The sequence below is a fragment of the Lentzea cavernae genome (assembly GCF_014653695.1).
Lineage (GTDB): Bacteria > Actinomycetota > Actinomycetes > Mycobacteriales > Pseudonocardiaceae > Lentzea > Lentzea cavernae.
On the sequence record NZ_BNAR01000003.1, the window covers coordinates 435307 to 491087 of the forward strand.

Annotated in this window: 57 protein-coding genes (1 of these 57 running past the window's edge); 38 read left to right on the plus strand and 19 right to left on the minus strand. The window is 70.6% G+C overall.

The window, feature by feature from the left end:
* Positions 1-135 precede the first annotated feature (135 nt).
* The 4 genes from IE307_RS12225 to IE307_RS12240 form a co-directional block, all read right to left on the minus strand.
* The gene (locus IE307_RS12225) at positions 136-2385 is read right to left on the minus strand and encodes a CHAT domain-containing protein (RefSeq protein ID WP_191298017.1); all 2250 of its coding nucleotides are present in this window, start codon (positions 2383-2385) and stop codon (positions 136-138) included.
* Entirely contained in the window at positions 2382-2741 is a 360-nt protein-coding gene (locus tag IE307_RS12230; protein ID WP_191298018.1) for a hypothetical protein, read from the minus strand. Before IE307_RS12230 ends, IE307_RS12225 begins: the two co-directional genes overlap by 4 nt.
* Positions 2738-3268 carry an RNA polymerase sigma factor gene (locus IE307_RS12235; RefSeq protein ID WP_191298019.1) on the minus strand — a complete coding sequence of 177 codons (531 nt, stop codon included), beginning with the start codon at positions 3266-3268 and terminating at the stop codon, positions 2738-2740. Before IE307_RS12235 ends, IE307_RS12230 begins: the two co-directional genes overlap by 4 nt.
* Before the next feature lie 97 nt (positions 3269-3365).
* Positions 3366-4529 carry a pyridoxal phosphate-dependent aminotransferase gene (locus IE307_RS12240; RefSeq protein ID WP_191298020.1) on the minus strand — a complete coding sequence of 388 codons (1164 nt, stop codon included), beginning with the start codon at positions 4527-4529 and terminating at the stop codon, positions 3366-3368.
* Positions 4530-4687: 158 nt separating this feature from the next.
* On the opposite strand from IE307_RS12240, the gene IE307_RS12245 reads away from it, so the two are divergent.
* Entirely contained in the window at positions 4688-5935 is a 1248-nt protein-coding gene (locus IE307_RS12245; RefSeq protein WP_373305991.1) for a DUF445 domain-containing protein, read from the plus strand.
* Here the strand turns inward: IE307_RS12245 and IE307_RS12250 are convergent.
* Positions 5908-6393 carry a CGNR zinc finger domain-containing protein gene (locus IE307_RS12250; RefSeq protein WP_229904641.1) on the minus strand — a complete coding sequence of 162 codons (486 nt, stop codon included), beginning with the start codon at positions 6391-6393 and terminating at the stop codon, positions 5908-5910. The two genes, IE307_RS12245 and IE307_RS12250, sit on opposite strands and share 28 nt — an antisense overlap.
* 86 nt (positions 6394-6479) lie before the next feature.
* On the opposite strand from IE307_RS12250, the gene IE307_RS12255 reads away from it, so the two are divergent.
* The 3 genes from IE307_RS12255 to IE307_RS12265 are packed head-to-tail and all read left to right on the plus strand — an operon-like array spanning position 6480 to position 9906.
* Complete coding sequence (locus tag IE307_RS12255; RefSeq protein WP_191298021.1) at positions 6480-7004, plus strand: PadR family transcriptional regulator; 525 nt, start codon at positions 6480-6482, stop codon at positions 7002-7004.
* A complete protein-coding gene (locus tag IE307_RS12260) occupies positions 7001-7675 on the plus strand; it encodes an ABC transporter ATP-binding protein (protein WP_191298022.1) in 675 nt (224 codons plus the stop codon). Before IE307_RS12255 ends, IE307_RS12260 begins: the two co-directional genes overlap by 4 nt.
* Positions 7672-9906, plus strand: a complete 2235-nt coding sequence (locus IE307_RS12265) for an FtsX-like permease family protein (RefSeq protein WP_191298023.1) — start codon at positions 7672-7674, stop codon at positions 9904-9906. The genes IE307_RS12260 and IE307_RS12265 overlap by 4 nt, the downstream gene beginning before the upstream one ends.
* Here IE307_RS12265 and IE307_RS12270 read toward each other — a convergent pair.
* Together IE307_RS12270 and IE307_RS12275 are read right to left on the minus strand one after the other, a co-directional pair.
* Entirely contained in the window at positions 9842-11857 is a 2016-nt protein-coding gene (locus IE307_RS12270) for an NACHT domain-containing protein (protein WP_191298024.1), read from the minus strand. The genes IE307_RS12265 and IE307_RS12270 overlap by 65 nt on opposite strands.
* A gap of 72 nt (positions 11858-11929) precedes the next feature.
* Entirely contained in the window at positions 11930-12997 is a 1068-nt protein-coding gene (locus IE307_RS12275) for a methyltransferase domain-containing protein (RefSeq protein WP_191298025.1), read from the minus strand.
* Positions 12998-13110: 113 nt separating this feature from the next.
* On the opposite strand from IE307_RS12275, the gene IE307_RS12280 reads away from it, so the two are divergent.
* The 5 genes from IE307_RS12280 (at position 13111) to IE307_RS12300 (ending at position 15773) form a co-directional block, all read left to right on the plus strand.
* On the plus strand, positions 13111-13488 hold the full coding sequence (locus IE307_RS12280; RefSeq protein WP_189159062.1) for a helix-turn-helix domain-containing protein: 378 nt from the start codon (positions 13111-13113) through the stop codon (positions 13486-13488).
* Positions 13489-13493: 5 nt separating this feature from the next.
* Positions 13494-14162 (plus strand): RelA/SpoT AH/RIS domain-containing protein, encoded by a 669-nt coding sequence (locus tag IE307_RS12285; RefSeq protein ID WP_229904642.1) that lies wholly within the window; start codon positions 13494-13496, stop codon positions 14160-14162.
* A gap of 103 nt (positions 14163-14265) precedes the next feature.
* Positions 14266-14559: a DUF2516 family protein gene (locus IE307_RS12290; RefSeq protein WP_268250369.1), complete on the plus strand. Its 294-nt coding sequence runs from the start codon at positions 14266-14268 to the stop codon at positions 14557-14559.
* A gap of 29 nt (positions 14560-14588) precedes the next feature.
* Positions 14589-15212 (plus strand): alpha/beta fold hydrolase, encoded by a 624-nt coding sequence (locus tag IE307_RS12295; protein ID WP_229904643.1) that lies wholly within the window; start codon positions 14589-14591, stop codon positions 15210-15212.
* A 9-nt stretch (positions 15213-15221) separates the two neighbouring features.
* Positions 15222-15773, plus strand: a complete 552-nt coding sequence (locus IE307_RS12300; protein WP_191298027.1) for a type 1 glutamine amidotransferase domain-containing protein — start codon at positions 15222-15224, stop codon at positions 15771-15773.
* A gap of 27 nt (positions 15774-15800) precedes the next feature.
* On the opposite strand, the gene IE307_RS12305 is transcribed toward IE307_RS12300, so the two are convergent.
* Positions 15801-16556 carry a MerR family transcriptional regulator gene (locus tag IE307_RS12305; RefSeq protein ID WP_191298028.1) on the minus strand — a complete coding sequence of 252 codons (756 nt, stop codon included), beginning with the start codon at positions 16554-16556 and terminating at the stop codon, positions 15801-15803.
* Between the two features lie 75 nt (positions 16557-16631).
* On the opposite strand from IE307_RS12305, the gene IE307_RS12310 reads away from it, so the two are divergent.
* On the plus strand, positions 16632-17180 hold the full coding sequence (locus IE307_RS12310) for a YbaK/EbsC family protein (RefSeq protein WP_191298029.1): 549 nt from the start codon (positions 16632-16634) through the stop codon (positions 17178-17180).
* On the opposite strand, the gene IE307_RS47270 is transcribed toward IE307_RS12310, so the two are convergent.
* Positions 17169-20570, minus strand: a complete 3402-nt coding sequence (locus tag IE307_RS47270) for a WD40 repeat domain-containing protein (protein WP_191298030.1) — start codon at positions 20568-20570, stop codon at positions 17169-17171. The two genes, IE307_RS12310 and IE307_RS47270, sit on opposite strands and share 12 nt — an antisense overlap.
* Before the next feature lie 237 nt (positions 20571-20807).
* Here IE307_RS47270 and IE307_RS12320 point away from each other — a divergent pair, with 237 nt between their 5' ends.
* Both IE307_RS12320 and IE307_RS12325 read left to right on the plus strand, forming a co-directional pair.
* Entirely contained in the window at positions 20808-21956 is a 1149-nt protein-coding gene (locus IE307_RS12320) for a hypothetical protein (protein WP_191298031.1), read from the plus strand.
* A 58-nt stretch (positions 21957-22014) separates the two neighbouring features.
* A complete protein-coding gene (locus IE307_RS12325) occupies positions 22015-22473 on the plus strand; it encodes a hypothetical protein (RefSeq protein WP_191298032.1) in 459 nt (152 codons plus the stop codon).
* A 49-nt stretch (positions 22474-22522) separates the two neighbouring features.
* Here the strand turns inward: IE307_RS12325 and IE307_RS12330 are convergent, their stop codons facing one another.
* Positions 22523-23590, minus strand: a complete 1068-nt coding sequence (locus tag IE307_RS12330; protein ID WP_191298033.1) for an LOG family protein — start codon at positions 23588-23590, stop codon at positions 22523-22525.
* Positions 23591-23719: 129 nt separating this feature from the next.
* On the opposite strand from IE307_RS12330, the gene IE307_RS12335 reads away from it, so the two are divergent.
* Entirely contained in the window at positions 23720-24694 is a 975-nt protein-coding gene (locus tag IE307_RS12335) for an aminotransferase class III-fold pyridoxal phosphate-dependent enzyme (RefSeq protein ID WP_191298034.1), read from the plus strand.
* An 18-nt stretch (positions 24695-24712) separates the two neighbouring features.
* On the opposite strand, the gene IE307_RS12340 is transcribed toward IE307_RS12335, so the two are convergent.
* The 5 genes from IE307_RS12340 to IE307_RS12360 all read right to left on the minus strand — a co-directional run bounded on the left by IE307_RS12340 (position 24713) and on the right by IE307_RS12360 (position 28417).
* Entirely contained in the window at positions 24713-25501 is a 789-nt protein-coding gene (locus tag IE307_RS12340; protein WP_191298035.1) for a hypothetical protein, read from the minus strand.
* Positions 25447-26298: a formyltetrahydrofolate deformylase gene (gene purU / locus IE307_RS12345; RefSeq protein WP_308436355.1), complete on the minus strand. Its 852-nt coding sequence runs from the start codon at positions 26296-26298 to the stop codon at positions 25447-25449. The genes IE307_RS12340 and purU overlap by 55 nt, the downstream gene beginning before the upstream one ends.
* Positions 26299-26335: 37 nt before the next feature.
* Positions 26336-27061: a maleylpyruvate isomerase family mycothiol-dependent enzyme gene (locus tag IE307_RS12350; protein ID WP_229904644.1), complete on the minus strand. Its 726-nt coding sequence runs from the start codon at positions 27059-27061 to the stop codon at positions 26336-26338.
* Between the two features lie 82 nt (positions 27062-27143).
* Positions 27144-27950 (minus strand): class I SAM-dependent methyltransferase, encoded by an 807-nt coding sequence (locus IE307_RS12355; RefSeq protein WP_191298037.1) that lies wholly within the window; start codon positions 27948-27950, stop codon positions 27144-27146.
* A complete protein-coding gene (locus tag IE307_RS12360; RefSeq protein WP_191298038.1) occupies positions 27929-28417 on the minus strand; it encodes a DUF2505 domain-containing protein in 489 nt (162 codons plus the stop codon). Before IE307_RS12360 ends, IE307_RS12355 begins: the two co-directional genes overlap by 22 nt.
* Here IE307_RS12360 and IE307_RS12365 point away from each other — a divergent pair.
* Both IE307_RS12365 and IE307_RS12370 read left to right on the plus strand, forming a co-directional pair.
* Positions 28416-29516 (plus strand): UDP-N-acetylmuramate dehydrogenase, encoded by a 1101-nt coding sequence (locus IE307_RS12365; protein ID WP_229904645.1) that lies wholly within the window; start codon positions 28416-28418, stop codon positions 29514-29516. The two genes, IE307_RS12360 and IE307_RS12365, sit on opposite strands and share 2 nt — an antisense overlap.
* 76 nt (positions 29517-29592) lie before the next feature.
* A complete protein-coding gene (locus IE307_RS12370) occupies positions 29593-30606 on the plus strand; it encodes a chymotrypsin family serine protease (RefSeq protein ID WP_191298040.1) in 1014 nt (337 codons plus the stop codon).
* On the opposite strand, the gene IE307_RS12375 is transcribed toward IE307_RS12370, so the two are convergent.
* Positions 30560-31291, minus strand: a complete 732-nt coding sequence (locus tag IE307_RS12375) for an SDR family NAD(P)-dependent oxidoreductase (RefSeq protein WP_191298041.1) — start codon at positions 31289-31291, stop codon at positions 30560-30562. The genes IE307_RS12370 and IE307_RS12375 overlap by 47 nt on opposite strands.
* Before the next feature lie 93 nt (positions 31292-31384).
* On the opposite strand from IE307_RS12375, the gene IE307_RS12380 reads away from it, so the two are divergent.
* From IE307_RS12380 to IE307_RS12405, 6 genes are all read left to right on the plus strand, one after another.
* The gene (locus tag IE307_RS12380; RefSeq protein ID WP_191298042.1) at positions 31385-32524 is read left to right on the plus strand and encodes a L,D-transpeptidase; all 1140 of its coding nucleotides are present in this window, start codon (positions 31385-31387) and stop codon (positions 32522-32524) included.
* Positions 32525-32567: 43 nt separating this feature from the next.
* Complete coding sequence (locus IE307_RS12385; RefSeq protein WP_191298043.1) at positions 32568-33332, plus strand: alpha/beta fold hydrolase; 765 nt, start codon at positions 32568-32570, stop codon at positions 33330-33332.
* Positions 33329-34576 (plus strand): D-inositol-3-phosphate glycosyltransferase, encoded by a 1248-nt coding sequence (gene mshA / locus IE307_RS12390; protein WP_191298044.1) that lies wholly within the window; start codon positions 33329-33331, stop codon positions 34574-34576. The genes IE307_RS12385 and mshA overlap by 4 nt, the downstream gene beginning before the upstream one ends.
* A complete protein-coding gene (locus tag IE307_RS12395) occupies positions 34573-35052 on the plus strand; it encodes a type III secretion system chaperone family protein (RefSeq protein WP_191298045.1) in 480 nt (159 codons plus the stop codon). The genes mshA and IE307_RS12395 overlap by 4 nt, the downstream gene beginning before the upstream one ends.
* Before the next feature lie 129 nt (positions 35053-35181).
* Entirely contained in the window at positions 35182-35967 is a 786-nt protein-coding gene (locus IE307_RS12400) for a DUF4349 domain-containing protein (RefSeq protein WP_191298046.1), read from the plus strand.
* Between the two features lie 398 nt (positions 35968-36365).
* The gene (locus tag IE307_RS12405; RefSeq protein ID WP_191298047.1) at positions 36366-37931 is read left to right on the plus strand and encodes an AMP-binding protein; all 1566 of its coding nucleotides are present in this window, start codon (positions 36366-36368) and stop codon (positions 37929-37931) included.
* Between the two features lie 51 nt (positions 37932-37982).
* On the opposite strand, the gene IE307_RS12410 is transcribed toward IE307_RS12405, so the two are convergent.
* On the minus strand, positions 37983-38615 hold the full coding sequence (locus IE307_RS12410; RefSeq protein WP_191298048.1) for a TetR/AcrR family transcriptional regulator: 633 nt from the start codon (positions 38613-38615) through the stop codon (positions 37983-37985).
* A gap of 58 nt (positions 38616-38673) precedes the next feature.
* Between IE307_RS12410 and IE307_RS12415 the strand changes: the two genes are divergently transcribed.
* The 14 genes from IE307_RS12415 (at position 38674) to IE307_RS12480 (ending at position 51390) form a co-directional block, all read left to right on the plus strand.
* A complete protein-coding gene (locus tag IE307_RS12415; protein WP_191298049.1) occupies positions 38674-39117 on the plus strand; it encodes a VOC family protein in 444 nt (147 codons plus the stop codon).
* A 5-nt stretch (positions 39118-39122) separates the two neighbouring features.
* Positions 39123-39869, plus strand: a complete 747-nt coding sequence (locus tag IE307_RS12420) for a phosphoglyceromutase (protein ID WP_191298050.1) — start codon at positions 39123-39125, stop codon at positions 39867-39869.
* A 178-nt stretch (positions 39870-40047) separates the two neighbouring features.
* Positions 40048-41217, plus strand: coding sequence for a sensor histidine kinase (locus IE307_RS12425; protein ID WP_191298051.1), 1170 nt, complete (start codon positions 40048-40050; stop codon positions 41215-41217).
* Positions 41214-41894 carry a response regulator gene (locus IE307_RS12430; protein ID WP_109629061.1) on the plus strand — a complete coding sequence of 227 codons (681 nt, stop codon included), beginning with the start codon at positions 41214-41216 and terminating at the stop codon, positions 41892-41894. Before IE307_RS12425 ends, IE307_RS12430 begins: the two co-directional genes overlap by 4 nt.
* Before the next feature lie 27 nt (positions 41895-41921).
* Positions 41922-42902, plus strand: coding sequence for a Ppx/GppA family phosphatase (locus IE307_RS12435; RefSeq protein WP_191298052.1), 981 nt, complete (start codon positions 41922-41924; stop codon positions 42900-42902).
* Entirely contained in the window at positions 42902-44170 is a 1269-nt protein-coding gene (locus IE307_RS12440; protein WP_191298053.1) for an Rv0497 family membrane protein, read from the plus strand. Before IE307_RS12435 ends, IE307_RS12440 begins: the two co-directional genes overlap by 1 nt.
* On the plus strand, positions 44167-45012 hold the full coding sequence (locus tag IE307_RS12445) for a sugar phosphate isomerase/epimerase family protein (RefSeq protein ID WP_229904646.1): 846 nt from the start codon (positions 44167-44169) through the stop codon (positions 45010-45012). Before IE307_RS12440 ends, IE307_RS12445 begins: the two co-directional genes overlap by 4 nt.
* 1023 nt (positions 45013-46035) lie before the next feature.
* Positions 46036-46932, plus strand: a complete 897-nt coding sequence (locus IE307_RS12450; RefSeq protein WP_191298054.1) for a proline dehydrogenase family protein — start codon at positions 46036-46038, stop codon at positions 46930-46932.
* Positions 46929-47711: a thioesterase family protein gene (locus tag IE307_RS12455; RefSeq protein WP_191298055.1), complete on the plus strand. Its 783-nt coding sequence runs from the start codon at positions 46929-46931 to the stop codon at positions 47709-47711. The genes IE307_RS12450 and IE307_RS12455 overlap by 4 nt, the downstream gene beginning before the upstream one ends.
* A 10-nt stretch (positions 47712-47721) precedes the next feature.
* Positions 47722-48531 (plus strand): pyrroline-5-carboxylate reductase, encoded by an 810-nt coding sequence (gene proC / locus IE307_RS12460; protein WP_191298056.1) that lies wholly within the window; start codon positions 47722-47724, stop codon positions 48529-48531.
* A 136-nt stretch (positions 48532-48667) separates the two neighbouring features.
* On the plus strand, positions 48668-48880 hold the full coding sequence (locus tag IE307_RS12465; RefSeq protein WP_030477960.1) for a helix-turn-helix domain-containing protein: 213 nt from the start codon (positions 48668-48670) through the stop codon (positions 48878-48880).
* Between the two features lie 120 nt (positions 48881-49000).
* Positions 49001-49102 (plus strand): 30S ribosomal protein bS22, encoded by a 102-nt coding sequence (locus IE307_RS12470; protein ID WP_015105422.1) that lies wholly within the window; start codon positions 49001-49003, stop codon positions 49100-49102.
* Positions 49103-49376: 274 nt separating this feature from the next.
* Positions 49377-50414, plus strand: coding sequence for an NAD-dependent epimerase/dehydratase family protein (locus IE307_RS12475; RefSeq protein WP_191298057.1), 1038 nt, complete (start codon positions 49377-49379; stop codon positions 50412-50414).
* Positions 50415-50430: 16 nt separating this feature from the next.
* Positions 50431-51390: a lysophospholipid acyltransferase family protein gene (locus IE307_RS12480; protein WP_191298058.1), complete on the plus strand. Its 960-nt coding sequence runs from the start codon at positions 50431-50433 to the stop codon at positions 51388-51390.
* Here the strand turns inward: IE307_RS12480 and IE307_RS12485 are convergent.
* Positions 51359-52630 carry an isocitrate lyase/PEP mutase family protein gene (locus IE307_RS12485; protein ID WP_191298059.1) on the minus strand — a complete coding sequence of 424 codons (1272 nt, stop codon included), beginning with the start codon at positions 52628-52630 and terminating at the stop codon, positions 51359-51361. The two genes, IE307_RS12480 and IE307_RS12485, sit on opposite strands and share 32 nt — an antisense overlap.
* Before the next feature lie 66 nt (positions 52631-52696).
* On the opposite strand from IE307_RS12485, the gene IE307_RS12490 reads away from it, so the two are divergent.
* The gene (locus IE307_RS12490; protein WP_191298060.1) at positions 52697-53401 is read left to right on the plus strand and encodes an ArsR/SmtB family transcription factor; all 705 of its coding nucleotides are present in this window, start codon (positions 52697-52699) and stop codon (positions 53399-53401) included.
* On the opposite strand, the gene IE307_RS12495 is transcribed toward IE307_RS12490, so the two are convergent.
* Positions 53394-54290: an HAD family hydrolase gene (locus tag IE307_RS12495; protein ID WP_191298061.1), complete on the minus strand. Its 897-nt coding sequence runs from the start codon at positions 54288-54290 to the stop codon at positions 53394-53396. The two genes, IE307_RS12490 and IE307_RS12495, sit on opposite strands and share 8 nt — an antisense overlap.
* A 153-nt stretch (positions 54291-54443) precedes the next feature.
* On the opposite strand from IE307_RS12495, the gene IE307_RS12500 reads away from it, so the two are divergent.
* Positions 54444-55535 (plus strand): ThiF family adenylyltransferase, encoded by a 1092-nt coding sequence (locus tag IE307_RS12500; protein WP_191298062.1) that lies wholly within the window; start codon positions 54444-54446, stop codon positions 55533-55535.
* Positions 55532-55781 carry the start of a GNAT family N-acetyltransferase gene (locus tag IE307_RS12505; RefSeq protein WP_191298063.1) on the plus strand. 323 nt of this gene lie beyond the right edge of the window, so only the first 250 of its 573 coding nucleotides appear in the window; the start codon lies at positions 55532-55534; its stop codon lies beyond the right edge, outside the window. Before IE307_RS12500 ends, IE307_RS12505 begins: the two co-directional genes overlap by 4 nt.

Sequence of the window (55781 nt, forward strand, 5' to 3'; positions counted from 1 at the left end):
CGTCCTGCGCCACCACGGCGCCTCGGTCCGCCCGTTCCCCGTCCTGTGCGACTCGGGCTTCGGCGACGACCTGACCCTCGCCGCGGCCCTGCGCGCCACCCGCGACCTGCCGGTGGTCCTGGTCGCCTCCGGCACCTACTCGTTCGACGACCTCTGCCCGCCGGTCCTCGCCTCCTGCGGCGGCAACGTCGTGGCCGCGGCGGGCAACGGCGGTTCGGACCGTCCGTGGTGGCCGGCGGCCCTGCCCGCGGTGACGGCCGTGGGCGCCACGGCCGACTTCTCCGGGCGCGGACCCTGGGTGGACGTGGTCGCGTCCGGCGTCGACGTGCCGGCCGCGGTCGGCTCCTCGCAGTTGCTCTGCACCGGCACCTCCTTCGCCGCGGCCCTGCACGCCGCCACCCTGGTGCCGGTGCCGTAGCAGCTGAAGCCCAGGTGGGCGACGGCCTGCGCGGCCTCGACCGGGTGGCCGATCCTGCGGTGGACCTCGGCCATGGCCTCACCGACCCGCGCGTCCGGCACCGGCAGCACGCTGGCGATCACGGCCCTGGTGCCCGCGTCGAGGAAGGCGCGGGCGAGCCCGGACTCGCAGGCCGACAGGACCACGACCTCGGGCGGGTTCCCGATCCTGGCGATGTCGTAGCCGTAGAGCGGGCCGTCCCGCAGGTCGAGGTGGGAGAACAGCGGGTTGCCGGGGTGGACGTGCCCGTGCGCCGCGATGTGCGCGACCTTCGCGCCTTCCAGGCCTCGCAGCACCGATTCCACAGTGGACGCCGTGATGGTCCCGCCGTGCTCCTGCTGGAGCGCGGGCACCTCGTCGTTCTCCAGGTTCGGGCCGGTGACCCACAACCGATGTCCTTCGCGGCTGTCCGGCCGCCAGTACCGCAGCGACGGTACGACGTGGACTCGCCGGCCGAGCGCCGCCCACGGCATCTCGTGCAGCACGCCGTCCGGGACTACGACGACCTCTTCGGCGTCCGGCAGCAGGTCCGTGGTGACGGTCCGGCCCGCCTGCAGCGCGAGCTTGGCGGTGCGGACGAGCTCGGCCGGTTCGGGAACCACTCGCATCCGGGCGCGGCCATCGATCAGCGTGACCGCCCTCATCTGTCCTTCATGGACGATGAAGCTGACCACGGGCAGGTCCGCCGGAGTCACTGCACCCGGTCTCGCCCGTGACGTGGAGGCCAGGGTCAGCCTCCGCACGTCCCGTTCCAGCGCCTCGACCGGGAGCCCGAACGCTCGCGCGCGGCGCAGGTTCGTGAGCGCTCGCGCGAGTTCGGGATCGTCAGGAGGCAGGGCGACGGAGGCGCGGTGGTGTTCTGACCACCGCAGCACCTCGCGAGCCGTTCGGGCCAGGCCGAGCGCGTGCCCGGTCAGTTCGCGGCGAGGCCAATCGCCGTGGTGCTCGTCGAGCACCTTGAGCCCCGCTCGGCACGCCGCCAGCGCGCCCCGCCGGTCCGACCGGCGCGCCTGGGCGAGCCAGCCGAGCGCCCGCGTCTGGGCGGGCCCGCGAAACCGGTGCGCGGCAACGGCGTCGAGCTTCCCGGCGGCCAGCATGAACTCGACGTCCGTGCCGCCCAGCCGTCGAGCGGGGCCGGGATCGCCGTCGCGCAGGGCACACCGCGCACTCAGCACCGCCAGCTCGGGCACGTGCCGGTTGCAGCGCCGCAGCAACTCCACCGCGGGTGCGAGGACCTGTCTTGCCTCGGTGGTGAGCCCGGCCGCGAGCAGGGCCTCGGCGCGGTCGACGAGCGCCTCCGGCCGGCTCGTGGAGTCGAGACCGGCCTTCGCGGCCTCCTCGTACCTGCGGAGCGCGAGCGGCAGGTCCCCGGCGAGCATCGCCACGAACCCCCTGTTGTGCAGGCACATCGCCGCACGTCCCGGTTCGCCGATGGCGGTGAGCAGGCTGTGCGCGGAAGCGAAGTCGGCGTCGGCGGCGAGGAGTTTGGTGGCGGTGCAGCGGGCGATCCCGCGCCCGATCAGCGCGTTGGCCAGCCAGCGCTGGTCGCCGTACCGGCGCAGTTCCCTGACGACGGCGGTGAGCTCCGCGATGGCCAGCCGCGGCTCGGCCGACTGGCAGAGGTGCAGCCCGCGCAGGCACCGCGCCCTCGCCAGCTCCCGGCCGCGCAGGTGCGGTGTCGCCTCGTCGAGGTGCCGCAGGCTCTGCCGGCGGCGACCCCGGTCCAGGTCGATCCACGCGAGCATGAGGTGGAACCGCGCCTCGCCGGTCAGCCGCAGCCCGCGCCGGGCGAACCGGGCGGCGACGTCGAGGTGACCGAGCTCGACGTGGGCGACGCTGAGGTCGTGCAGTGCGTCGGCGCGCTGGGGTCTCGTGCCGCGGACCTCGGTAGTCGCGATCGTGGTCCGCGGATCGGCGCTGGCGCTCACGCCACGAACCAGCCCGTCGTGAGGCCCAGCTCGGGCACGGTCACGCACACCGGCCCCGGCCGGACGCCCGTGCGGAACCAGCCCTCGGCGTCGGGCCGCAGGACCAGGACGGCCGTCGGCGAGCAGACCTCGACGGAGGCGGCGCTGTCGTCCAGCACGCCGGTCAGGCGGCCGGGATCGAGCTGGAGGTGCAGGCGACCGGCGCCGACGTGGAACGCGAGCTGCCGGGACGGGCCGCGGACCGGTTCGTCCACAGGGGTCATCGGCTCGAGGCCGGTGGGGTTCGGGACGAGGGCGGGCGGTGGGACGTCCGAGCCGAACAGACCGGCGATCTCGTCGAGCAGCGAGTCCCTCATCGCAGGCCCTCCAGCTTCCGCCGCAGGTCGGAGAGGCACCGGGTGCGTGTGGAACCAACGCTCCCCACCTTTATCCCCAGGGCGTCCGCAACCTGTGCATAACTCAGTTCGGGGCTGTGGGCGGCGATCCGCAGCAGGCGCTGGCACCGCTCGTTCAAGGTCATGAGCGCGGACCACAGACGGCGCTGCCGTTCGTTGGTGATCACGACCTCGTCGGGTGCCGGCGAGGCCGACGCGGGCTCCCACAGGTCGTAGGAGACCTCCCGGCCCCTGGTGCGCAGGACCGCGATCGACTGGCGCGTGGCGGTACGGACCAGCCACGCCGCCAGGTGCTCGGGCTCGCGCAGGCGTTTCAAGTGTTCTGCCAGGCAGAGCCACGTGCACTGGTAGACGTCGGCGGAGTCCGCCTGGCTCAGGCGGAACGATCTGGGCACCGACCAGACCAGGCGGGAGTACCGCTCGACCAAGGCGTCCCAGCCGCAGAGGCCGGAACGCCACCCCACGAGAACCTCAGTGTTCGAGTCCATGCCATTTGGAGTCGAACTCCGGACTTGAGGCTCCACCCCTCACCCGAAAGAGGGTTTGTCCACAGTTGTGGAGGAACTCATCCACACCTGTGGACAACTAGAGCTTGTGGAGCCGCTCCACGGCTTCATCGATCACCGAGTCCTGCTTGCAGAACGCGAAGCGGATCAGGTGCTTCCACTGGTCGGGCGTGTCCGTGAACACCTGCACCGGCACGGCCGCGACGCCGATCTTGGCGGGCAGGTCCCGGCACAGCGCCAGACCGTCCGTGTAGCCCAGAGGACGGACATCGGCGCAGATGAAGTACGTGCCCTCCGACGAGCGCACCTCGAAACCGGCCGCACGCAGCCCCTCGGCCAGACGCGCGCGCTTCGACGCGAGGGAGTCGCGCAGTCCCGTGACCCAGTCCAGCTCGGCGGTCAGGGCGTGGGCGACGGCGGGCTGGAACGGCGCACCGCCGACGAAGGTCATGAACTGCTTGGCCGCGCGCACGGCCGAGACCAGCTCGGCGGGGCCGCACACCCAGCCGATCTTCCAGCCGGTGCAGTTGAACGTCTTGCCGGCGCCGGAGATCGACAACGTCCGTGACGCCATCCCCGGCAGCGAGGCCAGCGGGATGTGGACGAGCCCGTCGAACACCAGGTGCTCGTAGACCTCGTCGGTGATCGCGAGCAGGTCGTGCTCGACGCACAGGGAGGCGATCGCTTGGAGTTCCTCCAAGCGGAACACCGTGCCGGTGGGGTTGTGCGGCGAGTTGACCAGGATCGCCCTCGTCCGGGGCGTGACGGCCGCGCGCAGGGTGTCCACGTCCAGCGCCAGCCGCCCGGACGCGTCCTCGCGCAGGCCGACGGTCACCCTGCTCGCCCCGGCCATCGCCACGGAGGCCGCATACGAGTCGTAGTACGGCTCGATGAGGATCACCTCGTCACCGGCCTCGACCAGGGCGAGCAGCGAGGCCGCGATCGCCTCGGTCGCACCGACCGTCACCAGGACCTCGGTGTCGGGGTCGAACGACGTCCCGTACCGCGACCGGTGGGCGGCGACGGCGCGGCGCAGCACCGGCATGCCCGGACCGGGCGGGTACTGGTTCACCCCCGAGCCGATGGCCGACTGGGCCGCCGCGAGCATCGACTCCGGACCGTCGGTGTCGGGGAAGCCCTGACCGAGGTTGACGGCGTCGTGCTGCACGGCCAGCCCTGTCATCTCCGCGAAGATGGTCGAAGTGAACGGCTGCAACCGGGGAACTAGCGCTGGTACCCGCACAACGCAGGATCTTCACCCGGATCGCGTGCCGAGGGAAGTCCGGCTCCCCCGGATGTGAGAAATCGCCGAGACGATTCCGCGGTCCGGGAACGCCTTCCGGTCGGAAGCCGGGGCGACAAGATCGGCGAGCAGTGCGGGAGTTGACGGACAATGGACCCGTGGAGCAACTGACCGCCGCTGACCAGCAGAAGCGCACCGACCTGCGCAAGATGAAGCTCGTCGCGACGAGCTTCCTGATAGGCGCCACGGTCATCTTCTTCGGAACCCACGCCTTCGAGGGCGCCTGGGTCGGCTACGTGCGGGCCGCTGCCGAGGCAGGCATGGTCGGCGCGCTGGCCGACTGGTTCGCCGTCACGGCGCTCTTCCGCAGGCCGCTGGGCCTGCCCATCCCGCACACCGCGATCATCCCCGAGCGCAAGAACATGTTCGGGCAGACGCTCGGCGACTTCGTCGGCGTCAACTTCCTCAGCCCCGAGGTCGTGCAGGACAAGCTGCGCAGGGCGGGCATCGCGGAACGCGCCGGTGCCTGGGTCAAGCAGCCGGAGAACGCCGAGCGGATCACCAACGAGCTCGCGAACGTCCTCAAGGGCGCGATCACGGTCCTCAAGGACGAGGAGGTCCAGGCCGTCGTCGAGCAGGTGATCGTCAAGCGGGTGACGGAGAAGCCCTGGGGGCCGCCGCTGGGCAAGCTGCTCGGCCAGGTGCTGACGGACGGGGCGCACCACAAGCTCGTCGACCTCATGTGCGACCGCGCCTACGAGTGGGTGCGCGACAACTCCGACAAGGTCAGCCTCATCGTGACCGACCGCGCGCCCACGTGGTCGCCCAAGTTCGTCGACGCGCTGCTCGGCGACAAGGTCTACACCGAGCTGGTCAACTTCGCGTGGGCGGTGAAGACCGACGTCGACCACCCGATGCGGCTCGCGGTGGACCAGTTCATGATCGAGTTCGCCACCGACATGCAGAGCGACCCGGCCACCATGCAGAAGGCCGAGCAGGTCAAGCAGCAGGTAATCAACCACCCGGACGTGCAGAAGGTCATCAGCAGCGCGTGGGGCACGGCCAAGAAGATGCTCATCGACGCCGCCGAGGACCCGTCCAGCGAGCTGCGCAAGCGCGTCACGCAGGGCCTGATCACGCTCGGCACCAACCTCACCGACGACCTGGAACTGCGCGCCAAGGTCGACGGCTGGCTGGAGCAGGCCGCCGGGTACGTCGTGAACAACTACCGCGCGGAGATCACCACGCTGATCACGGACACGGTCGAGCGCTGGGACGCCGAGGAGACCTCGCGCAAGATCGAACTGCAGGTCGGCAGGGACCTGCAGTTCATCCGGATCAACGGCACCGTGGTCGGCGCGCTCGCCGGCCTGGTGATCTACACCGTGGCCAACGTGCTGTTCTGAGCTCTCGTTCGTTTTCGGAACGTGCGGGCCTTCTCGCGGTTGCCGCACACCTGCATCGAGCACCAGGTGCGCGAGCGGTTGCGCGAACGGTCGAAGAACGCCCGTTGGCAGTCGTCGGCGGGACAGATCTTGAAGCGTTCCCACGAGCCCAGCACGGCGAGGCGGGCCGACGCGGCGAGCACCGCGCCGAGCGCGTCCGAACTCGACAGCACCGGGACGCCGTCGGTCAGCTCGATGTGCACGACGCCCGCCGCCGTCTGAGGCCCTGACGACCCCTCGATGGACGACCGCAGTGCCGCACGAGCCGCGCGCGCCTGCGTGATTTCACTGCTCCGCCCGAGGCCGCGCTCGGTCACCCATGCGCGCCAGGAGGCTTCACTGTCCAGTACGTGTCGAGTGTTCAGGAAGTCGAGCAGCAGCTCGACGTCGTGATCCCAGCCGACAGTCAGACCAGTCACCCCACCACTGTAGGCGTCGCGGCGGGCAGCCGTCAGGCCGTCCGAGGAATGCACCGGGTGTATACACCGGGTGTATAGTGCTCCGCATGGCGATCGGACACGCACTGTTGGGCCTGCTGGAAGGCGGTCCAAGGCACGGTTACGACCTGAAGCGCGCCTACGACGAGCGTTTCGGCCACGACCGGCCGCTGGCGTACGGCCAGGTGTACTCGACCCTGTCGAGACTGCTGAAGAACGGCCTCGTGGCCGAGGCGGGCGTCGAGGCGGGTGACGGCCCGGAGCGCAAGCGGTACGCGATCACCGACGCCGGCGTCACCGACGTGGAGCGCTGGCTCGGCACGCCGGAGAAGCCGGAGCCGTACCTCCAGAACACCCTCTACTCGAAGGTCGTGCTGGCCCTGCTGTCCGGCCGCAGCGCGACCGACGTGCTCGACACCCAGCGCGCCGCGCACCTCTCGGTGATGCGCGACCTGACGAAGCGGAAGGCGGACGGCGATCTCGCCGACCAGCTGATCTGCGACTTCGCCCTGTTCCACCTCGAAGCCGACCTGCGGTGGCTCGAACTGACCGCGGCCCGGCTCGACAAGCTCGCCCAGGAGGTCGGGAAATGAGCCTGTTGGTCGCGCAGGACCTGCACAAGTCGTTCGGGAAGACCCATGCTCTCGAAGGCGCCGGTCTCACGATCCGCGCCGGTGAGATCGTCGCGGTGATGGGTCCCTCCGGCTCCGGCAAGTCCACGCTGCTGCACTGCATCGCGGGCATCCTGCCGCCGGACTCCGGCGTGGTCCGCTACGGCGACCGCGAGCTCACCTCGATGTCCGACCGCGAGCGCAGCGAGCTGCGGCGCACCGACTTCGGGTTCGTCTTCCAGTTCGGCCAGCTGGTGCCGGAGCTGACCTGCCTGGAGAACGTCGCACTGCCGTTGCGGCTGAGCGGCATGAAGCGCAAGGACGCCGAACGCGCCGCGAAGGACTGGATGGCCAAGCTGGAGGTCGACGGCGTCGCCGACCAGCGGCCCGGTGAGACCTCGGGTGGTCAGGGGCAGCGCGTGGCGATCGCCAGGGCGCTGGTCACCGCACCGAAGGTGATCTTCGCCGACGAACCGACGGGCGCGCTCGACTCGCTCAACGGCGAGCGGGTGATGCACCTGCTCACGTCGGCCGCGCGGGAGACCGGTGCCGCCGTCGTGCTGGTCACGCACGAGGCCCGCGTCGCCGCCTACTCCGACCGCGAGGTCGTCGTGCGCGACGGCAAGGCCAGGGACGTGGAGTTCGTTCGATGACCCAGGTGATCGGCGATCTGGCCCTCGGCGTCCGGCTGGCCGTCGGGGGCAGCCGGAAGTCGTGGGGCCGGCTCGCGCTGCAGGGCATCGGCATCGGGCTGTGCGTGGCCGTGCTGCTGCTCGCCGCCGCGATCCCGAACGCGCTGAAGGTGCGCGACGACCGGGCGGACTCCCTCAACGAGGTGGCGCAGGGCACCGGGCCGGCGCCGTTGCTGATGGAGGAGATGTACGTCCACTTCCGTTCGCTGGACATCGCCGGCAACTACGTCAACGTGCGCGCGCAGAACGCTCCGGTGCCGCCGGGGCTCGAGCGGCTGCCCGGGGACGGCGAGATCGTCGTGTCGCCCGCTCTCGCGGAGTTGCTCGCCTCGCCGGACGCCGGGCTGCTCAAGCCGCGGTTCCCGCAGAAGGTCATCGGCACCATCAGCCAGGCGGGTCTGATCGGGCCGCACGACCTGCTGTTCTACGCGGGCGACACCACGATCGCCGAGGACGAGAGCAACAGGGTCTACGCGTTCGGGAAGACCTACGAACGCCAGGCCCCCGAACCGATCCTGTGGATGCTCAGCCTCGTCGGCATCGTCGTGCTGCTGTTCCCCGTGCTGGTGTTCGTCGGCGTGGCGACCCGGCTCGCGGCGGCCCAGCGCGACCGCAGGCTCGCCGCGTTGCGGCTGGTCGGCGCGGCCGCGAGCCGGGTGCGGCTGATCGCGTCCGGCGAGACGCTGGTCGGCGCGCTCACCGGGCTCGTGTTCGGCATCGGGTTCTTCTTCGCGGCCCGGCCGCTGGCCGACGACATCTCCATCGCCGAGGTCGCGATCTTCCCCGCCGACCTCCTGCCCACACCGGAGCTCGCGGCGCTGGTGCTGGTGGCGGTGCCGGTGCTCGCGGTCCTCACGTCGCTGTTCGCCATGCGCCGCACGATCATCGAACCGCTCGGCGTGGTCCGGCACCAGAAGCCGGTGCGGCGCAGGCTGTGGTGGCGCCTCGTGCCGACGGTCGCCGGAATCGCGCTGCTGGTCAGCCAGTTCGGCGCCATCGGCGACAAGGACTCGCGGTTCCAGTTCTACGTGATCGCCGGTGTGGTGCTGCTGATGCTGAGCATCCCGGTGATGCTGCCGTGGCTCGTGGAGCGGGTCGTGAGCTGGATGCGCGGCGCGACGCCCGCGTTGCAACTCGCGGTGCGCAGGCTGCAGCTCGACGCGGGCACGGCGGCGCGGGTCGTCGGCGGGGTGGCCGTGGTGCTCGCGGGCACGGTGACGTTGCAGGTGCTCATCGCGAGCGTGGAGAAGGACGTGCTCGCCGAGGAGAAGCGGGACGTCGCCCACAACTTCGTCACGCTGACGCCCAAGGACGACTTCGACACCGCGGGTTTCAAGGACGCGGTGGCGGCCAGCGACGGCGTGCGGGCCGTGCACGTGCTCGACCGCACCTTCGCGAAACTGCCGGACGGCCGCGTGACGAACGTGTCCGTCGGCACGTGTGCGGCGTTGAAGGCCCAGGCGGAGGTCACGGACTGCACGGACGGCAAGGCCTACCTGGTGAGGTTCGCGCGGGGCACGGCTGAGGCGCGGCCCGGCGAGGTGGTGATGGTCGGCGGCAAGAGCCCGTGGACCGTGCCCGAGCTCGCGGAGGTGCCCGGCACCGCGCCCGGCGTCTTCCTCACCCCGGCGGCGGCCACGGGCCTCGACCTCTCCGGCGAGAAGCCCCAGTTCCAGGCCGAGCTGGACCTCGCGGTGCCGGACGCCGCCGAGCACATGCGCAACGCCATCGCCCCGTACAGCTGGCGGGTGCACGCGTACTTCTACGGCCAGGACGACACGGCGGAGGTCGAGCTGGTCTTCGGCGCGGTCCGGCGGGCCCTGATCGCGGGCTCGGTGCTCACGCTGCTGCTCGCGGGCGCGTCGCTGCTGGTCATGGCGTTGGAACAGGTGCGGGAGCGACGGCGTTCGCTCGCCGTCATGGCTGCCAGCGGGGTGCCACGGGGCATCCTCGCGCGGTCGTTGTTGTGGCAGAACGGCGTGCCGCTGGTGCTGTCCACGACGATCGCGGTGGGCACCGGTGTCCTGCTCGGCGTGATGGTCGTGCGGGTGTTCGACGCGGAGGTCGTCTACGACTGGCAGGGCATGGCCACGCTCACCGGCGCCTCGGTGGCGCTGGTGCTCGCGGTCACTGCTCTGACGTTGCCTTCGCTGAGAAGGGCGACCGGAGCACTTGGCCTGCGGACCGAGTGATCACCTCGTGCTCTGCCAGGCGGTCCTGCACCAGTCCGTGCCGGAACTGGTAGCAGGCTCCCGCCCGGCAGAGCACGCCGAGCTTGCGTGAGTCCTCCAAGAACACCATCAGCTCCCAGGGCAGCTTTCCGCGCAGTGCCAACCAGATCCGCGCGACGGTGAACCACCACCAGCGCAGGTGCAGCACGGCGAGGGCGAACCCGAGCATCAGCCCGGACGCGAGTCCCAGCCCGACCATGCCGGTCTGGCCGGGACCGAACACCAGCGCGGCCGCCGAGCCGAACACCACGGCCAGCACGAGAGATCCGGTCCACACCGCGATCCGGTCGCGGGCCATCGTCCACTGAGGACTGGAAGCCTGTGAGAGCTCGGCGGCGCTGGACAACGCGAACCGCAGCGCGATCGCCACGGCGAGCCCGAGGCCGACCACGAGTCCGGCGGAAAGTCCGTACAGGGCACCGAAGACGAGCCCGGCGGCGAGTCCGATGACCCCCGGCACGAGCAGCAGGCTGCGCCAGATCCCCAGGCGTGGCTTGGTCTTGCGTTCGTGGGACGCGGTCAGCGCGGCCGCGCCGACACCGATGCCCGCGACGAGACCGGTGATCGGCGCGATCGACGGCGTGATCGAGTACGCCATCAGCCAGCCGACGCCGAACCCGCCGATCGCGCCCAGCACCAGCGCGCCGAGCACCGCGAGCCACGTGCGGCCGACCGAGCGGCGGAGCTCCCACCAGGCCAGTTCGCGGATGCCGCGGTCGCGCATCTCGTGGGCGAGGAACTCGAGCCACTTGCGGGCCCTGTCCCGCGGCCAGACCTGGGAGGCCTTGGCGTGGTGCGCGAACGCCCTGTTGCCGAATGCCCGCGACACCAGTTCGTCGCAGAGGTGGTCCGAGATCGCCCGCGCGTCGGGGAAGCGGCCGCGGTCGAGCAGTTCGGTCGGCTCGGCCTCGCTGTCGGCGTAGACGATGCTGGCCAGCCACATCGTGAGCGGCGTGGAGAGCGCGTCCGCGAGCCTGCCGTCCGGTTCCTCGCGCAGCTGGATGAACACCGGCTCCCAGCGCGCGGCGCCCCAGCTGTCGGCGCTCGCCCGCAGGTAGGCGGCGACCTCGTCCAGGTCGAGCGGGGCCAGTTCGACGACGTCCGCGCCCGGCAGCGGACCGGCGAGGTGGACGGCCTGCACGAACTCGGCGGTGCGGCAGGTCAGCACCAGCGGCCGGTTCCCGAACGCCTTCGCGATGCGGGCGAGGGCGTCCGCGCGCTGGTGGCCGGGGACGTCGTCCAGGCCGTCGAGCACGGGCAGGACCAGGTGCTGCTCGACGAGCAGATCACCGGCGTAGCTGCCGTACAGCTCGGTGTTGCGCAGCGCCGGGTGGTCCTCGTAGAGCCTGCGCGTGAGCCACGTGCGGACGTCCTCGACCGCCGGGTTCCACGTCGACAGGGGCAGCAGCACCGGGACCATGCCGCCGTCGTACCGGTCCAGCAGACCGCACGTCAGCAGCATCGCGACCGTCGACTTGCCGGTGCCGGCCTCGCCGATGATCACCAACCGCCGGTTGATCTGCCGTTCGAACGCGCCCACCGCAGCGTCGCTGCGTCCGGGCGGGGCGTCGGGCTCGGAGCTCACGTCCTGCTCGGGCGCGATCCAGTGCAGGTCGAGCACGTCCGGGTCGGTGAGGCCGCGGGAGCGGACCTCCTCGTTCCACTGCGCCTGCAGGCCGGTGGCGAGCGCCCGGCACGCCGCGTCGAGGTGCTCGTCGGTGCTCAGCTCGGCGTTGTGCCGCCGGCGGAGCCAGGGGTCGAGCAGTGCCAGCAAGCCCAGGAACGCCAGCGCGAGCACGATCAGCCACAGGTGCGGGTTGATGCCGTGGTCGGTGACGAACAGCCCGGCCGCGGTGAGCAACGCGGTCAGCACGCAGCCGGTCAGCAACGCCTGCTGACGGAATCGGGACATGCGACGCATCATGACGCACCGCATCCGCCCGGGGTCGATTCAGTGACCCGTGTCGTGACGTTCAGTTGTTGATCACAGATGCCAGCTCAGGTCGCCGAGCGTCAGGCGCTGGCCGTCGGTCCCGATCCGGACGCCGAACTGGTCGCGGCGCGGTTCGCCCAGGTCACGCCACTGCGCCAGGGCGTCCTCCACGGCGTCCCACAGCCGCCGCGGGCCGCCCTGCTCGACGTGCGAACCGCGGTGGTGCACCCACGAACCGTCCGAATGGGCCAACCGGTTGGGCCCCGTGACGACGTCCCGCAGAGCGGTGCCCGCGAAGAACTCGAACGGATTCGCCCTGTCGAGCACGGTGCCGAACGGCAGGGTGGTGGCGCGGCGGTCGAACTCGCCCGTTCCGACGACCAGCGGGGGGAGGGCGTGCGCGCGCAACGGCATGAAGCGCCCGTCCTCGGTGAGCACGCGGCCTTCGCCGGTGCCGTCGCCGTTCGAGGTGATCCGCACCAGTCCCGCGCCGATCGGGCGGTGCAACGTCGTCACCACCAGACCGCCCGGCCGCGTCTGCTCCAGCCAGGCGGTCGGGATGGCCGAGACGGAGCAGGTGGCGAGCAGGCGGTCGTACGGGGCGCGCCCCGGATGGCCGAGCGCGCCGTCACCCGTCACGCAGGTCGGGAAGAAACCGTTGTCGTGCAAACGTTCTTGCGCTCGCTCCGAGATGTTCGGGTCGACGTCGACCGTGGTGACGTTGTCAGAACCCAGGGCGTGGCACAGAAGAGCGGCGTTGTACCCGGTGCCCGTGCCAACCTCGAGGATCGACTGTCCTGTGTGGACTTCCAACGCCTCCAGCATGATCGCCATGATCGTGGGCATGCTCGACGAGCTGGTCGGTGTGCCGCCGGTCACCGTGTCGTCGCCGTCGAACTGGGTTACCCACGCGTCGTCGACGTAGACGAGTTCGAGCCATTCCGGGTCACCCGAGGCGACGCGTTCCCAGTCGCCGCTCGGCACCAGGCGGTAGAAGTGCGGCAGGAACTCGTGCCGGGGAACGGCGCGGAACGCGTTGTGCCACCGGGGGTCGCGCAGCACTCCGGCGCCGAGCATCTGGTCCACCAGCTCGGCCCGCAGGGCCGCGGCGTCGTCCATGTGACCCCACGATAGCCCTGTGGCGGAGCCCACGCAGCGATTGCTAGCAGGGTGCTTGCAACAGCTAGCACTCGTCGCTACCGTTGGTGTCACGAGGAACGGGAGCGAGAACAGTGGACAAGTCCATCGACAAAGCAGTCGCGGACCTCGGCCGCAACATCGGTGAGTACATCCGCGAGCAGCGCAACACCGCCAAGATCTCCTTGCGGGAGTTGGCGAAGCAGGCGGGTGTCTCCAACCCCTACCTCAGCCAGATCGAGCGAGGACTGCGCAAGCCCAGCGCGGAGATCCTTCAACAGATCGCCAAGGGACTGCGCATCTCGGCCGAGGTGCTCTACGTCGAGGCCGGGATCCTCCAGCAACGCGAAGGCGGTGCGCTGGCGGACGCCATCGTCGCCGCGACCGATCTGACCGAGCGGCAGAAGCAGGTGCTGCTCGACGTCTACGAATCTTTCCGGCGGGAGAACACCGCCACTGACAAGGAGGACTGATCTCCATGCCGAAGCTCACCCAGGACGACGTTCGCAAGGCCGCCGAGCAGGGCGCCCACGCCGCACGCCAGGCGCTGCTCGCCGCCCTCGGCGCCGGTGACCTCGCCGCCAAGGCCGTGGTCGAGGCCCTCGGCAAGGCCAAGGAGCGCGCCGACGAGGCCCGCACCCAGGCCGTCGACATCCCGAACGAGCTCAAGGACCTGCGCGAGAAGCTGCAGCCGGCCGAGCTCAAGAAGCTCGTCGACGCCTACACCGCCTCCGCGGTGAACCTGTACACCTACCTCGCCGACCAGGGCGAGCAGACGCTGGAGCAGATCAAGGCCCAGCCGCAGGTCAAGCAGGCCGTGGTGCAGGTCGAGCAGGCCGTCGAGGCCGCGCAGAAGCGCGCCGAGTCCGCCGCCGCCGACGCCAAGGTCCTCGCGGACGACGTCCTCGGCAAGGTGACCCGCCGCACCCGTTCGGTCGGCGAGAAGGTCGCCCTCGAGGTCGAGGACGCCGCCGAGAAGCTGGCCGAGGAGATCGTCGAGGTCGGTGGCGAGGCCGCGCACGAGGTCCGCAGCACCGCCCGCAAGACCGCCGCCCGCACCGCTCCGCGCAAGCCGGCGACGACGACCCGCACCACCACGACCACGACGGCCGCGGCGAAGAAGACCACGCCGAACACCGCCAAGTGAGTCGCTGAGGCACCACCGGGAGGGGAGCAGTCCGAGAGGGCTGCTCCCCTCCCGTCGTGCGTGCACGTAGTCTGGGTGCGTGTTCCAAATCCCGATCTTCAGCATCTGGTACCTCGACACCGTCGTGTACTTCGTGTTCGACGTCGGGTTCAGCATCATGGGGCTGTTCGCGTTCTTCCATGCGCTGACCCAGCGCGTCGACGCGTACACCGCGATCGAACGCATGACCAAGCCGGCCTGGCTCGGCATCACCGGTGGTGGCACGGCGGCGTTGCTGCTGTTCGGGCCGGGTGGCGTGGGGTCGATCTTCTGGCTGGCCGGACTCATCGCGGTGCTCGTCTACATGGTGGACGTGCGCCCGAAGCTGATCGAGGTCCAGCGCGGCCCGCGTTGGTGATCACGCACTCGTACGGCTCCGGATCTCCGGTGACGCTGGTCGCCCACGGTCTCGGAGCCACGCCCGGTGAGGCGCGGATCCCCGCCTCGGGGCTCCCCGGCACCCGTGTCGTGGTGACGCTGCCGTCGCACGGCGACGCACCGGACGCCCCCGCCGGGTACTGGGACTACGGCCGGATCGCTGCCGACCTGGGCACGGTTCCCGCTGATCACGCCGTGGGCGTGTCCCTGGGCGCCGGTGCGCTGGTCCGGCTGCTGTCGCTCGAACCCGACCGCTTCCAGCGCGTCGCCCTGCTGCTGCCCGCGGTGCTCGACCGGCCCCGCTCGCCGTTCACGCTGCAACAGCTCTCCGACCTGACCTCCGGGCCCCCGATCTACGTGGCCGAGCGGCGCGCCGCGTTGCAGCGCCTCGAGGCCGCAGCCGAGCAGCTGCCGGGCCAGGTGGCCGTTCCCGACGCGTCCGCGCTGGCCGCCGTGTCCGCTCCGGTGCTGGTCATCGGGGCTGTGGGCGACCCGCTGCACCCCGAGGACGTGGCGAAGGAGACGGCGGCGGCGTTCCCCGGCGGTGAGCTGTGGCTGATCGACTCGCCCTCGCCGATGATCACCCACCGCGGCGAGATCAGGCACAGGTTGGTCTCCTTCTTCGCCGGGTAGCCGAAGTGCATGGCTGAACAGAAGAAGATCGCGTTCCTGGTCGCGGAAGAGGGCATCGAGCAGATCGAGCTCACCGATCCGTGGTCGCACGTCGAGAAGGCCGGCGGAGTGCCGCGCCTGCTCGCGCCGAAGCTCGGTGAGGTGCGCGGCTTCAACCACCTCACGCCCGCCGACGCGTTCCCCGTCGACACGACCTTCGCCGACGCCAGCGCGGACGACTACGACGGCGCGGTCATCCCCGGCGGCGTGGCCAACGCGGACTTCCTGCGCATGGACAGCGACGCCGTCGAGCTGGTGAAGGCCCTGGTCGCCGCGGGCAAGCCGATCGCGTCGATCTGCCACGGACCGTGGCTGCTCGTCGAGGCGGACGTGGTGCGCGGCAAGATGCTGACCTCGTTCCCGAGCCTGCAGACCGACATCCGCAACGCGGGCGGTGACTGGGCCGACGAGGAGGTCAGGGTGTGCGACATGAACGGGTGGAAGCTCGTGACCTCCCGCAACCCCGACGACCTGCCGGCGTTCAACCGGGCGGCCCTGAAGGTGTTCGGGCTGTCCGAGTAGCCGGGATCTGCAGCTCCCGGCACTCGTCTACAGGCGAGTGTCCGCGTAGTGCGCCATGGCGTCACGCAGCCACTCGGCCATGTTGTCGCCGCCGACCTCGAAGTTGACCCGGAACTCGTCCGAGTCGACGTAGAGGTCGCCGAGGCCCTTGTAGGACTCCCGGTTGGGCGTCCAGCTCAGGCAGATCCAGCGGTAGTGGCGGTCGATCAGCTCCTGCGTCTCGGGAGCGTCGATCGCCGTGCCCGCGGTGAACAGCGCGCCGAGCCCTTCGCCGATCTCCCGCCACTGCGCCATGAACTGGTCCGCGTCCGCGCGGGTCCAGCCCTTCAGCTTCGCCTTGCTCTCGGCGAGGTGCTCCTTCACCCCGTCGCCGTAGCGTTCGACGAGCTCGGCCTCGTGGCGCTCCTGCTTCTTCGCGTCGAAGCCGTCGAACAGCTCTTCCATCTTCATCTCGTCCCCTCCTTCCAGTTCCGCGATGGTCCGCGCGACGGTGCTCGCCAGCCGGTCCAGCCGCTGTCGTTCGCCCTGCAGCCACCGGTGGTGGTCGCGCAGGACGGTCAGCTGGTCCGTGCCGTTGAGCATCTCCGCCACCACGTCGAGGCCCAGGCCCAGGTCGCGCAGCAGCAGGATCTGCTGCAGGCGGTGCACCTGTTCCTTCTCGTAGTAGCGGTAACCGTTGTCGCCGATCCAGGCCGGCGGCAGCAGCCCGATCGAGTCGTAGTGCCGCAGCGTCCTGGACGTCACCTTCGACATCCGGGCCACCTGGGCGATCGACCAGGCCATTCCGGTTCCCCCTTCGCGCTCTGGAAATGACGGTAGGGGTTGACGTTGCGTCAAGGTCAAACGGAGTTTGGCAGGATGAGTGGCGTGTGGACTATCGCTGGTTCGTTGGAACCCGTCCCCGTGCTGTCTCGCCTCGACCTGGTGCCGGAACCGGTCGCAGCCGCGTTGAAGCTGCTGGACGGTGCTGATCGTGTCGCGGTGGCGGAGATCGATCCGACCCTCGCCGACACCGCCGAGTTCTGCGCGCACTACGGCTCGCCCCTCGAAGCCTCCGCCAACTGCGTCGTCGTCGCCGGCAAGCGCGGTGACGTGGTCCGTTATGCAGCGTGCATGGTGCTCGCGACCATGCGTGCGGACGTGAACGGCGTCATCCGCAAGCGGCTCGACGCGCGCAAGGCCTCCTTCGCGCCGATGGACGAGGCCGTGGCGCTGACCGGCATGGAGTACGGCGGCATCACGCCCGTCGGCGTGCCGGCGGACTGGCCGATCCTCGTCTCGCCCGAGGTGGCCGCCGCCCCCGAGCTGATCGTGGGCAGCGGCATCCGCGGCAGCAAGATCCTCATCCCCGGTGACGTGCTGATGAAGCTCACCGGGGCCGAGGTCCTGCCGGAGCTAGCCCGCTAGCCGGGTGATCACCTGGTCCGGGTCGAGCTCCCACCGGATCACCCGCGGGTCCGGCCCGGACGACGTGAGGTCGCCGCCCGCGTCGAACAGCACCGCGTTGACCGGGCCGGTGTGCCCGGTCAGCGTCGCGATCTGAGTGCCGTCGGTGACCTGCCACAACGTGATCAGGCTGTCGTTCGCGGCGGCCGCCACGGTCGTGCCGTCCCGGCTGGCGGCGACCGCCCCGATGGCGCCTCGGCCGGTGACGAGTGTGCGCGCCTTGCCGTTGCGGTCCCACAGCGCGACCTCGCCGCCCGCGTCGCCCACCACCAGCAGGTCCGAACCCGGCACCGCGGCGATCGACTTCACCGCCGGGCCGGTCTCCCGGACGACCTCGACCTGCTCGCCCGACCACCGCAGCACGCGTCCGTCGGCACCGCCGGAGACCACGAGGTCGCCGACCGCCGCCACGGTGTTCACCGGGCCCGAGTGACCCGCGGGCAGCGGACGGCCGGGCTCGGGCGAGTTCAGGTCCTGCACCACGACCGCGGCGTCCGCACCGCCGGTGATCGCGCGGTCGCCGGACACCACGAGGCTCTTGATCGCGCCGCGGTGCCCCTGCCACGTGCGCAGGAGCAGGCCGTCGGTCCGCCACGACGACAGCACGCCGCGCACGTCGGCGACCACGATCTCGTCGGCGGTCCGGAACGCCAGCGCCGTCACGTGCGCCGGCACGTCGATGCGTCCGACCTGCCTGCCCTCCTGGTTCCACAGCAGGACCATCCGGTCGCGGCTGCCGGTGGCGAGCGTGGCGCCGTCCGGGGAGAGCGCGATGCCGTCCGGCGGGCTGGTGTGGCCGGTCAGGGGCGGCAGCGGCTGGTTCCACAGGCTCACGCTCTCGTCGCCGCCCGCCGCGAACCAGGTGCCGTCCGGGCTGAGCGCCGCCACGTAGAACGGGTGCGTGCGGGTGATCAGGCCGGTCAGCCAGCCGCCGTCGGGCACCGTCCACCAGCGGATGCTGCCGTCGTCGCTGGTCGACACGAGCTTGGTGCCGCTCGCGTCGAACTGCACCGAGTGCACACCGCCGACGTGTCTGCGCAGCCCGGACGTCTTGCCGGTCGCCAGCACTCGCAACACCACTTGGTAGTCGTCCCCGCCGGAAGCGAGCACACGGCCGTCGGGGCTCAACGCGACTGTGCGAACGGCGGAGACGTGATCGGTGAACGTGCGTGGGACGCCGTTCTCCACCACCAAAGTGCCTTTCGCACCGCCGGCGGCGAGCACGGATCCGTTCAACGCCAGGGCGTGGACCTCACCCAGTTCGTGCAGGACCTCGCCCGTGCGCGTCCAGTCCTCCGTGCGCCACAACGAGATCAGGCCGTCGGCCGTCGCCACCGCCGCCGTCGCTCCGTCTGTCGAGAGCACAAGCACTCGTATCTCGCTGTCGAGGGAGATGGTCCGCAACGGCAGATGCGTTCTGGTGTCCCACAAGATGATTCGCTTGTCGTCGCCCGCGGAGACCAGTGCGGTGCCGCCGGGCATGAACGCGAGCGCGCGCACGGTGCCGTTGTGCTGCAACAGAGATGTGGGTGCTGCTGCAGACGAGGGCGAGCGCAGCAGCACCGAGTGGTCCTCACCCGCGGTGGCGAACAACGAGCTGTCGGCGCTGAACGCGACCGCGCGAACCGGTCCTCGATGGTCTTTCAGCACCGTGCGCGCGGGCTTGTAGGCCGCGGTGCTGAGCAACGCGCCGCGTGCCTCGGCGGTCGCCGACGTGCGGTAGGCGTTCACGGCGAGCTGTGCGGCGGCATCCGGCCACGACGCGCTGAGGTCCTGAGCCTGCACGGCGATCTGGCGCGACTCGGCGACCCGCTGCTCCCGCAACGCCGCGTTGCCCTGCACGACGGCCACCGACATCACCACCAGGCACGCCACCGTCAGCACGGCCAGTGACTTCACCAGCGTGCGCAACCGGCGGGACTGCCGATCCGCCGCCTGGCGGGAGGCACTCTCCTCGTCCACCGCCGCCTGCAGGAACTCGCGCTCCACCTCGTTGGACGAGACCGGCCACTCGATCCGGCCCGCCAGTTCGCGCATCGCGGCGAGCCGGACGCCTCTGTAGAGCTCACCGGGGTCGCGGCCGGCCGCCTGCCACGCCGTCGCGGCGGTGGTGAAGTCGCGGTGCAGCCGCAACGACTCCCGGTCGTCGTCGATCCACTGCCGTAGCCGAGGCCACGCGCGCACGAGCGCTTCGTGCGCGAGTTCCACCACACCGTCCGCGACGACGATCAGCCGTGCGTTCGCGAGAACGTTCACGACGTGTGCGGTGTCGGACGGTCTGCCCGCGGCCATCACCTCGTCCAGCGGAGCTCGGCGGCGCAGGTCGTTCACGTCGTCGTGGGTCTGCACGAGCCGTAGCAGCACTGCGCGCGCGACAGCTCGTCCACGGACGGACAACTCGCCGTAGGTGCTCTCGGCCGTGGCCGCGACGGCGCCGGTGACTCCACCGCTCGCCCGGTACCCCTCGAGCGTCAACCGGCCGCGTTCGCGCCTTCGCCACGTCTCCAGCAGCGCGTGCGACAGCAACGGCAGCGCACCCGACTGCCCGCGCACGTCGGCCAGCACGGCCGCGAGCACGTCCGGCTGCACCTTCAGCCCGGCGCGTGCGGCCGGCATCTCGACGACGGCCCGCAGTTCGTCGTCGGTCATCGGCCCGACCAGCACCTGGGCGTTGCGCAACGCCTCCACCAGCGCGGGCACCGCGGCGCAGTGGCCGAGGAAGTCCGCCCGCACGGCCAGCAGCACCCGTCGGCCGCCGTCGAGCAACGACGCGACGAACGCCTCGCGGTCGGCGGCGTCGTCGAAGTGGGTGAACAGCTCCTCGAACTGGTCGACCACCACGAGGTCGGCCTCGCCGCCCCGCCAGGTCGTCGGCGTCGCGGTGAGGACCGTCCAGTCCGTCAGGGCGGGCAGCACACCGGCGTGGATCAACGAGGACTTGCCGGACCCGGACGGCCCGAACACACCGACGACGCGCTGTTCCCGGACGCGGTCCACGAGGTCTGCGGCGAGGTCGTCCCGTCCGAAGAACCGGTCGGCGTCCCCGATGCCGAACGCCGTCAGCCCGAGGTACGGCGTCGAGTCGGTCTCCCCCTTGGCGGCCTGACGCCAGCGCTGCTCCCAGTGGGCCACATCGCCCTCGCACGCCTGGACGTACGCGAGCGCGACCGCCAGCGACGGCAGTTGTTCTCCCGCGGCGGCCTGCGACAGCGCCGTGGCGGAGTAGTGCGCGCGCTGGGCGAGCGTCCGGTAGTTCGGTGAGCCCGCCTTCTCCCGCAGTTGCCGCAGCTCCCACGCGAACCGCTGGACCGGGCCCTCCTCGGGATCGATCGGCCGCTCTCGTCTGCCCACGCGGACTCCAGTTGATCTCAGTTGATTGATCAGCGCCCGCGCCTCTGCCTGATCAACCCGGCCCGCTCTAGACCTGACACCGCAACGACTTCGGCCTGAGCAGGAGCGATGATGACCAGACGCTGGCGCACAGCACTTCTAGTGGCGTTGACGGGTGTGTTGAGCGCGGCGTTGCCCGTGCAGGCGCAAGAGGCGGCAGACGACCTAATCCACAGCCGCCCAACGGGTGCCTTTGCATTGACGCCCGATTGGAGCCTGGAGTCCTCCGCGGCGCAGTTGCAGACCGCGGTCGGCACCACGACGTCGGTCGCCGCGCTGCTGCGCGACGCCAACCGGGACATCACGTCCTGCAACAGCGCGCAGCAGCACGCGCTCCCGGAGAACTACGACCGGACGGACTACCCGCTGACGTCCGGGCAGATCCTGCACAGCACCGAGAAGTTCTGCTGGGACTCCGGCGACAGCAAAGTCGACTACTGGATCCCCCAAGGCGTCACCGGTTCGTCGGACGCCGACGACGACGGCCTGTGGGGCGAGAACCGCATCCTGCTCGTCAGCTGGCACTACAAGGCAGCCGGGCCGGACAAGGGCGTGCGGATCTCGTTCGTCGACGTGAAGAACCGCAAGTACCGGCACGTGCTGCTGGTCGAGCCGACCGCGAACGCGAACTACAAGGCGGTGCCGATCCACGCCGGCGGCCTCGCCTGGCTCGGCCACCACCTCTACGTGGCCGACACCGACGGCGGCCTGCGGGTGTTCGACGTCGAACGCCTCCTCGAGGTGTCCGACGCGCAGGACAGCATCGGCAAGAGCGGTGGCAACTACTACGCCCACAACTACAAGTACGTGCTGCCGCAGGTCGGCTGGTACCGGCAGCCCGTGCAGGCGGAAGACTGCGAGCCGAGCGCCTCGCAGCTGTGCTTCTCGTCGTTGTCGCTGGACCGCAGCACCACACCGGACACGCTCGTCGTCGGCGAGTACCGCAACGAGCGCAGCACCGATGCCGCCGTCGACGGCGGCCGGGTGGTCCGCTACCGCGTCGACGCCTCGTCCCGGCGACTCGTGCTCACCAACGGCAAGGCCGTGCCGCAGGACGTCGTGACCGTGCCGCGCAGCAACCTCCAGGGCGTCCAGACCTGGGAGAACCGCTACTACCTCGGCCGCAGCTCGAACCGCAACCACAGCTGGATGCACTCCGGTGTCCTGAACGGCACCACGGACTCCCACAGCTGGGCCATCGGCGGCGAGGACCTCTACCACGAGCACGGTCCGGGGATCACCGCCGGAAAGCTCTGGACCGTCACGGAACACGCCTGGACCGAGGACAAGAGCACGTTCATCGACCGGCGGGCGATCTTCGCCGTTCCGCTCAGCGAGATCGGCTGAGCCCACTCACGTCCGCCTGCTTCGAGGCGGAAACCCTTACGAACTGGAGGAACTCTTCATGCGCAAGTTCGTGCTCGCCCTCTCCATGGCCTTCCTGGCCGTGATGGGCTCCCTGGCACCCGCATCGGCGGAGGTCACGTCGGTGCAGGCGGTGTCCGAGATCGGCGCGGCGGCCGACGGGATCGAGTTCGCCGTCGCCGGCACGTTGCCGCCCCGCTCCCAGTTGACGTGCCACTCCTACACGGCCGTCGAGATCTGTTACGAGAAGGGCGGCGACCACTGGTGGGTGCAGGACCAGGACTCTGACGGCGCGTCCGCCGGCGTGTACTGGGAGAACATCCGCAACGGCTCGCTGTACCGCAACGGCACCTGCATCACCAGTCTCGGCAAGGGCAGCTGGGGCCAGTGCAACAAGAACTACTACGAGGACAGCGTGCTGAACGGCTGGCCCTGCACCTGGGACCGCGGTGCCGGTGGCGACATCGAGTGCACGGGCCCCGGTTACCGCTACCAGTAGGAGCTGATCGCCCTCGCGCCCTGCTGGGGTCGCGAGGGCGTTCACACCACTACGACTGGTACTTCGACAGGAGCGCGATCGCCTCGTCCACGTCGTCCGTGACGAGGATCCACTGCTCCGCCTCCCGGCCCGCCGCGAGCTTCTGCACCAGCGGCGCGGCCGGGACCTCGTCGGTCCAGAAGTCCACGCCCAGGAAGATCATGGGCGCGGCCGGGCCGACGCTGCCGTAGTAGTTCTGCGTGAAGTCCTGGAAGACCTCCTGCACCGTGCCGGCCTTGCCCGGCGTGTAGACGATGCCGCCGGTCGCGACCGTGAGCAGGCCCTCCTCGCGCACCGAGTTGGCGAAGTACTTCGCGTGCAGTTCGCAGGCCGGGTTGGGCGGTTCGTGGCCGTAGAACCAGGTCGGGATGCCGATCGTGCGCGGCGTGTCGAAGCTGCGGATCTCCGGGAACACCGCGAGCCACCGGCCGATCGACTCGTCGTCGTGGCCGAACGACGGGGCCTGCGCGATGGCGTCGAGGACGTCGGTGTTCACCTCGCCGAGCCGGACGCCGAGCGGCACGGCCTCCATGGCGCCCGGTCCGCCGCCGGTCAGCACGGTGAAACCCGCGTGGCCCAGGGCGGCGCCGAGCGCGACGGCGCTGCGGTAGCCCTCCGACCCGCGGGCGAGCGCGTGGCCGCCCATGACCGCGATCGGCGAGCCCGTCAGCGTGTCGTCGAGGGCCTCGGTGATGGAGTGGTCGTGCAGGCGTTCGGCCAGCGCGTGCAACGGGTCGGGGTGGTGGCCCTGCTGCTTGCTGTGCCGGTAGATCTCCGCGTCGGGCGTGTCCGCGTAGGACCGGGGGTCGGCCGGGTCGAAGCCCGCGAACAGCTCCGCGGGCGTGTACAGCCTCGACCGGTACACGTCGTAGGGCAGGTCGGGGATGACCGGGAAGACCAGCGCCCCCGCGGCGTCGACCCTGCGCTGCATGGTCTCGCTGAGGGTGCAGCCGAGCAGCAGCGCCCCGTCGAACGGCACCCGCACGTCCTCGCGAGTGAGGTCCAGCCCGATGATGACGGCTTTGCGCAGGTCAGGGGCTGCCCGCAACTGGTCGAGGTCGGTGATTTCGATCCGCACGGGAAAAAGCCTATGCCTCGGGCGAACCACCGTGCCGTCGAATCCGAATGTAGTGGTGGGAACACAGGTCCGCTCGCCGTCCCGAGACGAGCGGCCGCGGGCCGCGCTGCCCAGGAAAGGTTCCCCGCAATGGCCACCGAACTGCTGACAGGATGCGCCGCCCGAGGCGCACGAGTGGTAGATCCCCACCGCGTCGAGTACCTCGACTGCGGCGGGTACGGAGTCCCTCTTCTCGGCCACGCCCACCCGGCCGTGGTGCAGGCCGTGGTCGGCCAGGTGCGCCGGCCGTCACTGCTCGACCGCCTGATGCTCGACCTGGTCACGCCCAACGGCCTCGACCACGTCCACACCTTCCCGTCGGCCTCCGAGGCCGCCCAGTTCGCCGTGGCCCTCGCACAGGCGAACGGCCGCCCACGTGTGCTGACCACCGGCGACGTCCCGTACGGCGGCATCGACGCGTTGCGCGCCACCCTGGCCTCCGGACCGCCGGCGTGCGTGCTCGTGGAACCCGTCCGCGGCGCCGCCCTCCCGCCCACCGGCTACCTGAGCGCCGTCGCCGAGGTGTGCCGCGAGTCCGGCGCCCTGCTCGTCGTGGACGAGACGCGCTCCGGCCTCGGCCGCCTCGGCGTGTGGTGGGGCGTCGACCTGGACGACGTGACGCCGGACATCCTGCTGGTCGGCGAGGGCCTGTCCGGCGGCGTGCTCCCGATCGCCGCCGTGGTCGCCTCCGCCGACGTCGAGGTGCCGCTGCGGCGCGGGTCCGAGTCGGTGTCGCCGCTGGCCTCCGCCGCCGTCAACGCCTGCCTGCGCGTCACCGCGTCCGAGGGGCTGGTCGAGCGGGCCAAGCTGCTGGGCGACGAGCTGCTGTTCGGGCTGCGTGCCGTGGTCGCGGGCAAGGCGCACGCGACCGGGCGGGGGCTGATGCTCGGCGTCGAGCTGCCGGACCAGCGGGCCGCCGACGTGTTCACCGGTGAGCTGCTGCGGCGGCGCGTGCTGGCGGACTTCCGCGGCCGGACGGTCGGCTTCACCCCGCCCGCCGTGATGTCGGCGGCGGACGCGGGGTGGCTGGTGGAGGCGGTGGGCATGGCCGCCAACAAGATCTGACCCGGCGACCTGCTCGTGCTAGCTCTTCGGCGCCCACACCAGGACGTCCAGCACGAGCAGGTCACCGGTCTTCACCTCGGTGAGCCGGACGCGGGCGAACGTCCTGCCGTTGGTCTTCACGCAGAAGGTGGCGTCGGGAGCGACGTCCTGGCCGCTCACCTGGCTCTTGTACCCGGCGGCGACGCAGTCGTCGAAGGTCGCGCCGGCCTTGACCGGTGCCAGGTCCTCACGCGCCGCGAAGCTGTAGCCGTCGTAGGACAGGTCGTACCGCTGGTCGCCCTCGTTCGTCCGCACCGCGCCCCAGTCCAGCGCCGCCGAGTCGAGGTCGACGCCGTAGCCCCGCGTGAGCTGGACCAGCCTGTCCTTGCTCGTCCGCTTGACGCCGGGGGCCTCCTGCGGCGGCGCGGACGTGGTGGTGGCCGTCGGGACGGTCGAGGAGCCCGTCGTGGGGACAGGGCTGGAGTTCGACGTCTCCAGGGCCCGGCCGGGCGTGCTCGTCGCGGCGCGGGTCGCCACGACCGTGACCGCCGCCGTTCCCGCGATGATGCCGACGACCGCCAGCAGGACGACCTTGTCGACCGGCTTGCCGATCTTCCCGACGACCAGGCCGGCTCCGATCAGCAGCGCGACGGCGCCGATCACCAACGCCGCTGTCGACGCAGACCCGGACAGCACGGTCACGATCGCCGAGACGTCGGCGATCAGGCTGATGGGCAGCAGCCACTGCCACCCGCGGTTGTTCTCGTTCTCGCTCAGAAGATCACCGTCTGGTTGCCGTGCACGAGCACGCGGTCCTCCAGGTGCCACCGCAACCCGCGCGCCAGCACCACCTTCTCGATGTCACGCCCCTTGCGCACCATGTCCGCCACCGAGTCGCCGTGGTGCACCCGCATCACGTCCTGCTCGATGATCGGCCCGGCGTCCAGGTCGGCCGTCACGTAGTGGCACGTGGCGCCCACGAGCTTCACGCCGCGGCGGTGCGCCTGGTGGTACGGGCGCGCGCCGATGAACGACGGCAGGAAGCTGTGGTGGATGTTGATCGTCTTACCGGTCCACGCCGCGCACAGCTCCGGCGGCAGGATCTGCATGAAGCGGGCCAGGACGACGGCGTGCGGGTCGTGCTTCTCGACCAGCAGCCGCAGCTGGGCGAACGCCGCCTGCTTGCCCTCCGGGTCGTTGACCGGGAACGGCACGTGGTGGAAGGGGATGCCGTGCGCGCGCGTGATGTCGCCCAGCTCCGGGTGGTTGCCGATGACGGCCGACACCTCGACGTCGAGCTCGCCGGTCGCGACGCGCGCCAGCAGGTCGTAGAGGCAGTGGCCTTCCTTCGACACCAGGATGACCACGCGCTTGCGGGAGCCCGTGTCGGTCACCGTCCACGTCGACTGCGCGCCCAGGGACGCGGCCACGGCGGCGAAGCGCTCGCGCAGCTCGTCCACGCCGAACGGCAGGGAGTCCGCGCGGACCTCCTGGCGCGTGAAGAACCAGCCCGTCTCCGGGTCCGTGTGGTACGCGGCCTCGACGATCCAGCCGCCGTTGTCCGCGAGGAACGACGAGATCCTCGCGATGATGCCGGTGCGGTCCGGGCAGCCGAAGGTGATCACATAGCGACGTTCAGGCGATGACACGACGCACGAGTATTCACGGCCTGGGCAGCGCCGCCAACAGGGACTCGTCACCCGACACGATCGCGTGGCCCGGCCGCCCCCACAGCGCCCGGTAGACGGCGTCGGCGGTGCCGGCGAGGGTGGCGTCGGCGTTCACGGCCGAGTCGAGCACACCTGTCACGACCAGCGGCTCACCGGGCGCGAGCCAGACCTCCCACGCTTGACCCGCGTCGGCGGCGTGCACGAGGACGTGACCCGTCGCCTCGACGACCCGGCCGAGCACCAGCTGGCGGGGCATCATGATCGTGAGCATCTCGTCGATGCCGTCCGCGGCGAACTCCGAGTCGAAGACCAGCGACGGCAGCTCGGCGCCGGCGGCGAGTTCCGCGTCCAGGCGGTGGATCGACGTCTCGTGCGCCTGCCTGCGCGCCCAGAAACCGGCGACCTGCTCGTCGTGGAACGTCCACGCCGGACGGTCGGCCGGAACCTCGCGGAGCCGCTCCACCAACCTCGCCAACCCCTTGTCCCACCAGGAGATCGCCTCGTCCCAGTCGCGCGGGGCCTTCGGCCACTCCGGCCGGCCGGACGAGGGTTCGGTGACGACGGCCTGCCCTGCCCAGGTGTGCACCTCGGCCATGTGCCGCACGAGCTTCAGCACCGTCCACTCAGGACACGTGGGAACCTCGGCGTCCGGACCGGCCTTCAGGGCGGCCGAACGCATCAGGGAGGCCTGGGTCTCGATCTGCGCGACGAAGTCCACGAACCCCACCATAGTGATGCGACCGGCGACCTCCACCTCGCTGCGTGCTCAGCATCGCGGCCAGAGGTGCGGAGCAGGGGCGCTAGGGCGCGACGGCGGCCCATTCGAGCGTGATCTCGCCGAGCCGCCACCGCCGCCGGTCGTCCAGCACGGGCCAGCCGCGCTCGGTGAGCAGCCGCGCCGTCTCCACCCACCGGGCCCTGGGCCCGAACGGGGCGAACGGGGCCGCGGTGGCCCAGCAGGCGTCCAGTTCGGCCAGCAGGGCGTGCACGCGCTCGCCGGGCACGTTCTTGTGGATCAACGCCTTGGGCAGCCGCTCGGCGATGTCACCGGGCGTCTCGATCGCGGACGGCTTGCACGCCAGCGTGAACCGCAAAGGCCCCTCCGCCGACAGCGTCACCCACGTGCACCGGCGCCCGATCTCGTCGCACGTGCCCTCGACGACCAGGCCGCCGGGAGCCATGCGCGACAGCATGGTGTCCCACGCCTCGAACGCCTGCTCCTCGGTGTACTGGCGCAGCACGTTGAAGGCGCGCAACAACACCGGCCGCGCCCCGGCGAGCTCGAACCCGCCGCGCCGGAAGTCGAGGAACGGCGGGTCCGCCACGGCCTTGCCCGCGTCCACCCGCTCCTGGTCGATCTCCAGCCCGAGCACGCGCACGTCCGGCCGCACGGCACGCAGCCGGGCGGCCATCTCGACGGTGGTGATCGGCGTGGCGCCGTAGCCGAGGTCGACGACGAGCGGATCGGCGGCGCCGGCCAGGAACGAGGACAGCGTGCCGGTCATCCACCGGTCGACCCGGCGCAGGCGGTTCGGGTTGGTCGTGCCGCGGGTCGGAACGCCGAGCGCGCGGGCCCTGCCGGCCGCTAGGCGCGGTTTGCGAGCCATTGCGAGGTGAACTCGCTCTCCTTGTCGAGCAGCACGGCGACCTGCTCGGCGATCAGCTTCTCGAGCTTGCCGCCCAGCAGCGGGATGCTGACCTTGACCTCCCCCGTGAGGGTGGTCTTGGAGCCGGACCCGTCGTCCAGGACCACGAACGAGCCCTCGAGGCGGCCGGGCACGCCACCGACGGCCACCTCGACCGTGCCGGCGCCCGCGGCCCAGGTCTCGGTGCGCTGGATCACCAGGTCGCCGCCGAGCGCGGCCTTGACCGCCGACGGCAGGTGCTCGGCGGGCACACCCTGCTTGAGCTGGTACGACGTCCGCTCGTCGGTCTTGTCGAACGAGACGAGCGCGGCGTTCGTGCCGCCGATCGCGGCCAGCCTGTCCCGCAGATAGGTCTCGTCGACCATCGCGCCGAAGACCTTCTCCGCCGAATGGGGTGACGTGGTGTGGTGCTCGATGCGGCGTGCCATGTCGCGGAGGCTACCGTTGACGTCTGTGACCACCACGCAGTCCGTACCTCTGGCCGAGCGCACCACGCTCCGACTCGGTGGCCCGGCCGCGCGGTTCGTCCACGCCACGACCGCCGCTGAGCTGGTCGAAGCCGTGCGGACAGCCGACGCCGACGCCGACGAGAAGGTCCTCGTCCTCGGTGGCGGGTCCAACCTCGTGATCTCCGACAGCGGCTTCGACGGCACCGTCGTGCACGTCGCCACCAAGGGCTTCCGGCTCGACCCGCTGGGCGGCGGCATCGTCCAGTTCACCGTCGAGGCGGGCGAGGAGTGGGACTCGGTCGTCGCCGAGGCGGTCGCGCAGGGCCTCGGCGGGCTCGAGTGCCTCTCGGGCATCCCGGGCCTCAACGGCGCCACGCCCGTGCAGAACGTCGGCGCGTACGGCGTCGAGATCTCCCAGGTCCTGCAGTCGGTGGACATCCTCGACCGCCGCAGCGGCAAGGTGCACCAGGTGCCCGCCGCCAAGCTGGGCCTCGACTACCGCACCAGCACGCTGAAGAACACCGAGCACGCGGTCGTGCTGCGCACCCGGTTCTCGCTCACCTCCGGGGGCATGTCCGCGCCGATCCGCTACGGCGAGCTGGCGCGCGTCCTCGGTGTGGCGCAAGGTGATCGCGTTCCGGCGGACGCGGCCCGCAAGGCCGTGCTGGAGCTGCGCCGCGGCAAGGGCATGGTCCTCGACCCCACCGACCACGACACGTGGAGCGCGGGCTCGTTCTTCACCAACCCGGTCATCGACGAGCCGACGTTCAACGGCGTGCTCATCCGCATCGCCGAACGCCTCGGCGCGGACGTCGACGTGCCGAGCTACCCCGCCGGCCCCGGCCGCAGGAAGCTCTCCGCCGCGTGGCTGATCGAACGCGCCGGCTTCCGCAAGGGCCACCAGGGCCCCGGCGGCCGCGTGTCGTTGTCCGGCAAGCACACCCTGGCCCTGACCAACCGCGGCGGCGCCTCGACCGAGGACCTGCTGGACCTCGCCCGCGAGGTGCGCGACGGCGTGCGGGCGGCGTTCGGCGTGGAACTGCACCCGGAACCGGTCTTCGTGGGCGTGCACCTCTAGCTCTGTTCGGGTGACTCCGTGTGACGAACCGCTACCTGGCGTGTTTCATTGAGGTAGGCGGGGAACGGAGGTCGCCATGAGCTACCTCGACGAGAACGAGCGCGAGGTCATCAGGCCCGTCAAGCGCATGGTCGAAGACGAGTTCCTGTCACGGCCGGGCGTCATCGGCGTCGACATCGGCGAGAAGGTCACCGGTGGGCGCCCGACCGGCAGGGCCGCGATCGTGGTCTACGTGTGCGCCAAGGGGTCTCACCACCCGGAGCAGATCCCGGTGGAGGTCCGCGGCGTGCCGACCGACGTGGTCGCGGAGTCGATCGTGCTGCACCGGGCCAGGCTCACCCGCGCGTCGGACGGGCAACCCGGTGCGGTGGAACGGCACGCGGTGTTGCGCGGAGGCATCGGCATCGGCCCGGCGAGGTCCTTCCGGGTCGTGCCTCCCGAGGTCGAGCGGGCCGGTGAGTACGTGATCGCCGGCACGCTCGGCGCGTTCGCCCTCACGCGGGGCGAGCCGGGGAAGGTGCTGGGGCTCACCACGTTCCACGTCGGCTGCGTCGACGACTCGTGGTCGGTGGGCGACGAGTTCCTGCACCCGTCCAGAGTGGACGGTGGGGCGCCCGGTGCCGACCAGGTCGCCGTGCTGGACCGGGCGGCGCTCGCGGGAGCCGTGTCCGCGGCGGGGCTGAGGATGGGCGCGAGGCCGTTCCGCGCGGAGGTGCTCGACATCGGCGCGATCACGGGCAGCGCCGGGGCGGTCATCGGCTCGAGCGTGCGCAAACGCGGCCGCACCACGGGGCTCACCTACGGCGTGATCGAGTCGACGGACGCGACGGTCAGGCTCGACTTCGAGGACGGCATCGGCGTCCGGACCCTGCGCGACCAGATCCGCGTGCACTCGTCCGAGCGCTTCGGCGACCACGGGGACAGCGGCGCCGTGCTGGTCGACGCCGACAACCGGGTCGTCGGCCTGTACGTCGCCGGGTCGGGCTCGACGGGATTCGCGAACCCCATCGAGCCCGTCCTGCGTCAGCTGGACGTGGAGCTGCTCACTCCCGGTGTGCCCGCGTCGCGGAGGCCTGGGCCCGCGGCTTGAGCACGATGGTGTCCAGGTTCACGTGCGACGGGCGGGTGACGGCGAACGCGATCACGTCCGCCACGTCGTCCGCGACCAGCGGCTCGATGCCCTGGTAGACCTTGGCCGCGCGCTCGGTGTCGCCGCCGAACCGGTTCGCCGAGAAGTCCGTCTCGACCATGCCCGGCTGGATCTCGGTGATCCGCACGGGCTTGCCCAGCAGCTCGCCCCGCAGCGTCCGGTGCAGCGCCGACTGGGCGTGCTTGGCGCTCGTGTAGCCGGAACCGTTGTCGTAGGCCTCGTACGCCGCGACGGACGTCACGGACACGATGTGCCCGTCCCCGGACTCGATCAGCTTCGGGATGAACGCCTTGGTCACCAGCAGGGTGCCGAGGACGTTCGCCTCCCACATCCAGCGCCACTCGTCCGCGACGCCCTCCGCGACGGTCGAGAGCCCGCGGGCGCCGCCCGCGTTGTTCACGAGCACGTTCGCCTGGGGTACCCGGTCCGCGAAGGCGGCGACGGAGGCTTCGTCGGTGACGTCCAGCTCGATGGCCGTCCCCTCGATCTCCTTCGCGATAACGTGGAGGAGGTCCAGACGACGTGCGCCGAGCACGACGTGGAAGCCCTCGGCGGCCAGCCGCCGCGCGGTGGCCTCGCCGATGCCCGCGCTTGCTCCGGTCACTACTGCGACAGGTCGATTCACGACCTCGATCGTAGGCCGCCGGATCGTCTGTGACCGACGTCACTCGCACCACCCGGTCGTGTTGGACGTCCACCATGGTGGGAGGTCGAAACCGTGAAGAGAACACTTGTCGCGCTGGTCGCTGGACTGACGCTGCTGACCGGCTGCTCGAGTGTCGAGGCGGGGTCACCGAAGGCGGACAGCTCGCTGCCGTCCGCGAAGGTGACCGTGTCCCCGGTCGACGGAACCAAGGACGTGCAGGTCACGACCCCGGTCCAGGTCACCGTGGTGGACGGCAAGATCGAGTCCGTCGCACTGAAGTCACCCGAGGGCGCCGACGTCAAGGGCACCCTCACCGAGGACAAGTCGGGCTGGACGACGGCGGAGCCGCTCGGCTACGGCAAGACGTACAGCTTCTCAGGCAAGGCCGTCGGCTCCGACGGCAAGCCGGTCGAGCTCAAGGGCTCGTTCACCACCGTCGCGCCCGGTTCGCAGACCCGCGCGACGCTCTGGCCCTCGGACAACCAGACCGTCGGCGTCGCGGCGCCGATCATGGTCAAGTTCGAGGCGCCGGTCCAGGACAAGGCGACCGTCGAGAAGGCGCTCAAGGTCACCAACTCGGCGAACGTGCAGGGCTCGTGGGCCTGGCTCAACGCCCAGGAGGTGCACTACCGCCCGGAGAAGTACTGGCCCGCCAACACCACGGTCAAGGTCGAGGCCAAGCTCTACGGCGTGAACTACGGCGGCGGCGCGTTCGGCAAGGCCGACGTGACCAGCGACTTCACCATCGGCCGCAACCAGGTCGTGAAGATCGACAACCCGACGCACCGGCTCAAGGTGTTCCGCGACGGCCAGCAGACCGCCGACTACCCGGCGTCGTTCGGCAAGGACGCGGACCCCGAGCTCACGACGCCGAACGGCACGTTCGTGGTCATGTCGAAGCACGACACGTTCTCGTTCGACAACCCGCGCTACGGCTACACCAACGTCGTGAAGAAGTGGGCCGTCCGGTTCTCGAACCACGGCGAGTTCATCCACGAGAACAACGACAACGCGGGCAACATCGGCACGAACAACACCTCGCACGGCTGCGCGAACCTGCTGGAGGCCGACGCGAAGGCGTACTTCGACTCGGCGCTGGTCGGCGACCCGGTCGAGGTGACGAACTCGATCACCACGCTGCCGCCGCAGTTCGACTGGTACGACTGGCAGCTCTCGTGGGACCAGTGGAAGGGCAAGTCCGCCGTCAAGTAGCACCGGCGGGAATGCGTCCCCCGGCCAGGTCGTTCGCACCTGTGTGGATCTGACACGCGTGACGGCGGCCGGCGGGGGACGGCTGGCCGTCCGCGAATCAGGTCCGGACGGCGCGCCCCCGGTGGTCCTCCTGCACGGCTGGGCGCAGACGGGCGCGGTCTGGGACCTGCCCGGTTTCCACACCTACGCCGTCGACCTGCGCGGACACGGCGATTCTGACGACTTCGGCGACTACCGCGACAGCGCCCAGTGGGCCGCGGACGTCGAGGCAGTGCTCGACCACACCGGGCCCGCGACGCTCGTCGGGTGGTCCTACGGCGGGCTCGTGATCACCGACTACCTGCGCTTCCACGGCACCGCGAACGTCGGCGCGCTCGTGTTCGTGAGCGCCATCACCGAGATCGGCCGCGGTCGCCCCGGAGGCGAGACCGGGCCGGTGATGAGGGCCGCGTTGCCCGGCGCGATCACCGACGACGCCGTGCTGGCGACGTTCTGCCAGGCCATGGCCCCTCTCCTGCCCGCAGCCACGGTCGCCGAACTCACAGCCGCGGCCACCTCCGTCAGCCATAAAGTGCGAGGTGAGCTGTTCCGCAGGGACGTGGGCAGCGCCGAAGTGTTGAAGGCCGTAGACGTGCCGACCCTGGTCGTGCACGGAACTCAAGACGAGGTGGTCGCGCCCGCCGCCGCCGAGTACTCCGCCGCCCTGATCCCCGGAGCCGAGTTGAGCCTGTACCCCGACACCGCGCACGCGCCGTTCCTGGAGCGGCCGGAGCGGTTCGCCGCCGATCTCCTGCGAGTCGCCCGATGAAGCGCGTGGCGGTGCTCTCAGTGCACACCTCGCCGCTCGAACAGCCGGGGACGGGGGACGCGGGCGGGATGAACGTCTACATCGTGCAGACGGCCACGCGGATGGCCCAGCGCGGTGTCGAGGTGGAGATCTTCACGCGCGCCACGTCGTCGGAGCTGCCGCCGGTCGTCGAGCTGGCGCCGGGCGTGCGCGTCCGCAACGTCGCCGCGGGCCCGTTCGAGGGCCTGGGCAAGGAGGAGCTGCCGAGTCAGCTCTGCGCGTTCTCCGCGGGCGTCCTGCGCGCCGAGGCACGGCACGAGCCCGGCTACTACGACGCGATCCACTCGCACTACTGGCTGTCCGGGCAGGTCGGCTGGATCGCGCGGGAACGCTGGGGCGTGCCGCTGGTGCACACCGCGCACACGCTGGCCAAGGTCAAGAACCTGGCGCTGGCCGAGGGCGACGCGCCGGAGCCCCGCATGCGCGTGATCGGCGAGGACCAGGTCGTCAACGAGTCGGACCGGCTCGTCGCGAACACCGACATCGAGGCCGGCGAGCTGATCAAGCTCTACGACGCGGAGCCGTCCAAGGTCGCCGTCGTGCCGCCGGGTGTCGACCTCGACAGGTTCACGCCCGGCGACCAGTGCGGTGCCCGGCAGTCGCTCGGTGTCCCGCAGGACGCGATCGTGCTGGCGTTCGTCGGCCGGATCCAGCCCTTGAAGGCCCCTGACGTGCTGCTGCGCGCCGCCGCGGAGATGCTCGTGCGCGATCCCGGCCTGCGGTCCCGGTTGGTCGTGCTGATCGTGGGCGGGCCCTCGGGTTCGGGCACGGAACGGCCGAAGGCGCTGGAGGAGCTGGCCGCGCAGCTGCGGATCACCGACGTGGTGCGCTTCCTGCCGCCCCAGCCGGGTCCGGCGCTGGCGCAGGTCTACCGGGCCGCCGACCTCGTCGCCGTGCCGAGCCACAACGAGTCGTTCGGACTGGTGGCGCTGGAGGCCCAGGCCTGCGGGACGCCCGTGGTCGCGGCGGCCGTGGGCGGGCTGCCCGTGGCGGTCAACGACGGCGTCTCCGGGGTGCTCGTGCACGGGCACGAACCCGGCGAGTGGGCGTCGGCGATCAGCGGGGTGGCGCTGCCGCAGCGGGAGCACCTGGCGAGCAACGCCGTGGGACATGCACGACGCTTCTCGTGGGACCGCACGACTGATGCCCTGCTGGCGGGGTATCAAGAGGCGGCAGAGGTGTTCCGCCGGGAGGTTTTCGCTTGAGCGTCGATGGTGTGATCAAGGAGTTCCTGGACGAACGGGAGCTGCAGTACGACCGGCGTGAGCCGGGCAAGTTCTTCGTGACGTTGCCGGGCACCAAGAAGCTGCAGACCAACGTGTGGCTGGTCGAGACCTCGCACGCGCTGGTCGTCGAGGCCTTCGTGTGCCGGCGGCCGGACCAGTCGTTCGAGGACGTCTACCGGTTCCTGCTGCGTCGCAACGCACGGCTGTACGGCGTGCACTACACGATCGACGCCGAGGGTGACATCTACCTGGTCGGACGGGTCGGCAAGCACGCCGTGACCGCCGACGAGCTGGACCGCGTGCTCGGGCAGGTGCTGGAGGCGGCGGACGGCGACTTCAACCCGTTGCTCGAGATCGGGTTCGCCGACGCGATCCGGCGGGAGTGGGCCTGGCGGGTGTCGCGCGGCGAGTCGCTCGCGAACCTGGCGGCGTTCCAACATCTCGTTTCGGAGTAGCCGCCGACTCGTTTCGGCTTCCCCGGCAACCCCCGGTCCGCCCTCGCCCGTCCGACTGGCATGGGCAGACCAGTGCTGTTGGTGGGAGTCGCGTTGCTGGCCCTGGCTACGGCCGGGTGCGGAAGCAGTATGAACAGCGGGGGGACGTCGGCGAAGGATGCCGCCGCACCACCGCAGGCGGCGCAGAACGTTGCGCCTCAGCGGGAGAACGGGGAGAACGCGCCGGCCGTGCAGCCGGTGCAGCAGCAGGAACGCCAGTTGGTGCGCACGGCGGACGTCGACCTGCGCAGTGACGACGTGCTGAAGGCCATCGGCCAGGTCAAGGACCGCGCGCGGGCGGTGGGCGGGTTCGCGGGACAGGAGAACTCGACCAAGAAGTCCGGGTCCGTGACCGTGCGCGTGCCGTCGAGCGAGCTGGACAAGCTCGTGCAGGACCTGGCGAACGTCGGCGAGGTCACCCGCAGCGAGGTGAAGAGCCAGGACGTCACCGACCAGATGGTCGACGTCGAGTCGCGCATCGCCACGCAGAAGGCCAGCGTCGAGCGGCTGCGGGCGTTGTTCGAGCGGGCCGGGTCGACCTCGGAGGTCGCGCAGGTCGAGAGCGAGCTGACCAAGCGGCAGGCCGAGCTCGAGTCGATGCAGCGGCGCAGCGAGTCGCTGAAGGGCCAGGTCGCGATGGCGACGCTGACCGTGGACGTCGCGACCACCCCGATCGCCCCGCCCGAGGAGGAGAAGGTCGGGTTCCTGGGGGCTCTGGCCGGCGGCTGGAACGCGCTGGTCGCGGTCACGGGCGTGATCCTGATCGGACTCGGCGCCATGCTGCCGTTCGTGGTGGCGCTGGGGATTCCCGCGTTCGCGGTGGTCTACCTGCTGCGGCGCCGGAGGCGTGTCACCCGTACGAACGAAGCAGGGTGATCAAAGTCTACTGAGAGTGGGCCTTTGGTGATGCGCGGAACGGCTCGGGAGAGAGGGGGAGTCGCATCGAGCCGTTCCGCGTCAAAGGTCCCCGCTGCAGGGATCCGTGGACGGGGGGAGCCTGCGGATCCCAAGCGGGCCACACGATTCGACGGGGGATGACGAATCGCGCATGTGCCTCGCGCTCGTCGAGTAAGCGTGGGAGCCGACTCGCGGAGGCGGTATCAACTTCTCAGATACGTCCTTGCAATCACAAGTGCTTGTATTACTCCATTCGAGTGTATTTAGCGGCGCAAAGTAACGGCCCTGTAGCGATCGAGTTGTCCTTGACCTCCCCAGTGGGCTGGCTCACGATGTGCCCACAGGCTGGATGTTCAGCGAGTGAATGAGGTCGCCGCATGGTCTTTCGCAGTCCGTTCCCCGACGTCGAGATCCCCGACGTGTCGCTGCACCAGCTGCTGTTCGGCGACATAGCCGACCGGGCGGACAGGGTTGCGCTGATCGACGGCATGTCCGGCGCCGAGATGACCTACGGCCAGCTCGCCGGTGCCATCGACCGCATGGCCGCGGCGCTGGCCGCGCGAGGTATTGGCAAAGGTGATGTCGTCGGCATCCTGAGCCCGAACACCCCGTACTACGCCGTCGTGTTCCACGGCATCCTGCGCGCGGGCGCCACCGCGACCACGATCAACGCGCTCTACACGGCCGACGAGGTCGCGCACCAGCTGCACGACGCGGGCGCGAAGATGCTGTTCACGGTCTCCGTGCTGCTCCCGAACGCCGGTCCGGGCGCCGCGAAGGCGGGCGTGACCGACGTCGTCGTGCTCGACGGCGCCGAGGGCTACCCGTCGCTGCCGGAACTGCTGGCGAACTCGCACCCGGTGCCCGAGGTCTCGATCGACCCGGCCAACGACATCGCGGTGCTGCCGTATTCGTCCGGCACGACCGCGCTGCCCAAGGGCGTCATGCTGACGCACCGCAATCTCGTCGCAAATCTCGTGCAATGCGGCCCAATTCTTTCGGACGTCGGCGCGCACACGCGAATTCTTGCGGTATTGCCGTTCTTCCACATCTACGGCATGCAGGTCCTGATGAACAACGGCCTGTACATCGGCGGCGTCGTCGTGACCCTGCCGAGGTTCGAACTGCCGGAGTTCCTCCGCGTGATCGCCGAGCACAAGACCGACCGCGTCTACATCGCACCGCCGGTCGCCGTGGCCCTCGCGAAGCACCCGATCGTCGACAACTACGACCTCTCGCCGTTGAAGACCCTCTTCTCGGGCGCCGCCCCGCTGGACGAGGACCTGGCCGCCGCCGTGCGCAAGCGCATCGGCTGCCGCGTCGTGCAGGGCTACGGCATGACGGAGATGTCGCCCGTCAGCCACGCCATCCCCGACGGCCGCGACGACATCTCGGTCGGCACCGTCGGCGTGATCATCCCGAACCTCGAGTGCCGCCTGGTCGACCCGGCCACCGGCGAGGACGTGGGCGCGGGCGACCGCGGCGAACTGTGGTGCCGCGGCCCGAACGTCATGAAGGGCTACCTCAACAACGCCGAGGCCACCGCCGCCACCCTCGACGACGAGGGCTGGCTGCACACCGGCGACGTGGCCGTGATCGACGCCGACGGCATCGTCTCGATCGTCGACCGCGTCAAGGAGCTCATCAAGTACAAGGGCTACCAGGTCCCCCCGGCCGAGCTCGAGGCCGTGCTCCTGACCCACGACGAGATCGCCGACGCGGCGGTCATCGGCGTGCGCGACGCCGACGGCGAGGAGGTGCCGAAGGCGTTCGTCGTGCGGCAGGCCGGCTCGTCCATCGACGGTGACGCCGTGATGGCGTTCGTGGCCGCGAACGTGGCACCGCACAAGAAGGTGCGCGTGGTGGAGTTCATCGAGGCGATCCCGAAGTCGGCGGCGGGCAAGATCCTGCGCAAGGACCTCAGGGCTCGCGAACAGGCCTGATCGACCCCGAGAACGTGGCGGCTCCCTGTCCGGGAGCCGCCACGTTCTCGTTCAGCCGGCCAGCAATGTGGCCTGCAGTGCGGCCACCAGCCAAGCCTCGTAGCGGTCGCCGGGCCAGCCCAGCACCTTGTGCACGTGCGGCGAGCACATCGTCGTCAGCACGTCCGCCACCTGCGAGGCGTCGTACTCCGCCCGCACCTCCCCGGTCCCCGCCAGCGCCTCGGCGAGCGCCAGGCAGTTCGCCCGCATCGCCTGCTCGCCCTCGTCCGAGATCCGCCGCATGTCCGGATCGGCCCCCGACGACTCGACGCCGGCCATGATCAGCGCCCCGGCCCGCTCGAGCACAACGGCGTTGCGCCGCACCAGTTCCGCGATCAGCTCGCGAGCCGATGGAACGCGCAGCAGCTCCTCGAACGATGGCCGGTCCCGCATCGCCACGGGCTCCTCGTCGCCCGCGATCGCCACGTTCAGCGCGTCCTGGAAGAGCTCGACCTTGTTGGGGTAGTGCGTGTACACGGTCCGCTCGGACACGCCCGCCTCGGCCGCGATCTTCCGCATCGACGTCGCCGCGAACCCGTCCCGCGCGAACAGCCGGTGACCCGCGTCGCGCACCAGCAGGCGCGTCTGGACCGCCGCCTGCTCCCGCAGCGGTGAGCTGTACGAACGCTTGACTTCGTCCTTCATCGAGCGCAGTCTAGCCGTATTCGTTGCAGCATGTCTGCATTGAAAAGGAGAGACCGAGATGGCGCAGCTCAGAGGCATCAGAGGCGTGAAGATCCCGGTGAGCGACCTCGCGAGGAGCACTCAGTGGTACCGCGAGGTGTTCGGGTTCGAGCCCGAGTGGGAGTTCGCCAACGCGGACGGCGTCGTCCGGGGTGTCTCGGGCTACGTGAGCGGTGGCGCCGCGGGGCTGAGCCTGCGCGAGAACCCCGGGAAGGCGCGCGCGATCGCCGGTTTCGACCCGGTCAACTGGGCCGTGGAGACCCGGGAGGACCTCCAGGACTGGATCGCCCACCTCGACGGCCTGAAGATCCCGCACTCACCGGAGATCGAGGCGAGCATCGGCTGGTTGCTGGTCTTCAACGACCCCGACGGGCTGGAGATCCACCTGTACACCGACCAGGAACATGGCGTGGATCACGGTGACCGGCCGGGGTACGGCAGGCGGGTCGGCATGGCAGGCTAGCCGCCATGTCTGTCGGAACCTTGGTCCTGCTCCGCCACGGCGAGAGCACGTGGAACGCGGAGAACCTCTTCACCGGCTGGGTGGACGTTCCCCTGTCGGAGAAGGGCGAGAAGGAGGCCCGCCGCGGCGGGCTGCTCCTCAAAGAGGCCGGCGTGCTGCCGGAGGTCCTGCACACGAGCCTCATGCGCCGGGCGATCATGACCGCGAACCTCGCGCTCGACGCCGCCGACCGGCACTGGATCCCGGTCAAGCGCGACTGGCGCCTCAACGAGCGCCACTACGGCGCGTTGCAGGGCAAGAACAAGAAGCAGACGCTCGAGGAGTTCGGCGAGGAGCAGTTCATGCTCTGGCGCCGGTCCTACGACACCCCGCCGCCGCCCATCGAGCCCGGCAGCGAGTTCAGCCAGGACACCGACCCGCGCTACGCGGACCTCGGCCCCGACCTGCCGCTGACCGAGTGCCTGCTCGACGTCGTGAAGCGGATGATCCCGTACTGGGAGTCCTCGATCGTGCCGGACCTGCGCGCCGGCAAGACGGTCCTCGTGGCCGCGCACGGCAACTCGCTGCGCGCGCTCGTGAAGCACCTCGACGGCGTCTCGGACGAGGCCATCGCCGGGCTGAACATCCCGACGGGCATCCCGCTGCGCTACGACCTCGACGAGGCCCTGAAGCCGCTCAAGCCGGGCGGCGAGTACCTCGACCCCGACGCCGCCAAGGACGCCATCGCGGCGGTGGCGAACCAGGGTCGCTGACCCCGTTCCGAGAAAGGCGCACCCGCCCGTCGGGTGCGCCTTTCCGCGTCTTAGGACACGGTTGGGTGAACGGCGGCTGACCAGGTGCGGAACAACCGTCCACTGAGGTGTCACAGGCGTCACGGTTCACGCTTCCGCACTAGGCCAAGACACCTCTGAGCTGCTTACCATTCGCCTCGTGACCACAACGGGTTACCTCGCTGTGTCGATCGGCCTCGCGCTCATCGGCGCGATAGCCGCTTTCTTCATCGGCCGGTTCACCGCACCAAGGCAGCCCAAGAAGCCGGAAGGCCTCACGGTCGCCGACCTGATCCAGCAGATCGTCCAGGACTCCCACGACGGCATCGTGGTGCTCAACCACTTCGGCGACGTCGTGCTGCACAACCCCCGCGCCGAAGAGCTCGGCATCGTGCGCAACAACCGCGTCGACGACCGGGCCCGCAAGGCCGCCGAGGGCGTCCGCAACAGCAACGAGGTCGTGTACGTCGACCTCTCGCCGCTGGAGGGCTACCGCACGGGGCGGCAGCCCGAGGCCGTGCACGCCGAGGTCCGGCTGCTCATCGAGGACTTCACGGTCGTGGACGCCACGGACGAGTCGGAGTCCGTGCGGCTGGAGAAGACCCGGCGCGACTTCGTGGCGAACGTCAGCCACGAGCTGAAGACCCCCGTCGGCGCGCTGGCGCTGCTCGCGGAGGCCGTGCTGGACGCGAGCGACGACCAGGACGAGGTCCGCCGGTTCAGCGCGAAGATCATGCAGGAGGCCACCCGCCTCGGCGCGCTCGTCACCGAGCTGATCGCGCTGTCGCGGTTGCAGGGGGCCGAGAAGCTGCCGGAGCTGGCCGACACCGAGATCGACGTCGTGATCAACGAGGCGCTGTCGAGGTCCAAGCTCGCCGCCGAGTCCGTCAACATCGCGATCAACGTCGACGAGCCGAGCGGGTTCGTCGTTCCCGGTGACCGGTCGTTGCTGGTCACGGCGCTGACGAACCTCTTGGACAACGCTGTCGCGTACTCGCCGCCCGGCAGTCCGGTCAGCGTGAGCAGGCGGCTGGTGGACGGTCACGTCGAGATCGCGGTCACCGACCGCGGCATCGGCATCGCCGAGGACCAGCAGATCAGGGTCTTCGAGCGGTTCTACCGCGTCGACAAGGCCCGGTCGCGGGCCACCGGGGGCACCGGCCTCGGGCTCGCGATCGTCAAGCACGTCGCCGCCAACCACGGCGGTGAGGTGAAGCTGTGGAGCCTGCCAGGAACGGGGTCCACCTTCACGCTGCGGATCCCCGCCGCGGCGGAACCGAACCCGACTCTCGTGCCGGCTGGCACGGGTGACCCAGGAGGAGAGCTGTGACCAGGGTGCTCATCGTGGAGGACGAGGAGTCCTTCGCCGATCCGCTCGCCTTCCTGCTGCGCAAGGAGGGGTTCACCGCGGCGCTCGCCGCCACCGGCCAGGAGGCGCTCGAGGAGTTCGACCGCAACGGTGCCGACATCGTGCTGCTCGACCTGATGCTGCCCGGCATGAGCGGCACGGACGTGTGCAAGCAGCTGCGCCAGCGCTCCGCCGTCCCCGTGATCATGGTGACGGCCCGCGACAGCGAGATCGACAAGGTCGTGGGGCTCGAACTGGGCGCCGACGACTACGTCACCAAGCCGTACTCGGCCCGTGAGCTCATCGCCCGCATCCGCGCGGTGCTGCGCCGCGGCGGCGAGTCCGAGGACCTGCTCCCGCAGATCCTGGAGGCCGGTCCGGTGCGGATGGACGTGGAACGCCACGTCGTCACCGTCAGCGGCCAGGACATCAGCCTGCCGCTCAAGGAGTTCGACCTCCTCGAGTACCTGCTGCGCAACGTCGGCCGCGTCCTGACCCGTGGACAGCTGATCGACCGGGTGTGGGGAGCGGACTACGTCGGCGACACGAAAACGCTGGACGTGCACGTCAAGCGGCTGCGGTCCAAGATCGAACCCGACCCGTCGGCCCCGCGCCACCTGGTGACCGTGAGGGGTCTGGGTTACAAGTTCGAGTCCTGACGGACACGACCAGGTACCGTTTCCGGCGTGCGCCTGGGCGTTCTCGACGTGGGTTCCAACACCGTCCACCTACTCGTGGTGGACGCGCATCGTGGTGCCCACCCCATCCCGATGACGTCGGAGAAGACGATCCTTCGTCTCGCCGAGCAGCTCGACGACTCCGGTCAGCTCCGCAAAGCGGGCGCTGACCAGCTCGTTCGTGCCGTGGCCGCCGCCAAGGCTTCGGCCAAGCGGTCCGGCTGCGACGACCTGATGGCGTTCGCCACCTCGGCGGTGCGCGAGGCGGGCAACTCAGCCGAGGTGCTCGACCGGGTGCGCACCGAGACCGGGGTCGAGCTGAAGGTCCTGTCCGGCGAGGACGAGGCGAAGTTCACCTTCCTCGCGGTCCGCCGCTGGTACGGCTGGTCCGCGGGCAAGCTGCTCAGCCTCGACATCGGTGGCGGCTCGCTGGAGCTCGCCATCGGACGGGACGAGAACCCGGACCTGGCCTTCTCCGTGCCGCTCGGCGCGGGAAGGCTCACCAGGACCCGGTTCAAGAAGGACCCGCCCCGGCGCTCGGAGGTCCGCGAGACCACCGACTGGCTCGCCGAGCAGCTCGCGCCCGTGGCGCGGAAGCTGAAACGCGCGGGTGAACCCGATCGAGTGGTTGCAACCTCAAAAACTTTCCGAACGCTGGCGCGGCTCACCGGGGCCGCGCCATCGTCTGCCGGGCCCAGGGCGCGTCGGGTGCTCACCGACGCGGGCCTGCGGCAGCTGATCGCGTTCATTTCCCGGATGTCGGCCAGTGACCTCGCCGAGCTGGAAGGCGTGAGCACCTCACGCGCCCACCAGCTCCTCGCGGGCGCACTGGTCGCGGAGGCCACAATGCGAGCCCTGTCACTCACCCAGCTGGAGATTTGCCCCTGGGCGCTCCGGGAAGGTGTCATCCTCCGACGGCTGGACCACACTGACGGGACGGACCAGAGCGATACTGGACGGACTGGCCAGACCGGGGCACGGTGGAGTTGATGAGTCGAGAGAGCGGATCGGACCAGACGCAGCGCACGGTCGCTGAGCTGCTCGCCCAGTACGGGGGCAGCGCGGAGAGTGCGCCACGTCGGCGACGCCGCCGGGCGGACGACGAACCCGAGGACGTCCAGCAGCCGGAGACCGCACCCCAGACGATCATCGAGCGGGTCCTGTCCGACAGCGGCCGCCTGATGGCGATCCGCGACGACACCGCACCGCCGTCCGGTCGCCGCGCCGCGCCGGAACCGCCCGCCGTGGCCGAGCGCACCGCGTACCAGCCGAAGCCGCCGGTCGTCCCGCCGAAGCCGCAACCCAAGCCGCAGCCTTCGCAGCAGATGCCGCTGCCGCAGGCCCAGCCGCCGCAGGTCCGCAGACCGGCTCCGCCGAAGCCCGCCGCTCCCAAGCCGGCCGCACCGGTGCCGCCGCCCCCCGCGTCCGCCGAGCAGACCCGGCAGGTGCCGCAGGTCCGCGACCAGCCGTCGCGCTCGGACATGCCGCGCCCGGACGTGCCCGGCCGCCTGGAGGCGCGTCTCGACCAGTCGGTCGCCGCGCCGAACCCGTCGCGCCCGAACATCGCGAGGCCCAAGCCGGTCCCACCGCCGGTGCAGATGCCGGTCGCCGCGCCGCCGCGCGAGGCCATGACCGAGCAGCTCCCGCGCATCCCGGCGAAGGCGCCGGTGGACAAGATCGCCGCACTCGAGACCGAGTCCGTGCTGATCGTGCCGCCCGCCCCGCCGAAACTGCCGGAGCCGCTGCCGGGCAACGTGCCCGACGCCTGGTTCGGCGACGACGACCCGCAGGCCAAGACCGACCTGTCGATGGCGCCGATGGAGTCGACCGCGGCGCACCCCGGCCCGTACGTGGACGACGACTCGCAGGAGTACGCCGCCTACCGCGCCGACGACGACTACCTCGCGGACGACGACGAGGACCCCGAGGACGACGGTCCCGCGGGCCTCGACGACGCCGCCGAGGTCGACGAGGACCCCGAACCCGAACAGCGCTCCGCCGGCAAGGAATGGCTGATCATGATCGGCCAGCTCGCCGTCGGCGTGCTCGGCGGCGCCGCCCTGTGGCTCGCGTTCAACTACCTGTGGCGCTCGGTACCCGCCGCCGCCCTCGTCGTGGCCCTCGCGGTCACCGTGGGCCTGGTGTTGCTCGTGCGAAAGATCCGCCGCGCGGACGATCTGCAGACCACCGTCCTGGCCGTGCTCGTGGGCCTCATCGTGACCGTCTCACCAGCGGCGATGCTGCTGGTGAAGAGTTGACCGCCCGCATCCCGGTCGGGCTCTCCACGGCGTCGGTCTACCCGCAGCCCGCCGGAGCGGCGTTCGACATGGCCTCCGACCTGGGCTACGACGGCGTCGAGCTGATGGTGTGGGCCGACCCGGTGTCGCAGGACATCCGGGCCGTCGACCGCCTGTCGACCCGATCGGGCATGCCGGTGCTCGCCGTGCACGCCCCCTGCCTGCTGATCTCGCAGCGGGTGTGGTCGCCGGACCCGTCCGAGCGGCTGCGCCGTGCCGTCGAGGCGGCCGGCGACCTCGGCGCGCCCACTGTGGTGCTGCACCCGCCGTTCCGGTGGCAGCGCAAGTACGCGGACGGGTTCGCTGAGCTGGTGTCGTCGTTGGAGGCGGAGAGCGGGATCGCCATCGCTGTGGAGAACATGTTCCCGGTGAAGCGGCCGCTCGGGCGGGGGCGTTCGGTTGAGATGAACGCGTTCAAGCCCTCGGTGGACCCGACCGATGTCGGGCATGCGAACTACACGTTGGACCTGTCGCATTCGGCTGCCGCGCACATGGACGCGCTGGAGTTGGCCAAGCGGATGGGGGACGGGTTGCGGCACGTCCACCTCGCGGACGGGTCCGGGGCGCCCAAGGACGAGCACATGGTGCCTGGGCGGGGGACTCAGCCTTGTGCCGAGTTGTGCGAGATGTTGGCTCGTGGGGGTTTTGACGGGCAGGTGGTGCTGGAGGTCAACACCCGGCGGGCCGGGACCGCGGATGCTCGGCGGGAGATGCTGGCTGAGGCGCTGTTGTTCGCTCGGTTGCACTTGGATTGGGCTGCTGAGGGTGGGGCTGGGAAGGCTCGGCCCGGGTTGTCTCGCTGATCCGTTGGTCGAGGTTGCGAGTGCGGGTTGCGTTGGCTTGTCGCGGTTCCAGCGGGGTTGGTCGCGTTCCGGCGGGTTGGTCGCCTTGCGAGGGTGCTCGCGCGGGTCGTGACGAAGAGCGGGGTTGCGATTGGGGCTTGACCTTGAGCCTCTGGCGGGGCGCTTGACGGCCGGAAAGGCCGGGCTGAAAAGCGCCCGGCCGTGCCCGATGAGGGGTAGCACCCCGCCCCTCAAGGTCAAGCCCCAATCGCCATGAGCGGGGCCTACCGCTACCCGGAGCTTTCAGTTCGGACGGCTCGCTTCGCATCGCCAAGCCAGGCTGCGTGCATGGATTGCTTGCGATGTCGGCTGTCCGGTTGGCACCGCGCGCCGGGCCTGGGTGTTTGGGCACCTTGGGTGGGCGGCTGCCGGTTGGTGCCGCGCGCCTGACCTGTGTGCTTGGGCGCCTTGGGTGGGCGGCTGCAGTTGATACCGCGCGCCGGGTTGCGTGCGTGGTTGCCTTGCGAGGGCGAGTGCCAGTTGCGCCTGGCGCTTAGCCTCGCGCCTCGCGCCTCGCGCCTCGCGCCTCGCGCCTCGCGCCTCGCGCCTCGCGCCTCGCGCCTCGCGCCTCGCGCCTCGCGCCTCGCGCCTCGCGCCTCGCGCCTCGCGCCTCGCGCCTCGCGCCTCACGCCTCACGCCTCGCGCCTCACGCCTCACGCCTCACGCCTCACGCCTTCGGCGCCTCGCGTCTCACGCCCTCGCGCTTCACGCCCTCGTGCCTCGTGCTGTCGGCCTCACGCCCTCCGCCTCGCGCCTTACGCCGTCGGCTTCCTGCCTCGCGCTCTCACGCCGTCGGCCTCGCGTCCTCGCACCGTCGCCCTCCCGCCTCACGCTGTCGCCCTCCCGCCTCACGCCGTCGCCCTCCCGCTGTCGCCCTCCCGCTGTCGGTCTCACTCCTCCCATCTCCGCCGACAGCCCCGCCCCTGTCGCCCCTACGTGCGAGTCCTGGCGTCGGCGTGTCGGGCGGCGGGCTAGGGTTCGGGGGTGAACCCGCTGCGAGCGTTGATCATGGCCGCGTCTCGCAACGAGGCGGTCCGGCATCTGGTCGCCAACGCGCCGATCAGCCGTGACGTCGTGAAGCGGTTCGTCGCGGGCGAGACCACCAAAGATGCGGTCGAGGTCGTGCGGGGTCTTGGGCTGCCGGTGACCCTCGACTACTTGGGCGAGGACACGAAGGACGAGGCCCAGGCGGAGAAGACGGTTCAGGCGTACCTGGAGTTGCTCGACGCGTTGCACGCGGCGGGGTTGGCGGAGAACGCCGAGGTCAGCGTCAAGTTGAGTGCTGTCGGGCAGTCGCTCGACGAGGCGCTCGCCCTGACGAATGCCTCCCGGATCTGTGCCGCCGCCGAGCAGTGCGGGACCACGGTCACGCTCGACATGGAGGACCACACCACCACCGACTCGACGCTGCGGGTGCTGGAGGAGTTGCGGCGCAGCTGGCCGTGGGTGGGGGCGGTGTTGCAGACGTACCTGCACCGGACGCTGGACGACTGCCGGCGGCTCTCGGGGGCCGGGAGCAGGGTGCGGCTGGTCAAGGGGGCTTACGCGGAGCCTCCCGAGGTTGCGATTCAGGATCCATCAGAGGTTGATCTGAACTACGTGCGGTGTGTGAACGTTCTCCTCGCTGGAGAGGGTTACCCGATGTTCGCCACGCACGACCCCAGGCTGATCGAAATCATTGGCGAGCGGGCGCGCTGGTATGACAAAACTGACTTCGAGTACCAGATGCTCTACGGCATCCGGACCGAGGAGCAGAGGCGGCTCGGGACTCGCGTTTATGTTCCCTACGGTGAGCAGTGGTACGGATATCTCATGCGGCGACTAGCAGAACGGCCTGCCAACGTGACCTTTTTCCTGCGGTCGCTGGCCAGCCGCTCATGACCTTCTCGAAGTCCAGTGCGGTGCGGTCGCTCGGTGACGGAACTTTCACCGCGTCCCTGCCCGCCGAGTGGACCGTCGGGCCCAAGCCCCACGGTGGTTTCCTCCTCGCGGTGATGACCCGTGCGGCCGCCCAGGTGGCCGAGGGTGATCCGTTGGCGGTGTCCGCGCAGTTCCTGCGGGTGCCGGAGGTCGGGCCCGTGCTCGTGCGCACCGACGTGCGCAAGGCGGGGCGGACGGCCACGGTCATCGCGGTGTCCTTGGAGCAGCGCGGTCAGGTGTGCGTGGAGGCGTCGGTGACGACGGGGCGCATCCCCGAGCACCGGGCCGACTACGTGAACCTGCCGGCGATGCCCGCGGCGCCGCCGCCCGGTGCGGTGGAGCTCGGGACGTTCCCGACCGGCGGGAGCTACAAGGTGGGCGCGTTGTGCGACCTGCGGGTCGACCGCGAGTCGGCGACGTTCCTCGACCGGCGCACGGACGGGCCGTTGACGTTGAAGCTGTGGGCGCGGCCGATCGACGAGCAGCCGGACCCGTACTTCGCGTTGCTCGCGGGCGACCTGTCGATGCCGGTGACGTTCAACCTCGGGCGTTTCGGCTGGTCACCGACGGTGCAGCTGACGGCGTTGCTGCGGGCGCGGCCGGCTCCCGGCTGGTTGCGCATCCACGTCACGTGCCAGGCGGTGCACGGCCAGTGGTTCGACGAGGACGCCACGGTCATCGACTCGGCGGGGCGCCTGGTGTGCCAGGCACGGCAGCTTGCGCTGACACCCGCTGTGTGAGACTTGACCGATGACGAAGATCGCGGTGCTCGGCGCGGGAAAGATCGGTGAAGCGCTGCTGTCCGGCCTTCTGCAGGGCGGCCGCGCGGCCACCGATCTGATGTTCACGGAGAAGCACGAGTCCCGTGCCAAGGCGCTGACCGAGCAGTACGGGTTCGAGGCCGTCACGGTCGCGGGCGCGGCGGCGCAGGCCGGCGTGCTGGTCGTGGCGGTCAAGCCGCAGGACATCGAGCCGTTGCTCACCGAGCTCGCGCCGGTGCTGCGTCCCGGCACCCTGATCGTCTCGCTGTGCGCGGGCCTGCCGACGGCCCTGTACGAGCGCAGGCTGCCCGAGGGCACCCCGGTGGTGCGGGTCATGCCGAACACGCCGATGGTCGTCGGTGAGGCGATGAGCGCCGTTTCCGGTGGTTCCAACGCGACCCCCGAGCACCTGAAGGTCGTCGAGGAGCTGCTGTCGACCGTGGGCAAGGTCGCGGTGGTGCCGGAGTCGCAGCAGGACGCGGTGACGGCGCTGTCGGGCTCAGGGCCCGCGTACTTCTTCTTCCTGGTCGAGGCGATGATCGATGCGGGCATCCTGCTCGGCATCCCGCGCGACCTTGCCTCGCAGCTCATCATCCAGTCCGCGGTGGGCGCCGCGACGATGCTCAACGAGGGCACCAACCACCCCGTGATCCTGCGCGAGGCGGTCACCTCGCCCGCCGGCACGACCATCATGGCCATCCGCGAGCTGGAGAAGCACGGCGTCCGCGCGGCCCTCCTGGCGGCCATCGAGAGCGCCCGCGACCGGTCCGTCGAGCTGGGGAAGCAGCACGAGGACTGACCGAAGTGAGGGCCCGGCCCCACTTGGACGTCGCAGGAGTCACACCAGTCCCGCTACTCTCAGGGCAGCACGTGCGTGTCGAACCGTCGGTGGGGAAGACCGACGGCACGACACGTGTCGAAGGATGCGGTGATTCATGCCTGCGAAGGAGAACGAACGAACGGGCCTCGCTCAGGTGCAGTTCCTGACGGTGGCCGAAGTGGCGTCGATGATGCGGGTCTCCAAGATGACCGTGTACCGCCTGGTGCACTCCGGCGAGCTGCCCGCTGTGCGGGTCGGCAAGTCGTTCAGGGTGCCGGAAAAAGCGGTGCACGCCTACCTGGAGAACGCGTACTTCGACGCTGGCTGAAAGCTGGCGAACCCCGCCGGGTAGACTGGTAGGCCGATCGTGCTTACCGGCGCGCCGTGCTTGACACGGCCAAGGCTGGGGCGCGCCAGTCAAAGCAACGTCTAGAGCTAAGGAACCCGCATGGGCTCGGTCATCAAGAAGCGCCGCAAGCGCATGTCGAAGAAGAAGCACCGCAAGCTGCTGCGCAAGACCAGGGTCCAGCGCAGGAAGCGCGGCAAGTAAGCCCGCATGCGCTCTGCCGCCGCCGTTCCCCTCTCGCAGGGGGCCGGCGGCGGTCGCGTTTTCTCCGGCGTCCTGACCTGTTCGGGGGCTTGCGCTGATCCGGGATGTCACTCCTCGGGACAGCGCGGCACACCACGGGAACGGGGGCCGCCGTTCGGGTGATAGGCCAGTAAAGGCTGCGTGACCTGCGTCAAGACGGCGTTCCGGCCCCCTCCGGTTTCCGAATCGGTCTGTAGCATCGACCAATCGCACCACCCTTCGTGCTTGGAGTCGCATGACGCCCAAGGTCGTCCTCGTCACCGGAGTCAGCCGCTTCCTCGGCGGCCACCTCGCCGCGCGCTTCGCCGCGAACCCGGACATCGAGCGCGTGCTCGGTGTGGACACCGAGCCGCCGCCACGCGATCTGCTGCGCCGGATGGGCCGTGCGGAGTTCGTGCGGGCCGACATCCGCAACCCGCTGATCAGCAAGGTCATCTCCACCGCGAACGTGGACACGGTCGTCCACGCCTCCGTCACCGCGAGCCCCGCCGGGCCCACCGGCCGCACGGTGATGAAGGAGATGAACGTCATCGGCACCATGCAGCTGCTGGCCGCGTGCCAGAAGTCGCCCAAGGTGCAGAAGCTCGTCGTGAAGTCCACCAGCGCCGTCTACGGGTCCAGCAGCCGCGACCCGGCGGTGTTCACCGAGGACATGGGTCCCAAGGACCTGCCGTCGTCCGGCTACGCCAAGGACGCGGTCGAGGTCGAGGGGTACGTGCGCGGGTTCGGCCGCCGCAGGCCGGACGTGAACGTCACCACGCTGCGCTTCACGAACTTCATCGGCCCGCGCATCGACACGGTGCTGACGCGCTACTTCGCCCTACCGGTCGTGCCCACCGTCATGGGCTACGACGCTCGTGTGCAGCTGCTGCACTCCGAGGACGCACTGGCGGTCCTGGAACGCGCGACGCTGCACGACCTGCCAGGCGTGTTCAACGTGGGAGGCGACGGCGTGCTGCTGCTGTCGCAGGCGATCAGGCGGGCGGGCAGGCTGAACCTGCCGGTGCCCAGCGGCGCCGTGCCCACCGTCGGAGGCTTCTTCCGGAGCGCCCGGCTCGTCGACTTCTCGCCCGACCAGATGAGGTTCCTCAACTGGGGGCGCGTGGTCGACACCACCCTGCTGAAGAAGGAGTTCGGGTTCACGCCGCGGTGGACCACCCAGCAGGCGTTCGACGACTACGTGAGCGGCCGGGGTCTGAAGCCGCTCATCGACCAGGAGACGATCGACGCCGCGGAACGGGGAATCCTCGACGCGGCCGCTCGTTTCCGCTGATCTTCGCCATGAGGAGATGAACGCAGTGGCAGGAGCACGCGTTATCCCGCTGCACGACCCGGAACGCGACGCCGCGCGCAGATCGCGCCACGTCGAGGTGGTTCCCGAGCCCGAGCAGCAGCAGTCCGCGACACCGGACTGGGAACGCAGGCTGACCGACCTGCTGTCGTTCGCGCGCAGGCGGATCGCGGGCGACTACCAGGTCGACGAGTTCGGGTTCGACCGCGACCTCACCGAGAACGTGCTGATGCCGCCGCTGAAGCCGTTGTACGAGAAGTGGTTCCGCGTCGAGACCATCGGCATGAACAACATCCCGCCGGCCGGTGGCGCGCTGATCGTGGCGAACCACTCCGGCACGGTGCCGCTCGACGCGCTGATGACGTCGTTCGGCATCGCGTCCGAGCACCCGGCCCACCGCCACATGCGCATGCTCGGCGCCGACCTGGTCTTCCGCACGCCGGTGCTGGGCGCGCTGGCCCGCAAGTCCGGCCAGACCCTGGCCTGCAACCCGGACGCCGAGCGGCTCATGTCGTCCGGTGAGCTCGTGGGCGTGTGGCCGGAGGGCTTCAAGGGCATCGGCAAGCCGTACAAGGACCGCTACAAGCTGCAGCGCTTCGGCCGCGGCGGCTTCGTGTCGGCGGCGCTGAAGACCGGTGCGCCGATCATCCCGTGCTCGATCGTCGGGGCCGAGGAGATCTACCCGATGATCGGCGACATCAAGGCGCTCGCCCGGTTGCTGGGCTTCCCGTACTTCCCGGTGACGCCGTTCTTCCCGCTGCTGGGCCCGCTGGGCGCCATCCCGCTGCCCTCGAAGTGGTACATCGAGTTCGGCGAGCCGATCCGCACCGACGTGTTCGGCGAGAACGCGGCCGACGACCCGATGCTCGTCTTCAACCTCACCGACCAGGTGCGGGAGACGATCCAGCAGACCCTGTACCGGCTGCTCACCCAGCGCCGAAACGTGTTCCTCGGCTGATCAGGTCCTGCACCTCGGCATAACCGAACGCCGGCGCCGTCCCCCCGTCGCGCACCGCCCGCGCGGTCGCGACGGTGTGGTGCAGGGCCGCCCTGAACAGCAGCGATCCCGTGCTGATCCTGCGCACACCGAGCTCGCCGAGCTCCTTCGGCGTGCGCTGCTGGGCCAGCACGTTCAGCGGTGCGAGGGCCGCGAGCCGCTCGATCTCACGCGGCTCGGTCAGGCCCGCCACGAAGATCCCGTCCGCGCCGGCGTCGACGTAGCGCCGCGCGCGGTCCTCGGTCTCCTCGAGGGCCGTGCCGAGCCAGTGGGTGTCGATGCGGGCGTTGAGGAACACGCCCGGCGCGCGCTCCTTGACGGCCCTGATGAGCTCCGCCTGCTCCTGCGGGGCGGCGAGGCCGTGCGGGCGGCCGTCCTCCAGGTTGACGCCCGCCACGCCGAGCCCGGCCACGAGCTCACCGACCTCCTCCGGCGCCGCGCCGAACCCGGACTCCAGGTCGGCCGTGACGGGGAACGGCAGGTCCGCGAGTATTCGCGCGAGCGCGACGGCCTGCACTCCCGCGAGCCCGGCGCCGTCCTCGATGCCGTGCGAGGCGGCCACCCCGAGGCTCGTCGTGCCGACCGCGAGGAACCCACCGGCGTGCAGGGCGACGGCCGACGCGTAGTCCCAGGCGTTCGGGAGGACCAGCGGCTCCGCCTGGTGGTGCATCGCCCTGAACGCCATGTTCTTGGCGATACGGGTGGCCAGGCGCCTCCCCGGGCAGACGTGGGGGCCGTGGCCGAACGGGTGCTCCTGGAGGCTGACCTCGACCACGCCCTCAGACGTCTGCCTGCGGGTGACCGGGACCGGCGGTGCGGTGTCGCCGGTGCCCAGGTGCCCGGCGAGGGCGTGCGTGGCGGCCCAGGCCTGCACGAGCAGGCCGATCCGAGCCGCAGCCTCCTCGTCGTGGTTCGTGACCAGTCGCTCCACGGCCGCGTCGGCGTTCGCGGTGATCGGCTCGTGGGGCTGGTAGCTCGGGGCGATCAGGGCGATGTCGTCCAGCGAGCCCGGCAGGCCGAGCGCGGTGGCGAGCTCGTCGAGGGTGGTGGCCTCCACGCCGTCCAGCAGCCGCTCGGTCAGGGCCCGCCTGCGGGTGTGCTCGTGGCCGTTGCTGAACCTGACGACGGACGACCTGAGCCACGCCACGCCGACGTCCCCCGGCGGGACGGACGGGACCGGCAGCAGCAGCTCTTCGCTCATGCCGCACGACGCTAGGGCCTGGACGGTTCGGCGCCGGCCGAAGCGTCCCGGCCGCAGAATGGCGGGGTGGAAGCACTCGCCCAGGTAGCCGGTCTGCTCGCGGACTCCACCCGCGCCGCCATCTGCGGCGCCCTGCTCGACGGACGGGCGTGGACGGCCCGCGAGCTGGCCGCCCACGCCGGGGTGGCCGCGTCGACCGCCAGCGAGCACCTGACGAGGCTCGTCGAGGGCGGCCTGCTGGTCGAGCACCGACAGGGACGGCACCGGTACGTGGCGCTGGCCGGGCCGCACGTCGCCGAGCTGCTGGAGGCGATGGCCGCGTTCGCCGGGCCGCGTGTACCGCCTCGCGGGTTGCGGGCGGCCGCGGTGTCGGAGGCGATGGCCAGGGGCCGGACCTGCTACGACCACCTCGCCGGTCGGCTCGGCGTCGCGCTGAAGGTGGGGCTGGTGGCGGCCGGGGTGCTGAGGACTGGGACGGCCGGGGTGGGCAACGGCGACCTCGCGACCGCCGACCTGGCCGCCTCCGACCTCACCATCACCGAGCCGGGCATGGTCTGGCTGAAGGAGCTCGGCTTCGAGCCGGGCAACCGCCGGCTCACCCGGCCCTGCCTCGACTGGACCGAGCGCGTCCCCCACCTGGCAGGCGCAGCCGGAGCGTTCCTCTGCGAGGTGTTCCTCGACCGCGGCTGGATCCGCCGGATCGGCACGTCCAGGGCCGTCCTGCTCACCCCCGAGGGCGAACAGGCGTGGAAGGACCTGGGCCTTACCTGACCCGGCGCCGGTAGGCCATCGTCGCGGCCACGGCACCGACGAGCGCGCCCGCGCCCAGGACCGACGGGACGCCGATCTTGGCCGCCTTGCGGCCGGTGCGGAAGTCGCGGATCTCCCAGCCCTTGCGCCGCGAGACCTCGCGCAGCTGCGAGTCCGGGTTGACGGCCACGGCGGTGCCCACGACGGACAGCATCGGGACGTCGTTGGACGAGTCCGAGTACGCGGTGCAGCGGCGCAGGTCGAGGCCCTCCTTGGCGGCCAGCGACCGCACGGCCTGTGCCTTGGCCTTGCCGTGCAGGAGGTCGCCGACGAGGCGGCCCGTGTAGATGCCGTTCTCCGACTCGGAGACGGTGCCGAGGGCGCCGGTCAGGCCGAGGCGGCGGGCGATGATCTGGGCGAGCTCGACGGGGGTGGCGGTGACGAGCCAGACGCGCTGACCTGCGTCGAGGTGCATCTGGGCGAGGGCCTGGGTGCCCTTCCAGATGCGGTCGGCCATCAGCTCGTCGTAGATCTCCTCGCCCAGCGAGACGAGTTCCGCGACGGTGCGGCCGGAGACGAACGACAGGGCCTGTTCGCGGGAGGCCTTGACGGACTCCGGGTCCTCGCGGCCGCCCACGCGGAACTTCAGCTGCTGCCAGACGAAACCCGCGAGGTCGGACGTGGAGAAGTACTTGCGCGCGGCGAGGCCGCGGGCGAAGTGGAAGATCGACGCGCCCATCATCATCGTGTTGTCCACGTCGAAGAAGGCCGCCGCCGTCAGGTCCGGTGGGACGGTCAGCGACGCTTCGAGCTCGGGCGCCATGGCGGCGGCCTGGATCGCCGCCTCTGCCGATGCCTCGCCGGCTAGCACGGCCAGCCGGTCGCTCTCCACGTCACGCTTGCTTGCCATGTCGCAAGCCTAGCGATCTGAGTGCCCAACCTGTTCAGAGCTGGTGCAGAACGCCTTGGGCGCGTCGAGACACCGATGTCGGTCACGGCACGTGTCCGGGCCATCACGGGGTGGTGTACGCCGTTCGGTGGAAGCGGATGATCTACTTGGGCCATGACCATGATCATTTCAGCCCTGTCCGAATTAACCGGTGACTGCGACACCGAGTCGTGGCGCCCGGAGCTGCTCGACGCGGGCCAGCTCGCGGACCTGTTCGCGAACCACCGGGTCACGGCGGTGCACGACCGCATCGACGAGCAGCTCGAGGAGCTGATCTCGGCACGCGGGCCCGGCCGGGTCCGAACACCCGGTGAGTGGGCCGCCGCCAAGGCCGAGGTGCTCGGCGGGCGGGATCCCGTCGATTACGGAACGTGGGCGTTCTATCCCTGGAACGGGCGGCTGGTGCACGTCCTGCCCCGCGACGAGTTCCGGTTCGTCCGCACCGACCGCAACCGCAACAAGATCACGCGCGAGGAGCAGCAGGTCCTGCTCGGCAAGCGCGTCGCGGTGATCGGCTTGTCCGTCGGCAACAGCGCCGCGATCACGGCCGCGATGGAGGGCGTCGGCGGCCGCTTCCGCCTCGCCGACTTCGACCGGCTGGGCCTGTCGAACCTCAACCGGCTGCGCGCTGGCGTGCACGACCTTGGCGTCGAGAAGACCGTGCTGTGCGCACGGCAGTTGTTCGAGCTCGACCCGTACCTCGACGTCGAGATCTGGCGAGCGGGCCTGACCGGCGAGAACCTCGCGGGCTTCCTCGACGGCGTGGACCTCGTCGTGGAGGAGTGCGACACGGCGTGGGTCAAGATCGCTGTGCGCGAGCAGGCGCGGGAACGACGCATCCCCGTGCTCATGGACACCAACGACCGCGGCCTGCTCGACGTCGAGCGCTTCGACCTGGAGCCGGACAGCCCCCTGCTGCACGGCCGTGTCGGAGACCTGAAAGCCGCCGACGTCGCGGGCCTCGACCGCGCCGGGATGGTGCGGCTCATGGTCCAGATGGTCGACGGGGACGCGATCAGCCCCGCGCTCACGCAGGCGATGACCGAGATCGGCCGCACGCTGAGCAGCTGGCCGCAGCTCGCCTCCGGGACGATGCTCGGCGGCGCGGTCGTCACCGACGCCGCGCGCCGGATTCTCCTCGGCAAGCCCCAGCCCTCCGGCCGCTACTACGTCGACCTCGACCGGCTCGTCGGAGGCGCGACGTGACCGTGCTCATCGGCCCCAACGTCCGGCTGCGCCCGCTGGAGGACGGCGACCTGCCCGTCTACCAGCGCGTCTACGGCAGTCCGGTGCTGACGCGGTACCTCGGCGTCGACCGGATGACGCCGGAGAAGGCCACCGCCGCGTTCTACACGCCCACCCCGCGCAAGCTCGTCTTCGCGATCACCACGCACGACGACGACACGATGGTCGGCATGATCGGTCTGCTGCTGGAGGAGTACGGCAGCAACG

What these genes read in the sequence shown, in the direction of transcription:
- IE307_RS12335 (WP_191298034.1), top strand. Translation starts at nt 23,720, where the DNA reads ATGGCCACCGAACTGCTGACAGGATGCGCCGCCCGAGGCGCACGAGTG.
- IE307_RS12300 (WP_191298027.1), top strand. Translation starts at nt 15,222, where the DNA reads ATGGCTGAACAGAAGAAGATCGCGTTCCTGGTCGCGGAAGAGGGCATC.
- IE307_RS12260 (WP_191298022.1), top strand. Translation starts at nt 7,001, where the DNA reads ATGAGCCTGTTGGTCGCGCAGGACCTGCACAAGTCGTTCGGGAAGACC.
- IE307_RS12465 (WP_030477960.1), top strand. Translation starts at nt 48,668, where the DNA reads ATGCCTGCGAAGGAGAACGAACGAACGGGCCTCGCTCAGGTGCAGTTC.
- IE307_RS12440 (WP_191298053.1), top strand. Translation starts at nt 42,902, where the DNA reads ATGAGTCGAGAGAGCGGATCGGACCAGACGCAGCGCACGGTCGCTGAG.
- IE307_RS12420 (WP_191298050.1), top strand. Translation starts at nt 39,123, where the DNA reads ATGTCTGTCGGAACCTTGGTCCTGCTCCGCCACGGCGAGAGCACGTGG.
- IE307_RS12480 (WP_191298058.1), top strand. Translation starts at nt 50,431, where the DNA reads ATGAACGCAGTGGCAGGAGCACGCGTTATCCCGCTGCACGACCCGGAA.
- IE307_RS12270 (WP_191298024.1), bottom strand. Translation starts at nt 11,857, where the DNA reads ATGTCCCGATTCCGTCAGCAGGCGTTGCTGACCGGCTGCGTGCTGACC.
- IE307_RS12400 (WP_191298046.1), top strand. Translation starts at nt 35,182, where the DNA reads ATGAACAGCGGGGGGACGTCGGCGAAGGATGCCGCCGCACCACCGCAG.
- IE307_RS12495 (WP_191298061.1), bottom strand. Translation starts at nt 54,290, where the DNA reads ATGGCAAGCAAGCGTGACGTGGAGAGCGACCGGCTGGCCGTGCTAGCC.
- IE307_RS12370 (WP_191298040.1), top strand. Translation starts at nt 29,593, where the DNA reads ATGAGCTACCTCGACGAGAACGAGCGCGAGGTCATCAGGCCCGTCAAG.
- IE307_RS12415 (WP_191298049.1), top strand. Translation starts at nt 38,674, where the DNA reads ATGGCGCAGCTCAGAGGCATCAGAGGCGTGAAGATCCCGGTGAGCGAC.
- IE307_RS12455 (WP_191298055.1), top strand. Translation starts at nt 46,929, where the DNA reads ATGACCTTCTCGAAGTCCAGTGCGGTGCGGTCGCTCGGTGACGGAACT.
- mshA (WP_191298044.1), top strand. Translation starts at nt 33,329, where the DNA reads ATGAAGCGCGTGGCGGTGCTCTCAGTGCACACCTCGCCGCTCGAACAG.
- IE307_RS12360 (WP_191298038.1), bottom strand. Translation starts at nt 28,417, where the DNA reads ATGGCACGCCGCATCGAGCACCACACCACGTCACCCCATTCGGCGGAG.
- IE307_RS12230 (WP_191298018.1), bottom strand. Translation starts at nt 2,741, where the DNA reads ATGAGGGACTCGCTGCTCGACGAGATCGCCGGTCTGTTCGGCTCGGAC.
- IE307_RS12275 (WP_191298025.1), bottom strand. Translation starts at nt 12,997, where the DNA reads ATGGACGACGCCGCGGCCCTGCGGGCCGAGCTGGTGGACCAGATGCTC.
- IE307_RS12470 (WP_015105422.1), top strand. Translation starts at nt 49,001, where the DNA reads ATGGGCTCGGTCATCAAGAAGCGCCGCAAGCGCATGTCGAAGAAGAAG.
- IE307_RS12485 (WP_191298059.1), bottom strand. Translation starts at nt 52,630, where the DNA reads ATGAGCGAAGAGCTGCTGCTGCCGGTCCCGTCCGTCCCGCCGGGGGAC.
- IE307_RS12325 (WP_191298032.1), top strand. Translation starts at nt 22,015, where the DNA reads ATGCGCAAGTTCGTGCTCGCCCTCTCCATGGCCTTCCTGGCCGTGATG.
- proC (WP_191298056.1), top strand. Translation starts at nt 47,722, where the DNA reads ATGACGAAGATCGCGGTGCTCGGCGCGGGAAAGATCGGTGAAGCGCTG.
- IE307_RS12285 (WP_229904642.1), top strand. Translation starts at nt 13,494, where the DNA reads ATGCCGAAGCTCACCCAGGACGACGTTCGCAAGGCCGCCGAGCAGGGC.
- IE307_RS12405 (WP_191298047.1), top strand. Translation starts at nt 36,366, where the DNA reads ATGGTCTTTCGCAGTCCGTTCCCCGACGTCGAGATCCCCGACGTGTCG.
- IE307_RS12365 (WP_229904645.1), top strand. Translation starts at nt 28,416, where the DNA reads ATGTCGCGGAGGCTACCGTTGACGTCTGTGACCACCACGCAGTCCGTA.
- IE307_RS12305 (WP_191298028.1), bottom strand. Translation starts at nt 16,556, where the DNA reads ATGGCCTGGTCGATCGCCCAGGTGGCCCGGATGTCGAAGGTGACGTCC.
- IE307_RS12265 (WP_191298023.1), top strand. Translation starts at nt 7,672, where the DNA reads ATGACCCAGGTGATCGGCGATCTGGCCCTCGGCGTCCGGCTGGCCGTC.
- IE307_RS12355 (WP_191298037.1), bottom strand. Translation starts at nt 27,950, where the DNA reads ATGGCTCGCAAACCGCGCCTAGCGGCCGGCAGGGCCCGCGCGCTCGGC.
- IE307_RS12475 (WP_191298057.1), top strand. Translation starts at nt 49,377, where the DNA reads ATGACGCCCAAGGTCGTCCTCGTCACCGGAGTCAGCCGCTTCCTCGGC.
- IE307_RS12500 (WP_191298062.1), top strand. Translation starts at nt 54,444, where the DNA reads ATGACCATGATCATTTCAGCCCTGTCCGAATTAACCGGTGACTGCGAC.
- IE307_RS12410 (WP_191298048.1), bottom strand. Translation starts at nt 38,615, where the DNA reads ATGAAGGACGAAGTCAAGCGTTCGTACAGCTCACCGCTGCGGGAGCAG.
- IE307_RS12310 (WP_191298029.1), top strand. Translation starts at nt 16,632, where the DNA reads ATGAGTGGCGTGTGGACTATCGCTGGTTCGTTGGAACCCGTCCCCGTG.
- IE307_RS12235 (WP_191298019.1), bottom strand. Translation starts at nt 3,268, where the DNA reads ATGGACTCGAACACTGAGGTTCTCGTGGGGTGGCGTTCCGGCCTCTGC.
- IE307_RS12255 (WP_191298021.1), top strand. Translation starts at nt 6,480, where the DNA reads ATGGCGATCGGACACGCACTGTTGGGCCTGCTGGAAGGCGGTCCAAGG.